Source organism: Arthrobacter sp. 05L428, from assembly GCF_056397665.1.
Genome location: NZ_JBFTNW010000004.1, coordinates 169,014 through 224,774, shown reverse-complemented (window position 1 = coordinate 224,774; position 55,761 = coordinate 169,014). Strand labels below are relative to the sequence as shown.

The 55,761-nt window shown below is 67.1% G+C and carries 56 protein-coding genes and 1 riboswitch (2 of these 57 running past the window's edge); of the genes, 33 read left to right on the top strand and 23 right to left on the bottom strand.

Annotated elements, in window-relative coordinates; genetic code table 11:
- The 3 genes from AC1DH3_RS10880 to AC1DH3_RS10870 all read left to right on the top strand — a co-directional run.
- Positions 1-732: the end of a carboxyl transferase domain-containing protein gene (locus tag AC1DH3_RS10880; protein WP_476909307.1), read on the top strand. Its footprint begins 786 nt before the window's first position; only the last 732 of its 1,518 coding nucleotides appear in the window; the start codon falls outside the window, past its left edge; the stop codon is at positions 730-732.
- Between the two features lie 77 nt (positions 733-809).
- On the top strand, positions 810-1,781 hold the full coding sequence (locus AC1DH3_RS10875; protein WP_441416743.1) for a CapA family protein: 972 nt from the start codon (positions 810-812) through the stop codon (positions 1,779-1,781).
- A gap of 119 nt (positions 1,782-1,900) precedes the next feature.
- On the top strand, positions 1,901-3,358 hold the full coding sequence (locus AC1DH3_RS10870) for a S8 family peptidase (protein WP_476909306.1): 1,458 nt from the start codon (positions 1,901-1,903) through the stop codon (positions 3,356-3,358).
- Between the two features lie 112 nt (positions 3,359-3,470).
- On the opposite strand, the gene AC1DH3_RS10865 is transcribed toward AC1DH3_RS10870, so the two are convergent.
- Positions 3,471-4,949 (bottom strand): purine-cytosine permease family protein, encoded by a 1,479-nt coding sequence (locus tag AC1DH3_RS10865; RefSeq protein ID WP_476909305.1) that lies wholly within the window; start codon positions 4,947-4,949, stop codon positions 3,471-3,473.
- A 424-nt stretch (positions 4,950-5,373) separates the two neighbouring features.
- On the opposite strand from AC1DH3_RS10865, the gene AC1DH3_RS10860 reads away from it, so the two are divergent.
- The 4 genes from AC1DH3_RS10860 to AC1DH3_RS10845 all read left to right on the top strand — a co-directional run bounded on the left by AC1DH3_RS10860 (position 5,374) and on the right by AC1DH3_RS10845 (position 9,699).
- Positions 5,374-6,702 (top strand): ammonium transporter, encoded by a 1,329-nt coding sequence (locus AC1DH3_RS10860; RefSeq protein WP_476909304.1) that lies wholly within the window; start codon positions 5,374-5,376, stop codon positions 6,700-6,702.
- Positions 6,703-6,754: 52 nt separating this feature from the next.
- Positions 6,755-8,629, top strand: coding sequence for a Na+/H+ antiporter (locus AC1DH3_RS10855; protein WP_476909303.1), 1,875 nt, complete (start codon positions 6,755-6,757; stop codon positions 8,627-8,629).
- 34 nt (positions 8,630-8,663) lie between these two features.
- The gene (locus AC1DH3_RS10850; RefSeq protein WP_175323884.1) at positions 8,664-8,981 is read left to right on the top strand and encodes a DUF6221 family protein; all 318 of its coding nucleotides are present in this window, start codon (positions 8,664-8,666) and stop codon (positions 8,979-8,981) included.
- Between the two features lie 67 nt (positions 8,982-9,048).
- Positions 9,049-9,699, top strand: a complete 651-nt coding sequence (locus tag AC1DH3_RS10845; RefSeq protein ID WP_441416738.1) for an NADPH-dependent F420 reductase — start codon at positions 9,049-9,051, stop codon at positions 9,697-9,699.
- 82 nt (positions 9,700-9,781) lie between these two features.
- Here AC1DH3_RS10845 and AC1DH3_RS10840 read toward each other — a convergent pair whose 3' ends face one another.
- Entirely contained in the window at positions 9,782-10,549 is a 768-nt protein-coding gene (locus AC1DH3_RS10840) for a hypothetical protein (protein ID WP_476909302.1), read from the bottom strand.
- Between the two features lie 91 nt (positions 10,550-10,640).
- Complete coding sequence (locus AC1DH3_RS10835) at positions 10,641-11,237, bottom strand: DnaJ family domain-containing protein (protein WP_476909301.1); 597 nt, start codon at positions 11,235-11,237, stop codon at positions 10,641-10,643.
- A 201-nt stretch (positions 11,238-11,438) separates the two neighbouring features.
- On the opposite strand from AC1DH3_RS10835, the gene AC1DH3_RS10830 reads away from it, so the two are divergent.
- Positions 11,439-11,672, top strand: a complete 234-nt coding sequence (locus tag AC1DH3_RS10830; RefSeq protein ID WP_476909300.1) for a hypothetical protein — start codon at positions 11,439-11,441, stop codon at positions 11,670-11,672.
- 150 nt (positions 11,673-11,822) lie between these two features.
- Complete coding sequence (locus AC1DH3_RS10825; protein ID WP_476909299.1) at positions 11,823-13,856, top strand: glycosyltransferase family 2 protein; 2,034 nt, start codon at positions 11,823-11,825, stop codon at positions 13,854-13,856.
- Between the two features lie 97 nt (positions 13,857-13,953).
- Here AC1DH3_RS10825 and AC1DH3_RS10820 read toward each other — a convergent pair whose 3' ends face one another.
- The 3 genes from AC1DH3_RS10820 to AC1DH3_RS10810 all read right to left on the bottom strand — a co-directional run bounded on the left by AC1DH3_RS10820 (position 13,954) and on the right by AC1DH3_RS10810 (position 17,456).
- Positions 13,954-14,862, bottom strand: coding sequence for an MBL fold metallo-hydrolase (locus AC1DH3_RS10820; RefSeq protein ID WP_476909298.1), 909 nt, complete (start codon positions 14,860-14,862; stop codon positions 13,954-13,956).
- 2 nt (positions 14,863-14,864) lie between these two features.
- Entirely contained in the window at positions 14,865-16,553 is a 1,689-nt protein-coding gene (locus AC1DH3_RS10815) for a long-chain-fatty-acid--CoA ligase (RefSeq protein WP_476909297.1), read from the bottom strand.
- A gap of 123 nt (positions 16,554-16,676) precedes the next feature.
- Positions 16,677-17,456, bottom strand: coding sequence for an SDR family NAD(P)-dependent oxidoreductase (locus AC1DH3_RS10810; protein ID WP_441416731.1), 780 nt, complete (start codon positions 17,454-17,456; stop codon positions 16,677-16,679).
- Positions 17,457-17,549: 93 nt separating this feature from the next.
- On the opposite strand from AC1DH3_RS10810, the gene AC1DH3_RS10805 reads away from it, so the two are divergent.
- The gene (locus AC1DH3_RS10805; RefSeq protein WP_476909296.1) at positions 17,550-18,089 is read left to right on the top strand and encodes a TspO/MBR family protein; all 540 of its coding nucleotides are present in this window, start codon (positions 17,550-17,552) and stop codon (positions 18,087-18,089) included.
- 78 nt (positions 18,090-18,167) lie between these two features.
- Here AC1DH3_RS10805 and AC1DH3_RS10800 read toward each other — a convergent pair whose 3' ends face one another.
- The 4 genes from AC1DH3_RS10800 to AC1DH3_RS10785 form a co-directional block, all read right to left on the bottom strand.
- Complete coding sequence (locus AC1DH3_RS10800; RefSeq protein ID WP_441416729.1) at positions 18,168-18,665, bottom strand: SRPBCC family protein; 498 nt, start codon at positions 18,663-18,665, stop codon at positions 18,168-18,170.
- 12 nt (positions 18,666-18,677) lie between these two features.
- Positions 18,678-19,067, bottom strand: a complete 390-nt coding sequence (locus tag AC1DH3_RS10795) for an ArsR/SmtB family transcription factor (RefSeq protein ID WP_476909295.1) — start codon at positions 19,065-19,067, stop codon at positions 18,678-18,680.
- 53 nt (positions 19,068-19,120) lie between these two features.
- Positions 19,121-21,055: an ATP-binding protein gene (locus AC1DH3_RS10790; protein ID WP_476909294.1), complete on the bottom strand. Its 1,935-nt coding sequence runs from the start codon at positions 21,053-21,055 to the stop codon at positions 19,121-19,123.
- 146 nt (positions 21,056-21,201) lie between these two features.
- Positions 21,202-21,633, bottom strand: coding sequence for a DUF7793 family protein (locus AC1DH3_RS10785; RefSeq protein ID WP_441416726.1), 432 nt, complete (start codon positions 21,631-21,633; stop codon positions 21,202-21,204).
- Positions 21,634-21,829: 196 nt separating this feature from the next.
- Here AC1DH3_RS10785 and AC1DH3_RS10780 point away from each other — a divergent pair, with 196 nt between their 5' ends.
- The 3 genes from AC1DH3_RS10780 to AC1DH3_RS10770 all read left to right on the top strand — a co-directional run bounded on the left by AC1DH3_RS10780 (position 21,830) and on the right by AC1DH3_RS10770 (position 25,311).
- Positions 21,830-22,858 carry a DUF6454 family protein gene (locus AC1DH3_RS10780; protein ID WP_476909293.1) on the top strand — a complete coding sequence of 343 codons (1,029 nt, stop codon included), beginning with the start codon at positions 21,830-21,832 and terminating at the stop codon, positions 22,856-22,858.
- A gap of 28 nt (positions 22,859-22,886) precedes the next feature.
- Positions 22,887-24,608 (top strand): phospholipase C, encoded by a 1,722-nt coding sequence (locus AC1DH3_RS10775; RefSeq protein WP_476909292.1) that lies wholly within the window; start codon positions 22,887-22,889, stop codon positions 24,606-24,608.
- A gap of 133 nt (positions 24,609-24,741) precedes the next feature.
- A complete protein-coding gene (locus AC1DH3_RS10770) occupies positions 24,742-25,311 on the top strand; it encodes a hypothetical protein (RefSeq protein WP_476909291.1) in 570 nt (189 codons plus the stop codon).
- Between the two features lie 30 nt (positions 25,312-25,341).
- On the opposite strand, the gene AC1DH3_RS10765 is transcribed toward AC1DH3_RS10770, so the two are convergent.
- The 3 genes from AC1DH3_RS10765 to AC1DH3_RS10755 all read right to left on the bottom strand — a co-directional run bounded on the left by AC1DH3_RS10765 (position 25,342) and on the right by AC1DH3_RS10755 (position 27,657).
- A complete protein-coding gene (locus AC1DH3_RS10765; protein ID WP_476909290.1) occupies positions 25,342-25,722 on the bottom strand; it encodes a hypothetical protein in 381 nt (126 codons plus the stop codon).
- A 74-nt stretch (positions 25,723-25,796) separates the two neighbouring features.
- A complete protein-coding gene (locus AC1DH3_RS10760) occupies positions 25,797-26,147 on the bottom strand; it encodes a DUF3846 domain-containing protein (protein WP_441416721.1) in 351 nt (116 codons plus the stop codon).
- A 166-nt stretch (positions 26,148-26,313) separates the two neighbouring features.
- The gene (locus AC1DH3_RS10755; RefSeq protein ID WP_476909289.1) at positions 26,314-27,657 is read right to left on the bottom strand and encodes an MFS transporter; all 1,344 of its coding nucleotides are present in this window, start codon (positions 27,655-27,657) and stop codon (positions 26,314-26,316) included.
- 265 nt (positions 27,658-27,922) lie between these two features.
- On the opposite strand from AC1DH3_RS10755, the gene AC1DH3_RS10750 reads away from it, so the two are divergent.
- The 4 genes from AC1DH3_RS10750 to AC1DH3_RS10735 all read left to right on the top strand — a co-directional run bounded on the left by AC1DH3_RS10750 (position 27,923) and on the right by AC1DH3_RS10735 (position 31,877).
- Positions 27,923-28,504, top strand: a complete 582-nt coding sequence (locus tag AC1DH3_RS10750) for a PadR family transcriptional regulator (protein WP_476909288.1) — start codon at positions 27,923-27,925, stop codon at positions 28,502-28,504.
- Positions 28,505-28,657: 153 nt separating this feature from the next.
- Positions 28,658-29,755: an aromatic ring-hydroxylating oxygenase subunit alpha gene (locus tag AC1DH3_RS10745; RefSeq protein WP_476891972.1), complete on the top strand. Its 1,098-nt coding sequence runs from the start codon at positions 28,658-28,660 to the stop codon at positions 29,753-29,755.
- A gap of 60 nt (positions 29,756-29,815) precedes the next feature.
- Positions 29,816-30,820, top strand: coding sequence for a PDR/VanB family oxidoreductase (locus tag AC1DH3_RS10740; RefSeq protein WP_476909287.1), 1,005 nt, complete (start codon positions 29,816-29,818; stop codon positions 30,818-30,820).
- Positions 30,821-30,935: 115 nt separating this feature from the next.
- Positions 30,936-31,877, top strand: a complete 942-nt coding sequence (locus AC1DH3_RS10735; protein ID WP_476909286.1) for an alpha/beta fold hydrolase — start codon at positions 30,936-30,938, stop codon at positions 31,875-31,877.
- Here the strand turns inward: AC1DH3_RS10735 and AC1DH3_RS10730 are convergent.
- Complete coding sequence (locus AC1DH3_RS10730) at positions 31,853-32,302, bottom strand: RDD family protein (protein ID WP_476909285.1); 450 nt, start codon at positions 32,300-32,302, stop codon at positions 31,853-31,855. The genes AC1DH3_RS10735 and AC1DH3_RS10730 overlap by 25 nt on opposite strands.
- A 394-nt stretch (positions 32,303-32,696) precedes the next feature.
- On the opposite strand from AC1DH3_RS10730, the gene AC1DH3_RS10725 reads away from it, so the two are divergent.
- A complete protein-coding gene (locus AC1DH3_RS10725; protein ID WP_476891969.1) occupies positions 32,697-32,900 on the top strand; it encodes a hypothetical protein in 204 nt (67 codons plus the stop codon).
- Positions 32,901-32,993: 93 nt separating this feature from the next.
- On the opposite strand, the gene AC1DH3_RS10720 is transcribed toward AC1DH3_RS10725, so the two are convergent.
- The 5 genes from AC1DH3_RS10720 to AC1DH3_RS10700 form a co-directional block, all read right to left on the bottom strand.
- A complete protein-coding gene (locus tag AC1DH3_RS10720; protein WP_476909284.1) occupies positions 32,994-34,115 on the bottom strand; it encodes an NAD(P)/FAD-dependent oxidoreductase in 1,122 nt (373 codons plus the stop codon).
- Between the two features lie 72 nt (positions 34,116-34,187).
- Entirely contained in the window at positions 34,188-35,228 is a 1,041-nt protein-coding gene (locus tag AC1DH3_RS10715; protein WP_476909283.1) for a Gfo/Idh/MocA family protein, read from the bottom strand.
- Entirely contained in the window at positions 35,228-36,007 is a 780-nt protein-coding gene (locus tag AC1DH3_RS10710; protein ID WP_476909282.1) for an amino acid ABC transporter ATP-binding protein, read from the bottom strand. The genes AC1DH3_RS10715 and AC1DH3_RS10710 overlap by 1 nt, the downstream gene beginning before the upstream one ends.
- Positions 36,004-36,792: an amino acid ABC transporter permease gene (locus tag AC1DH3_RS10705; protein WP_175323740.1), complete on the bottom strand. Its 789-nt coding sequence runs from the start codon at positions 36,790-36,792 to the stop codon at positions 36,004-36,006. The genes AC1DH3_RS10710 and AC1DH3_RS10705 overlap by 4 nt, the downstream gene beginning before the upstream one ends.
- A gap of 107 nt (positions 36,793-36,899) precedes the next feature.
- A complete protein-coding gene (locus tag AC1DH3_RS10700; protein WP_441416711.1) occupies positions 36,900-37,787 on the bottom strand; it encodes an ABC transporter substrate-binding protein in 888 nt (295 codons plus the stop codon).
- Between the two features lie 172 nt (positions 37,788-37,959).
- Here AC1DH3_RS10700 and AC1DH3_RS10695 point away from each other — a divergent pair, with 172 nt between their 5' ends.
- Positions 37,960-39,030 (top strand): LacI family DNA-binding transcriptional regulator, encoded by a 1,071-nt coding sequence (locus tag AC1DH3_RS10695; RefSeq protein ID WP_441416710.1) that lies wholly within the window; start codon positions 37,960-37,962, stop codon positions 39,028-39,030.
- Between the two features lie 908 nt (positions 39,031-39,938).
- Positions 39,939-40,286 (top strand): cupin domain-containing protein, encoded by a 348-nt coding sequence (locus AC1DH3_RS10690; protein WP_476909281.1) that lies wholly within the window; start codon positions 39,939-39,941, stop codon positions 40,284-40,286.
- A 40-nt stretch (positions 40,287-40,326) separates the two neighbouring features.
- Here AC1DH3_RS10690 and AC1DH3_RS10685 read toward each other — a convergent pair whose 3' ends face one another.
- Positions 40,327-41,130 (bottom strand): GOLPH3/VPS74 family protein, encoded by an 804-nt coding sequence (locus AC1DH3_RS10685; RefSeq protein WP_476909280.1) that lies wholly within the window; start codon positions 41,128-41,130, stop codon positions 40,327-40,329.
- Between the two features lie 157 nt (positions 41,131-41,287).
- On the opposite strand from AC1DH3_RS10685, the gene AC1DH3_RS10680 reads away from it, so the two are divergent.
- The 12 genes from AC1DH3_RS10680 to AC1DH3_RS10625 all read left to right on the top strand — a co-directional run bounded on the left by AC1DH3_RS10680 (position 41,288) and on the right by AC1DH3_RS10625 (position 53,722).
- Positions 41,288-41,935 carry a M15 family metallopeptidase gene (locus tag AC1DH3_RS10680; RefSeq protein WP_476891965.1) on the top strand — a complete coding sequence of 216 codons (648 nt, stop codon included), beginning with the start codon at positions 41,288-41,290 and terminating at the stop codon, positions 41,933-41,935.
- Positions 41,936-41,978: 43 nt separating this feature from the next.
- Positions 41,979-42,551, top strand: a complete 573-nt coding sequence (locus AC1DH3_RS10675; protein WP_476891964.1) for an MOSC domain-containing protein — start codon at positions 41,979-41,981, stop codon at positions 42,549-42,551.
- 211 nt (positions 42,552-42,762) lie between these two features.
- A complete protein-coding gene (locus AC1DH3_RS10670; RefSeq protein WP_441416702.1) occupies positions 42,763-43,539 on the top strand; it encodes an electron transfer flavoprotein subunit beta/FixA family protein in 777 nt (258 codons plus the stop codon).
- Between the two features lie 10 nt (positions 43,540-43,549).
- Positions 43,550-44,533: an electron transfer flavoprotein subunit alpha/FixB family protein gene (locus AC1DH3_RS10665; protein ID WP_476891963.1), complete on the top strand. Its 984-nt coding sequence runs from the start codon at positions 43,550-43,552 to the stop codon at positions 44,531-44,533.
- 2 nt (positions 44,534-44,535) lie between these two features.
- A complete protein-coding gene (locus tag AC1DH3_RS10660) occupies positions 44,536-46,188 on the top strand; it encodes a cytochrome b/b6 domain-containing protein (RefSeq protein ID WP_476909279.1) in 1,653 nt (550 codons plus the stop codon).
- 676 nt (positions 46,189-46,864) lie between these two features.
- A riboswitch (cyclic di-GMP riboswitch) is annotated at positions 46,865-46,939 on the top strand.
- A 148-nt stretch (positions 46,940-47,087) separates the two neighbouring features.
- Positions 47,088-48,086, top strand: a complete 999-nt coding sequence (locus AC1DH3_RS10655) for an ice-binding family protein (protein ID WP_476909278.1) — start codon at positions 47,088-47,090, stop codon at positions 48,084-48,086.
- Positions 48,087-48,103: 17 nt separating this feature from the next.
- The gene (locus AC1DH3_RS10650) at positions 48,104-48,799 is read left to right on the top strand and encodes a class F sortase (protein WP_476891960.1); all 696 of its coding nucleotides are present in this window, start codon (positions 48,104-48,106) and stop codon (positions 48,797-48,799) included.
- Between the two features lie 134 nt (positions 48,800-48,933).
- Positions 48,934-49,140 (top strand): hypervirulence associated TUDOR domain-containing protein, encoded by a 207-nt coding sequence (locus tag AC1DH3_RS10645; protein ID WP_476891959.1) that lies wholly within the window; start codon positions 48,934-48,936, stop codon positions 49,138-49,140.
- Positions 49,141-49,144: 4 nt separating this feature from the next.
- Positions 49,145-50,344, top strand: coding sequence for an NAD(P)/FAD-dependent oxidoreductase (locus AC1DH3_RS10640; protein WP_476891958.1), 1,200 nt, complete (start codon positions 49,145-49,147; stop codon positions 50,342-50,344).
- Between the two features lie 22 nt (positions 50,345-50,366).
- Positions 50,367-51,179 carry an alpha/beta fold hydrolase gene (locus AC1DH3_RS10635; protein ID WP_476891957.1) on the top strand — a complete coding sequence of 271 codons (813 nt, stop codon included), beginning with the start codon at positions 50,367-50,369 and terminating at the stop codon, positions 51,177-51,179.
- Between the two features lie 115 nt (positions 51,180-51,294).
- Entirely contained in the window at positions 51,295-52,233 is a 939-nt protein-coding gene (locus AC1DH3_RS10630) for a hypothetical protein (RefSeq protein WP_476909277.1), read from the top strand.
- Positions 52,234-52,312: 79 nt separating this feature from the next.
- Positions 52,313-53,722, top strand: coding sequence for an MFS transporter (locus tag AC1DH3_RS10625; protein ID WP_476891955.1), 1,410 nt, complete (start codon positions 52,313-52,315; stop codon positions 53,720-53,722).
- Here the strand turns inward: AC1DH3_RS10625 and AC1DH3_RS10620 are convergent.
- Positions 53,719-54,057, bottom strand: a complete 339-nt coding sequence (locus AC1DH3_RS10620) for a hypothetical protein (RefSeq protein WP_476892282.1) — start codon at positions 54,055-54,057, stop codon at positions 53,719-53,721. The genes AC1DH3_RS10625 and AC1DH3_RS10620 overlap by 4 nt on opposite strands.
- 62 nt (positions 54,058-54,119) lie before the next feature.
- Entirely contained in the window at positions 54,120-54,461 is a 342-nt protein-coding gene (locus tag AC1DH3_RS10615) for a YciI family protein (RefSeq protein WP_476909276.1), read from the bottom strand.
- Between the two features lie 180 nt (positions 54,462-54,641).
- Between AC1DH3_RS10615 and AC1DH3_RS10610 the strand changes: the two genes are divergently transcribed.
- On the top strand, positions 54,642-55,124 hold the full coding sequence (locus tag AC1DH3_RS10610; protein WP_476891953.1) for a hypothetical protein: 483 nt from the start codon (positions 54,642-54,644) through the stop codon (positions 55,122-55,124).
- Between the two features lie 13 nt (positions 55,125-55,137).
- Here AC1DH3_RS10610 and AC1DH3_RS10605 read toward each other — a convergent pair whose 3' ends face one another.
- Positions 55,138-55,761: the end of an RNA polymerase sigma factor gene (locus AC1DH3_RS10605; RefSeq protein WP_476909275.1), read on the bottom strand. Its footprint extends 624 nt past the window's final position; the window shows 624 of its 1,248 coding nt (coding positions 625-1,248); its start codon lies off the right edge, out of view — the gene reads right to left on this strand; its stop codon occupies positions 55,138-55,140.

The following is a 55,761-nucleotide window of genomic DNA, read 5'->3' as shown; positions in this document are numbered from 1 at the left end:
CCCGACCTCCGCCAGCTCCTGGCCCACGGGGCACGGGACGTCCTGCCGCTCAACGGCACCGGCCAGGGCGAGAAGGACCCCGGGCTGCTGCTGGCCTTGGCCCGTTTTGGCGAGAGGTCCTGCGTCGTACTCGGCCACTCGCGGCCGAGGCCGTCGCAGCAGACGGCCATGGGACCGGCTTCCCTCCGTGAGGCGCGGCGCGGCATGCGGCTGGCGGAGGAGCTGGGCCTGCCCCTGCTGACGGTCATCGACACCGGCGGCGCGGCGCTGTCCAAGGAAGCCGAAGAAGGCGGCTTGGCCGGCGAAATTGCCCGGTCCCTCCATGACCTCATCGGCTTGCGGTCGCCCTCCGTCTCGGTGCTGCTGGGGCAGGGCGCCGGAGGCGGTGCGTTGGCGCTGCTGCCGGCCGACCGGACCGTGGCAGCCCAGCATGCCTGGCTGTCCCCGCTGCCGCCCGAGGGAGCAAGCGCCATCGTGCACCGCAGCACCGAGTTTGCGCCGGCGATGTCCGCATCCCAGGGCGTCAACGTCGCGGCCCTGCACGCCAACGGACTAATAGACCACATCGTTGACGAACGCCCCGACGCCGCGTTGGAGGCCCGGGCGTTCTGCCGGCGGATGGGACAGGCAATTGAATACGAGCTCTCCCTGGTCTCGGCCTCCGGGATCGGCGAACTCATTCCGCGCCGGCTCGAAAAGTACGCGAATCTGGGCCGCAGCCTCCGCGCCTAGGGCATCGCGAGGGGACGACGGGGGAATGTTCCGCCGTCGTCCTTTCGCTTGCCCGGCCGGCGGTCCATGCTGGTGCCATGCAGATCGCGTTCCTGGGCGACGTCATGCTCGGCCGGCTGGTCAACGACTACCTGAAGACCGCCGGTCCCGCCTATCCCTGGGGTGACACGCTGCCGGTCCTGCGGCGGGCGGACGTGAGGATCGCCAACCTGGAATGCGTGCTGGCCGACGGCGGCAGACCCGAGCCCGGCAAGGTCTTCACCTTCCGCAGCGACCTGAAGAACGTGCGCAGCCTGGTCTCCGCGCAGATCGACCTGGTGTCGCTCGCCAACAACCACGTCCTCGATTACGGTCCGGACGCCCTGCGGGAAATGCTGCCTGCACTGGACCGGCACGGGATCCTGCATGCGGGCGCTGGCACGGACCCGGCCTCGGCCCGGCGCCCGGCCGTCCGCAGGGTCGGCGGCACCGCCGTCGGGTTCGTGGCGTTTACGGACAACCAGCCGGACTGGGAGGCAGCGCCCGGGTCCCCAGGCGTGTACTACGTCCCTGTTGCAGACCGCGGGGAGCGGGTCGGGCAGCTGCTCGAGTTGGTGGAGCGGACCAAGTCGCGTGTCCAGCTGCTCGTCGTTTCGGCGCATTGGGGCGGCAACTGGGGCTCCGGCGCCCCGCCCGAGCATCGCGCACTGGCGCGGCAGCTGGTCGACGCGGGCGCCGACGTCGTGTTCGGGCATTCGCCGCATATCTTCCGCGGCGTCGAGGTGTACCGGAACCGGCCGATCATCTACGGCGCCGGGGACTTCGTCGATGACTATGCGGTGGACCCCGAGGAGCGCAACGACTTTTCCTTCATCTTCCTGCTGGAGGCCGACGGCGGGGCGCCGCGGCAGCTGCGCTTGTTTCCCACCCTCATCGCCGACTTCCAGGCCCGGTTGGCAGTCCGAGACGCCCGGGATGTCGCGGACCGGATGTCCCGGCTGTGCGGGGAACTGGGCACCGGAAGCAGCTGGAATGCCGGCGAAAGGTGCCTGGAAATCCCTCTGGCGTAGCCGCCGCTGCCGCCGGCCGCCGGACGCGGAGTCCGATAGCCCCTGATTAATCCACGCTGCAGGGCCTACCATATGGACGGGGGGCACTCGAAAAGCACCATGCTTACTGGGAGGCCACGATGTTTACCACTATCCGCAATCTTTTCCCGCACGTGCAAAAAACATTCGTGGATCCCGGCTGGCGCCGTCCCCGGCCCGGCGCTGCTGCTCCCCCGCCGGACGGCACACGGCCGCGGCGCTTCGTGGGCGGCCTGGCAGCCCTCCTGCTGGTAACGGGCGGGGGCCTGGCGGCCGCTGCGCCTTCTGCCGCCGCCGAACCGGCACAAAGCTACATTGTCGTGCTCAAGGACGGCACCGGCGATGCCGGGGCCTTGGCCGCGGCCCAGCAGGCCAAGTTCGGTTTCAGTGGCTCCAACGTGTACCGGAGCGCTGTGAGCGGCTACGCCGGCACCATGACGGCCAGCCAGGCCAAGAACCTCGCCGCCGATCCCAGCGTCGATTTCGTCACGCTCGGCCGGCACTTCGAGGAGCCCGAAGAGCCCACCACACCCAACACCGAGATCGCTCCGTTGTGGTGGCAACGGATCGGCGGCGATCCGGAAGCGGCCAAGGACGCCGTACGTGCCGGCACTGGCAATGAAAATGGCTCCGCAGTCAATGTGGCGGTCATCGACAGCGGCATCGACGGCAAGCACCCCGACCTGAACGTCCAGGGAGGGATCGACTGCACCTCCGGGAAACCGGTCGAAGTGACGCCCATTGACGTGCTTGGCCACGGCACGTCGGTGGCCGGTGTCATCGGTGCCCGCAACAACGGCTCCGGCATCATCGGCGTGGCACCGGGCACCCCGCTCTGGTCCGTACGGGTCGTCTCCAACACCGGTTCCATCACCGAGGAGAGCCTGATCTGCGCCATTGACTGGGTGACCTCAACCCACAAGGACGACAACGAGGACAACGACATCGCCGTCGCCAATATCAGCATCGGCGGCCCGGGCTCCGACACCGCCAACTGCGGCAAGGGCACCGACCCGATGCACTACGCGATCTGCCGCTCGGTCAGGGCCGGCGTGGCGTACGCCGTCGCAGCCGGAAACTCGGCCGCGGACCTCGCCGGGACGGTCCCCGCGGCCTACCACGAGGTGCTGACCGCGACCGCCATGGCGGACTTCGACGGAAAGCCCGACGGACTCGCTGCCAGCCTGTGCGGCCGTGATGACTGGCGGCGCCTCGGACAGTTGGACGACCGGCCGGCGTTCTTCTCGAACTTCGCCGTCAACGCCAGGGACATGGAGCACACGGTCGCCGCGCCGGGTGTGTGCATCCTGTCCACCGTGCCCGGTGGCTACGGCGTGAACCATGGCACCAGCTTCGCCAGTCCGGCAGTGGCAGGCGCAGTGGCCCTGTGCATCGACCAGGGAGCCTGCCAAGGATCGGGCGCGGAGGTCACCCAGCAGTTCCTGGACACCGCCGAGTCGTACAACAGCCGGCACCCGGACTTCGGGTTCATTGGAGATCCGCTCCGGCCGGCCGGTGCGAAGTACTACGGCTATCTGACTCAAATCACCCGGCTCTGAGGCGCCGCCGCAGCCACGCTGTCCGTTTCGACGGTTCCCTGCCGAATCGACGTTTGGATACGTCGAGGGTGCACGGAACCGTCGAAACGGCGGAGCGGGAGCCGACGGCGGGTCAGGCCACCGGAGCGCCTGCGAGCCGGCCGGGCGGCGGCTCCGCCGCGACGCCGGCGTCGTTCGGATAGATCATCTCTGCGGGCGCGTTGGAGTTGCGCTTGGCCAGGGGGTAGAACACCAGGGCGGTGACCACAAGGCCCACCAGCCACGAGATGTCGGATCCACCCAGCACCTTGGTCATCGGGCCGGTGTAGAGCGTCTGCGCCAGGAACGGAATCTGGGCGGCGATGCCGATCGCGTAGGAGATCAGCGCCGTTTTGTTCCACCGTCCGTAGCGGCCGTTCGGGTCGTACAGGGCCGGGATGTCGACCTTTTCCTTGGAGATCAGGTAGTAATCCACGAGGTTGATGGAGCTCCAGGGGATGAAGACCATAAGCAGCAGCAGCACGAAGTTCTTGAAGTTGGCGAGGAAGTCCGGGGAGGCCAGCATGGCGATCAGCACGGTGAGTCCGATGAAGCCGATCACGTAGGCGAACCGGGTCCGCGACGGGGCGGCGGTCTTGCGGGTGAAGGCCGTGACAGACGTCAGCATGGTCATGTAGCCGCCGTAGGCGTTCAGGGTGTTGACTGTCAGCTTCCCGGTCACAATGACCAGGTAGATGACGACGGCGATCAGGCCGCCGCCGCTGAGGTTGCCCAGGAAGGCAACCTGGCCGTCCAGGAACCGCTGGCCCTTGGGCAGCGCCAGCGACGCGAACAGCGCGCCGAGCGTCATGGACCACTGGGAGCCCAGCACGGTGCCGAGGAAGGCGGCCAGGAAGGTCTTCCGTGCCGGGGTTTTCGAGGGCAGGTAGCGCGAGTAGTCCGCGACGTAGGGACCGTAGGTCAGCTGCCAGCCGGCGCCCAGCGAGATGGCGAGCAGGAAAGTGGGGAACTCGAAGGTGCCGGAGGCGAGAAGGGCCCCGACGTCCTGGCTCGCGAAGAGCCGGATGCCAAGGTAGGTGAAACCCAGTACGCCGATGACGGTCGAGATGCGGCCCAGCACGTGGATGTACTTGTAGCCCAGCGTGGCCACAAGCACCGTTAGCGCGCCGAAGATCACCATGCCCACGGCGGGGGTTCCGGTGCGGGTGATTTGATCAATGGCCTGGCCTGCGAGGACGGTACCGGTCGCCGCGAAGCCGAGGTACATGATGATGACGAGCACCAGCGGAATCACCGCCCCGAAGACGCCGAACTGGGCCCGGCTGGAGATCATCTGCGGCAGGCCGAGCTTCGGTCCCTGGGCCGCGTGCAGAGCCATCACCGCGCCGCCGAGCAGATTACCGATCAGAAGCCCCAGGATTGCCCAGAGCGCATCGGCGCCGAACAGCACGGCAAGGGCGCCGTCGACGATCGCCGTAATCTGCATGTTCGCCCCGAACCACAGCGTGAACTGCTGCCCGGGAGATCCGTGGCGTTCATTTTCCGGAACGAAGTCGATGGAGCGGCGCTCGACGCGCCCCCCGGCGGTTTCCGTTCGTGTCGAAGCTTGCATGCTCGTCCTCACTAGAGATCTGGGTGGGTTTGTCCGTCCATCTGAGCACGTCCCGTGATCTGCATCACGGGGGTAGCCGGCGCTTGTGTCCGGGATTCCGGACAGTTGGCAGACTGATGCCCACGTTCCCGCCCGATTCTTCCGCAGCCGGCCGGCACCCGTTTCGACGGTTCCCTGCCGGTTAGACGGTAGGAAACGTCCGGTGTGCACGGAACCGTCGAAACGGCTGGGAAACCGCGCCGGATAGCCGCCGTTTACATCCCGGAAACAAACCCGACACGCGCCCTTCACGAAGGGACGATTTCTGTAACTTCCCCGCAACGTTGCGCCCGACTGCCTGAAACACGCCGCCGGGAGGATTGAACCCGGTTGGGGACCGGCGGCGAGGTGTCCCGGTACGGCGATTTGTTGGAAGGGAACGCAGGTGGAACTCACCGCGGGAAACGTCTGGATCATGTTCTCGGCAGCCCTAGTGCTGCTGATGACCCCCGCCCTCGGGCTCTTTTACGGCGGCATGACCCGGGCCAAGGCCTCCCTGAACATGATCATGATGAGCTTCGTCTCGGCCGGCATCGTGGGTGTCGTTTGGGTACTCTGGGGCTACTCGATGACCACCGGCAAGGGCTTCCTGGGCATCTTCGGGGATCCCTTCGCCAACTTCGGGCTGGCCAGGCTCATGGGCTCCCCCGACCTCCTCAAGGCCGGCTTCAGCGCAACCTTCGCGATCATCACCGTCGCCCTGATCAGCGGCGCCATCGCCGACCGCGCCAAGTTCACCGCCTGGGCGCTCTTCGTTCCGGTTTGGATTACCGTCGTCTACTGCCCCCTGGCCTTCATGGTCTGGGGCGGCGGGCTGATGAGCGCCGGCGGGGCCGTGAGCTCCGTCTTCGGCCAGGTGATCGACTTCGCCGGCGGCACCGTGGTGGAAATCAGCTCCGGCACCGCTGCCCTGGTCCTGGTCCTGATCGTGGGCAACCGCCACGGATTCGGCAAGGACCCGGCACACCGCCCGCACAACATTCCGTTCATCATGCTCGGCGCCGGGATCCTCTGGTTCGGCTGGTTCGGCTTCAACGCCGGTGCCGCGACGACGGTGGAACAGGCGGGCCTGATCTGGGTCAACACCCTCGCCGCCCCCGCGGCCGCCATGCTGAGCTGGCTCGTGGTCGAAAAGGTCCGCCACGGCCACCCCACCTCGCTCGGTGCGGCGTCCGGCGTGGTGGCCGGCCTCGTCGCGATCACTCCCTCCTGCGCCAACGTCAGCCCGCTCGCCGCCGTCGGACTGGGCCTGGTGGCCGGCGCCGCCTGCTGCGTGTTCGTGGACCTGAAGTACAAGTTCGGCTTCGATGACTCGCTCGACGTCGTCGGCGTCCACCTCGGCGGCGGGCTGATCGGCACGCTCGCGCTCGGCCTCATCGCCCTGCCGGCGGACGGACATGGCGGAGGGCTCTTCTACGGCGGCGGCCTGCACCAGCTGGTCGCCCAGACGGTCGCCGTGCTGATCACTGTCACGCTGTCCGGCCTGGCCACGGCGGTCATCGGGCTCGCGATCCACAAGGCCGTCGGTTTCCGTGTCAGCCACGAAGCCGAGGTGGCCGGCGTGGACCGCTCCGAGCACGCCGAAACCGCCTACGAATTCGACGGCCTGGCCCACAGCCGCTTCAACCCGTTCGGCCACCACGCCCAGGCGCACCACGCCGCCGCTGCACCGCACGGCCAGCAGGAGCGCGTCAAGGAAGACTGCCTCGCCTAAGCGCGGCCGGGCACGGAGCACGGCCGAATCAACCGCCTGACAGAATGGCCTCATGGAACTCGCCCTCGGACTGCTGGTTCTCGTGGCCGTTGTCTGTGCCGGCAGCGCACTGGGCCGGAAGCTCAACGTTTCCGTTCCCCTGCTGCTGGTGCTGGCCGGCGTCGCGGGGTCCTTCCTCCCCTTTGCCCCGCGCATTGAGCTGAACCCGGAGCTGGTCCTCATCGGGCTGCTGCCCCCACTGCTTTACGCCGCCGCCTTGCGGACCTCGCTCTTCGATTTCGGTTCCAACCGCCGCGCCATCGCGCTGCTCTCGGTGGGCTACGTCATCTTCGGAACCCTCGCCGTCGGCTTCGTGGTCTGGTGGCTGTTCCCGGAAATCCCGCTGGCCGCCGCGATCGCCCTCGGCGCCGTCGTCGCACCGCCGGATGCCGTGGCCGCGACGGCCATCGCCCGGAAGGTGGGCATGCCCCGCCGGATTGTTACCATCCTGGAGGGCGAATCCCTGGTCAACGACGCCACCGCGCTGGTCTGCCTGCGCGCCGCCATCGCGGCGATCGCCGGGACCGTGTCCGCGGCCGGGATCGCCGGCGGCTTCCTGCTCGCGGCCGGCGGCGGGCTGGTGGTCGGACTGGCTGCCGCCTACGTGCTGACCGAGCTCCGCAAGCGGATCCGCAACGTCGCGATCAACACCTCGACATCGCTGATGGCCCCGTTCGTCGCCTACCTTCCGGCCGAGGCGATCCACGCTTCCGGTGTCCTCGCCGTCGTCGTCACCGGGCTCGTAATGGGAACCAAAGCGCCGTCCATGCCCAACGGCGCGGCCCGGCTGAGCCAGCGAAGTAACTGGAACACGGTGCAGTTCCTGCTGGAAAACTCCGTGTTCCTGCTGATCGGACTGCAGGTCCGGACCATCATCGAGGGCATCCAGGACGACTCGCTTGGCGCCGGCCGGATCTGGGCGGGCTGCGCGGTGATTCTGCTGGCGGTGTTGCTGCTCCGGCCGGTGTGGGTCTTCCCGGCGACATACCTGCCCCGGCTGATTCCGAGCGTGCGGCGCGATGACCCGGCGCCGCCGTGGCAGTTCGCCGCGATCGTGTCCTGGGCCGGGATGCGCGGGGTGGTGACGCTGGCCGCGGTGCTGGTGCTGCCCGCGGACCTGGAGCACCGGTCCGTGCTGATCCTGGCCGCGATGGTGGTGGTCGGCGGGACGCTGGCGTTGCAGGGCTTCACCCTGCCGGCACTGGTCCGGCTGCTCCGGGTCCAGGGCCCGGACCAGCGCGAGGATGCCCTGAACCAGGCGTCCCTGATGCAGCTGGCTACCGCGGCCGGGGTGGAGCGGCTGCAGGAACTGCGCACCGACAACGACCCGCCGGAGGTGGTGGCCATGCTCAAGCGGCGCACCCAGGAGCGCGGGCTGGCGGCCTGGGAGCGGCTCGGCCGGCCGACCTCGGAGGCCGCGACCCCCAGCCAGCGCTATGCCCAGCTGCGGCTCGCCATGCTGGAAGCCGAACGGGCCAAGGTGCTGGAACTGCGGCGCGGCGGCGCCTACGCCCACGAGGTTCTCAGCGAGGTTCTGGACCGGCTGGACGTTGAGGAATCCATGCTGGACATCTCGCTTGAGGAGCTGGACACCCCCGCCGAGGGCGGCGGCGAAGGGATCGCGAGGCCCGGCGGGGTATGCGGCCACCTCGAGTCCGCACCCGACCCTGACGTTCCGCGCGAGCCCTTCTGCGCGGACTGCCGCCGCGAAGGCACGACGCCGGTGCACCTCAGGATGTGCTTGGCGTGCGGGAACGTGGGCTGCTGCGATTCCTCCCCCGGCACGCACGCCTCCCGGCACTTCGAAGCGACCGGCCACCCCGTCATGCGCAGCATCGAACCGGGCGAGGACTGGCGCTGGTGCTACGAGGACGACCTGCTCGGGTGATGCCAAGTCCGCCCGCCGCGCGTACCCTCGGTTTGTGGACATTGTTGAGTTTCTGTCCGAGCGCATTTCCGAGGACGAGGCGGCAGCCCGGACACTCCTCAGCGACCGGACCGTCTCCAAATCCGGCGAATGGTACGAACAACGGCTGCTGCTCGAATGCGAGGCAAAGCGGAGGCTGATCGGCGTCGTCGAAGCGGCTCGGCAGTCGGCGCTGGCCTCGATGGTCAGCGACTCGCTCCAGGAGGCCCACTGGGCGCCGCGGTCGCTGGACTGGATGGAGCGCTCCCTGCAGGCCTTGGCGTTGCCCTATTACGACCACCCGGACTTCGAGCAAGGCTGGTTGCACCCCTGAACTGCGGCCGCCACGCCCGGCCCGGGTCCCCTGAAATATCCGCGGCCGGGATGCCGTTAGCCCGAATATGACAACAATCGGAATCATCGGTGCAGGACACATTGGCAGCCAGCTCGCCCGGAAGGCGGTCCAGCTCGGCTACGACGTCGTGATCAGCAACTCCCGGGGGCCGGAAACCCTGGCGGAACTCGTTGCCGAACTGGGCCCGCACGCCCGCGCGGCAACCGCGGCGGAGGCTGCGGCGGCCGGCGATTTCGCCGTCGTCACGGTCCCGCTGAAGAACATCAAGGACATCCCGGCGGAACCGCTTGCGGGCAAGATCGTGGTCGACACGAACAACTACTACTGGGAGCGCGACGGACGGTTCCCGGCGCTCGACAACGGCGAGGCCACCACCTCGGGGCTGCTCCAGGAGCACTTGCCCAAATCCAAGGTCGCCAAGGGCTTCAACCACATCATGTCCACCCAGATCGCCACCGACGGCACCCCGGCCGGCACGGAGAACCGCCGCGCACTGGCCACCGCGAGCGACTTCCCGGAGGCGGCGGAGCTTGTGACGCGGCTCTACGACGAGTTCGGCTTCGACACCGTCAACATCGGCCCGCTCTCCGAAAGCTGGCGCGTGGAACGGGACCGCCCGGCCTACGTCGTCCGCCAGAATGCGGCCGAACTGCGGGAAAACCTGGCGAAGGCGCCGCGCACCGTCCGCGCGCACTAGCCCGCCGAGGTGACAGTTCACGGCAGTGTTCGGCCTGGACACTGCCGTGAACTGCCACTTCGCGCAGCCTGAACGGCCGGGTTCACCGTGGCGTGCGGCCGAGGGACGGTGCCCGCTTCGGCCAGGCAACGACCAGCAGCCACACGGACCACACCAGGATGAGGGCTATTCCTGCCAGCGTGGGAATGGTGTTTGCCGCCGAGAATCCCTCGGAGCCGATGATCCAGCCCTGAGCAAGGTAGGCCAGCCCGGAGACCGTCATCGGATATCCGGCCAGTCGGGCGGCCCCGCCCGCGCCGACAACCACGGCGCCGGTCAGGACCAGCGCGGCGCCCAGCACATAGCTCTGGTAGCTCCGCATGCCCCACTCCAGCCACCGGACACCCTCGGCGGTCGCAAAGCGGGCTGCCTTCTCCGGTTCCGCCGCGGCAGCCCAGGCGTCCACGGCCTGCTTGAGGGCCACCCCGTCGACGGCCTGCAGCGCGGCGTACAGCGCCAGCGCGGTCACGGCCGCAACAGCACCGAACCGCGCCGCCCAGGCAATCGGCCCCTCCGGCGCCTTCAGCATCATCAGCAGGACCAGCAATCCGGCGACCAGAAGCGCCATACCGGCGAACTGACCCAGGTGGACCGCGGTCCAGATGCCGCTTCGGGCGTACTCGGCGAAGGTCGCCGGGTGGTCGTTCGCGCTGGCGGAATCGGCATGAAACAGCCCGGCAACCACGGAGACCGCGAAGCCGGCAAACGCCAGGGCGGAGCCCAGGCGCAACCGGGCAGGTGGCGGCTGCCCCGGTTCGGCCGAATCCGCCGGCCGCGGGCTTTGGCTGCCCTCGGTTCCGAACTCTTTCATGGGCATCGCCCGCTTCGTGCCGACGCGCAATTGCGCGATGGGTTCTTCTAATCGCAGGCTACGCTGGTTGGACGCTCGGGACCACAGCGTTCTAGCCGCGCTTCCAGAGCCGGCGCCACCAAGGCCGTTGCGGTTCCGGCTCGGCCGGGGCCACGACGGCGGCCCGGGCCGCCCGGCGTTCGCGCCAGCGGGCCACCTCGGCGTCGACGTCGCGGGTCTTGGTGATGACCGGCGGGCCGCCTTGGAGCTGCCGGCGGGCGTCGACCACGCGGGCGTTGAAGTCGGCCAGGATATCGCGCACCTGTTTCTCCGTGAACTGGGCATCCAGGCGAGCGTCGAGTCCGGCGTCCTCCGTGCGGAGCAGGATCGCCGTCGGGCCCAGGCCGGTGAGGTTCTCGCGCTGGAGCAAGCCCTTCACCCACCAGTCCGGGTCGTAGACTTCGCCGAGGCCCGGGATGGGTTTGCCCGCGTACTGCAGGTTGTCGAACTTCCCCTGCGCCATGGCGTCGCGGATCAGGTATTCGGCCTTGGCCGCGTCGTCTACCTTTGCGCGTTTTTGCCTGAGTTCCTCCTCGGCGGCGCTCAACTCGTCGTTCTCCTGGACCGTGCTGCCGCTGGCCCGGATGGAGCGCAACTCGGCCGCCCGTTCCACCCGGCGCCGGAACGCCGAGCCTCCCCCGCCGCTCATGAGCCACCGTCCTTCCCGGCTGCCGGAATCCCAAATCTGGGTTCAAGTATGCGCAAATCAAGGCGGCGGCAAAAGGTGCGGCAGCGATGAGACGGGAACCTAACCCCCCGGTAACGCGGCGTTAATCCGCCCGTGCGAGGCTGGTGACTTCGGATTAGCACAGAACCCTTCCTGCACAGCAGATCCAAAGGAGTCTCAGCCGTGAACAGCCAAGAGCACAATCCGTCCGACAGCCCCCTGCCCTCCAGCGGCGGCGCTTCGCCCCACGAGCTGAGCAGCACGCACGTCACCCATGTCCGGGAAGACGTGGCCATGGCCGGCCGCTGCGCCAACGTCCATCTGCCCACCGGGCGCACCTGCACCCTGCCGGTCCGCCACCCGGGCGCGTGCAGCTTTGTCGAGCCCGAGGAAGCGGAGACCATCGCAGTCCACTAGGCTCGCAACCGCGCGGGCACCCCGCAAAAACGGCCCCGCCCCGCGGCACAGCCGCAGTTTTCTGCAAGGAAATACGGCACCCTCGGCCGGGTGCGCCGCCCCGCAGCTATGATCAGATTTTTAGCAGCCGATCTAGCTGAGGGAGATCAGGTGCCCCGTGAGGCCCTGCGGCTGCGCTCCGAAAGCGCGCCGTCTGAAGAACCACCCGCCGCCAACACCAGTGCGGCACCGCCATCCCGCCCTGCGCCACTCGACGCCACGTCGCTGACCCGAGCGGGTATTGCCGGCTGGGCCGCCCGGCTGGGACCCCCCGGGCCGGAGGCGCCCAGGTCCCGTCGGCTGGCCCACGTGGGCGGCATCGCCGCCATCGCCGCCCTGGTCCTGTACCTGGCCTGGCGCCTGCTGTTCACGCTGCCGTCTGGCGAGTGGAACCTGACCATCGCCTGGATTCTGTTGACCTTCGAGGCCCTGCCGCTGGCCGGCCTGATCCTGAAGGCGTGGTCCGTGTGGAACATCGACAGCCACCCGCCGGCCCCTGTGGCCGAAGCCCCCAACGGCATGCGGGTGGCAGTCCTGATCCCCACGTACAACGAGCCCATCGAAGTCCTAACGCCCACGGTGGCGGCGGCCTGTGAGCTTGCCCCGGCGCACGAAACGTGGGTTCTCGACGACGGTGACCGACCCTGGGTGGAGGAAATGTGCGCGGCCTACGGCGCCCGGTATGTCCGCCGCGAGGTCCACGACCAGGCCAAGGCCGGCAACATGAACCACGCCCTGGGCCTGATGGCCGCAGACCGTGCCGCGGGCAGCCCCGGTATCGACATCATTGCGGTGCTCGACTGCGATCATGTTCCGCTTCCGACTTTCCTCACCGCTACCCTGGGCTGGTTCGAGGACCCAGAGGTCGCCCTGATCCAGGGTCCGCAGTCGTTCTACAACGGCGGCGCGTTCGACGACGATGGCATCACCGGCGAGCAGGGCACTTTCTTCAACGTCCTCATGGCCTCCCGTAACGTCCCCGGCGCAGGACCGTTCTGGTGCGGGTCGACGTCGTTGTTGCGTGTGAGTGCGCTGGAAGAGGTGGGCGGCGTCGCCACCGAAACCATCACCGAGGACATGCACACCACGCTGAAACTCATCCGGCGCGGCTGGCGGACCGTCTACCACCACCAGACCCTCGCCGTCGGGCTTGCACCGGCTACGCCGGACCAGTACCTGCTGCAGCGCCGGCGCTGGGGCATGGGGGCGATGCAGATCCTCGTGCACGAGAAATTGTGGGCTGCAAAGGGCTGGATGTCGTGGCGGAATTACCACGAGTACCTCAACGGCACGCTGTGGTGGCTGGAGGGCATCGCAACGCTTGTGGCCTTCCTGATTCCGGTCCTGATCATGGTTTCCGGGGCGCAGACCTCCACCGCCGGGCCCCTTTTGTTCCTCGGGGTCTTCCTGGTCATGTTCACAGTGCGGCTTTGGGGTTCGAAGCAACTCATGCGGAACGAAATCCACTGGCCCACAGCCTTCGCTTTGCGGATCTTCCGCGTACCGGTGGGCCTGGCATGTTTCTGGTGGCTTATGTCCCGCAACGTCCTCGAGTTCCAGGTCACGCCTAAGGGAGCCGCGGATTCACGGCTCCGCGGCCGCACGCCACGCATCCTAATCGTGATGGTTGTCCTGATCACCGCAGTCATTCTCTACGCTGCGGCCGGGCTGGCCGGACTGGTTCCCTGGCGCACCACGGCAGGTTCCACGGTGGCGTCGGGCGCCTGGCTGGTGCTGGCCGGCGCTGTTCTGGTTCTGGGCACACGGCGGATCCGGGCCGTCGAATTCGCCACCTCCCGCCGCAACGCCTATCGCGTGGAAGTCGCGGCGCCGGTGGAGGCAGCGGGCACCTGGGGTGAACTGCTGGACATTTCAGTGGGTGGCGCGGCCGTCCGTTTCCCGCACGGAACACTTCCAGCGTCCGGCGTGATCATGCTCCGGCTGCCGGAGGCGGACCCGGTCCCGCTGCGGGTCGTCAGGCTCACGGAGCAACCGGACGGATCCCAGGTCGCCTCCCTGCGGGCAGCCGACGACGACTGGGCCGTCCACCGTGCGCTCTCGCTGTGGATCTTCCACACGCCCGCCGGGGCGCTGCCCGAATTCCCGCCCGGGGTACCCGCTGCCGCGTCCCTGCGGGGGCGCTGACAACAGGCCCCTTGGCCCCTCGCCGCGCACAGCGAGATGACAGTTCGCGGCGGTGTTGCGCCCAAACATTGCCGCGAAGTGCCATCTCGGGGGCTTTTCAGTTGTTCAGGCAGAGCACGAAGCCGGGGAAGACATGGCGGCCGGGACGCCCGCCGACGACGTCGATCGCCCGGCCGAGCTCCTGCAGCTGGTCCACCGACATCTGCAGCGGCGGTTCGTCCGGCTGGTGGGTGGTGTAGATCGGGTAGTCGACGCCGGGTTCCCGCGACATTTCGATGTGGCAGCCGATGACATGGCTGACGGGGTGCGCGGCGCAGAATCGGATCAGCCGGTCGATCGTGTCCACAAACGCCGGCCAGTCGTGGATGTAGAGGCGCCCGGGGTAAACGGTGTCTCCGGTGAGCAGGATGCCGGTGTACGGGTCGTAGAACGTGACGGCGGCGCTGTGGTGTCCCGGGCTGGGCCAGCACTCCAGGACCCGGCCGCCCAGTTCCACCCGGGCCCGCCGGTCGGCGTCGCCTGCGGGACCGCCGGCGGGACCGCCATCGTCGTCCTCAAATCCGAAGAACTCCCACGCGCTGCGCTGCTCAGCATCCACCGCAAGGGTGCCCGGTCGGCCCGCGAACTGGGCATCGCCCGCAACATGGTCACCGTGCGGATGGGTGTGCAGGACCAGCAGCCCATAGCCCTCACGGGGGTGCGCGGCCAGCCAGGTGTCGATCAGTCGGTCGACGACGCGGCGCAGCGGGAAGAACTCCGCGGAGGCCGTGGCGCCGGTGTCGATCAGCACGGCCCGGGCATTGCCGAACAGCAGGAACATGAACGGCGCCTCGTAATTGACCGCCATGTTCTGGCGCAGCACGAAGGTGTGCGCGTCATAGGCGTGCACCTGGATGTCGGGGTCCGTGTTGTGTTTCGCCGACTCCGAGCCGTGGATCCAGGACACGTTGAGGTCACCGGGACGGGGCACGTCGGAGGTGAAGTCGATCGCTGCGGAGGCTCCCATGGCTACAGTCCCGGCAGGACTTGTTCGCGGACCTGCTTGCGGAGGATTTTGCCGAGCATGGAGCGGGGAAGATCCGGCACCGGGACGATCCGGCGCGGGACCTTGTAGCCGGCGAGGTGCTCGCGGCAGTGGGCGCGGAGGGCGTCTTCGTCCAGTGCGGTGCCCGGTTCAAGTTCGACGGCGGCCACCACCATTTCTCCGCCGCGCTCCAGCGGCTTGCCCACGACGGCGGCGTCCCTGACATCCGGGTGCAGGCGCAGCACCGCTTCCACCTCGGTGGGCGACACGTTGAAACCGCCGGTGATGATGAGTTCCTTGGCCCGGTCCACCACGGTGGTGAAGCCGTCCGGGTCCACGGTCACGACGTCGCCGGTGCGCAGCCAGCCGTCGGCGGTGAGGGTTTTCGCGGTTTCCTCGGGGTTGTTCCAGTAGCCCTGGAAGACCTGTGGCCCCTTGATCAGCAGCTCGCCAGGCTGGCCCTGCGGGACCTCCACGGTCGGGTCGTCGACGTCGACAACCTTCATCAGGGTCGACGGGAACGGCACGCCGATGGTCCCGGTGCGGCGGGTGGGGTGGAAGGGGTTGCCGAGCGCCACCGGAGAGGACTCCGTCATGCCGTAGCCCTCCACGAGCAGGCCGCCGGAGACAGATTCCCAGAGCTCCACGACATGGTCCGGCAAGTTCATGGCGCCGGAGATGCAGTACTTGCAGGAGCGCAGCGAGACGCCCTTCTCCTTCGCGGCCATCGCGGTGCGCTCGTAGATCGGCGGGACCGCGCAGTACACGGTGGCGGGCGACTTCTTCATCGCGTCCAGCACCAGGTCCGGGTCGAACTTGGGGAACAGGACCAGCAGGCCCTGCTTGCGGATGCCGTAGGTCAGATACAGCGTCATGCCGAAGGCGTGGAACATCGGCAGGATCGCGTAGAACACTTCCTTGCGGTACTCCGCGCCGGCCATCCAGGCTTCCCCCTGCAGGGCGTTGGAGTACAGGTTGAAGTGGGTGAGCATCGCACCCTTGGGCCGCCCGGTGGTGCCCGAGGTGTACTGGATCGCGGCGAGGTCGTTCACCGAGGGACGCGGGTGCGCGGGGTCGATTCTGCCGTGGCCCAGGAGTTGCTTCCACGGCGTGGTTCCCGGCGCTGGGGCGGTCAGCGAGGCCCGCGTTTCGCGCAGCTTCTTGACCGGCAGGGCCAAGGCCAGGCGCTTGGCCGCAGGGAACGCCTCAAGCAGGTTGACCGAGACCACGTGGTCGATTTCGATGTCTGCGGGGAACTCGCGGATGGCGGCGGCGGCCTTGTCCCAGGCGATCACGACGCGGGCCTGGTGGTCCTCGAACTGGTGCCGCAGTTCGCGGGAGGTGTACAGCGGGTTATGTTCGACGACGACGGCGCCCAGGCGCAGCACCGCGTAAAAGGCGACGACGTGCTGCGGGCAGTTCGGCAGGATCAGCGCGACCCGGTCGCCGGCCCGGACACCAAGTCGGCGAAGCCCCTCGGCGGCCCGGTCCACCTGCTCGCCGAGCTCCGAGTAGCTGGTCCGGCGGCCGAAGAATTCCAGCGCGGGGGCGGTTCCGGCCTCGGCCACGGACCGCTCCAGCATCGCGACGAGCGACTCCGTGGGCAATTCGATCTCGGCCGGGACGCCCGGCTGGTAGTTCTTCACCCAGGGCTGCTGGTCGGTATGCTCCATGCCCACATCATTTCGCGAACTTCGGGCTGAGGGCGAATCCCGGGCCCCGCCCACCCAACTAGCTGGCAGTAGTTGTCGTTATGAGCCCTCAAAACGACAACTACTGCCAGTCAGTTGGGCGTCCTACAGCGCGGACCAGCCGCCGTCGGACGCAAGGATGGCACCGTTGACGTTGGTGCCGTCGTCGCTGAGCAGGAAGGTGATCGAGGCCGCCAGCTGCGCCGCTGTGGCCGGGGTCGGGATGTTGGCGCCCATCAGCGGGCCCAGCCGCTCGGCGGCCAGCTGGGAGCCCCAGTCGGCGACGATGTTGGTGATCGTTGCCCCGGGCGCCACCGCGTTGAAGCGCAGCCCCTTCGGCCCGTACATCACCGTGGAGTTCTTGGTCAGGCCGACGACGGCGTGCTTGGACGCGGTATAGGCGGCGCCGGCGGCGGACCCCCGCAGCCCGGCCTCGGAAGTCACATTGACCACGGAGCCGGTGCCGGCCTCGAGCATCAGCGGCACAACGGCGCGGGTCAGGCGCATCAGGGCGGTGACGTTGATCCGGAAGACCCGCTCCCAGACGGCGTCGTCCACCTCGTGGATCGGGGCGAAGTTGTCCATGATGCCTGCGACGTTCGCGAGCGCGTCCACGCGGCCGCCCGCGGCGGCCACGACGGCGGCGACCGTTTCCTCGGTGGAGATGTCGCCGGCCACCGGCACAAGATCCAGACCCGCGTTCCGGGTCACGAGGTCATCCAGACGTTCCTTGCTGATGTCCGCCGCGATGACCTTGCCGCCCTCCTTCGCGACGCGCAGCGCGGTGGCCAGGCCGATGCCGGAGCCGGCGCCCGTGACGATAACGGTCCTGCCGGCAAAACGGCCCGGAGTGATGGTTTCCTGCCATGAAGCTTCGTTGCCCATGATGTCCTTCCAGACGTAGATGACGGTGACGACTGCGCAAGGTCCCGCCGTCGTAGTTTGACGGGAGGGCGCACGGTTGTCCACAGTGGGTCAGTGCTCTTGAACGTTGAACAAAGCGCCCCGGGCACCCGTGCCCCCGGCACCCGCCCGCCGCGGCAGCAGATTGCGACCCTCATCGGTTTTCTGGCGGCTTCCTTGGCCGTATCGCTAATCGGTTCGCTGCCGATCAGGATGAACAGCGACTGGTACGCGGCCGCGGACACGGCGCCGTGGACCCCGCCGGGGTGGATGTTCGGCTCGGCGTGGCTGGTACTTTACGCGGCCATGGCCGTGGCGGCTTGGCTGGTGTGGCGGCAACGGCTCTTCCCGCGCCGCGAGGCGCTCAGAGTCTACGGCGGGCTGCTGCTGCTGAACCTTTTGTGGCCGCTGATGTTCTTCGGCCTTTATCCGGTGATGGGCACCGCGGCCCTGTGGCTGGCGCTGCTTGTGATCGCCGCCCACGCCGCGTTCGCGACCGTGGCCGTGCTGCACTTCGGGCCGATCAGCACGACGGCCGGGGTGCTGATGCTGCCCTACGTTTCGTGGCTGGTGTTCTCGGCCAGCCTGAACCTGTACGCGGCCTTGAACAACTAGGTCAAAGCCAGAGGACGACGGCGGGCTGAGTTCCGCCGTCGTCCTCCCGTTTAGCGCTGTGGCGCGTTCGCCCGTCGCTCAGGCGTTGGCGTGCTCGGCGAGGATCGCGTCCACCTGGCCGAGGGCGCCCTTCATGCCCTCCTCCATGCCCATGGCGACGATCTTCTCCATCTGCTCCTCCGTCTCGAACGTGGACAGCACGGTCATCCGGGTGCGGTCGCCGGTCGGCTCCAGCGTCACGACGCCATGGATCGTGCCCATCTCGGCCACCGGCTCGCCATTGTCGTCCGAGAAGCCGTCGTCGAACTCCAGGCCGCGAGGGGCATCGATGGCGACAAAGCGCCACCAGCCGCGGGCTTTCTCCCCGTCCGGTCCCGTCATGTAGTAGCTCGCCTCGCCGCCGGGGACAAAGTCGTGCTTCTCGAAGGTGGCCGGCCAGGTGGGCGGCCCCCACCAGCGCTCGAGCTGGCGCGGATCCGCCCAGATCTGCCAGACGCGCTCGACGCCGGCGTCGAACTCCGCGACGACGCTGAGGCTCAGGGCCTCAAGATTCTTGACTGAACTGATGACTGTCATGTCGAACCCTTCCTATGCTTCTGCTCCGCTGGTTTCTGCCTTGCCTGCTGACTTCTCGTTGGCTTGTGGATCCGCTTGGCCCAGCAAGTCGGCGATCCGTTCGGTCCGCTGCCGCCAAATGACCTCGTACTCATCGAGCAGACTGCGGGCCTTGTACAAGCCCGCGTGGTTGGCCCGCACAATCTGCTCCCTTCCGCGCTTCTCCTTGGTCACCAGGGAAGCGCGTTCCAGCACCGCCACATGCTTCTGTACGGCGGCGAAACTCATGGCGTAGAGCGCGGCGAGCCCGGAAACGGAGTACTCCCCCACCGTCACGCGGCGCACGATGTCGCGGCGGGTCGAGTCGGCGAACGCCTGGAACAAGCGGTCGACTGCTTCGTCACTCAACTGATCTACAACCATTTGGTTGTAGAATAGGCCCGCGCCAAAGGAGTGTCAATGGGTGGCCGTGCGCCTCACCCCAGGAACGTCCGGTGGATGTCGCTGCCGTAGCGGCCGATGATGTCCCGCTTGGCTCTCCTGAAAGCTTCGAGGTCTCCGGCGTGGCCGTGCTGCTCCACGCGGCGCCGGGCTAGCTCGTCCGCGATCACGTCCAGGAAGAGTTCGGCCAACAAAAGGCGCGCCGAATCGCGGAAGCGTCCGCGGCCGTCAACGTACAGCTGGACCGTGGGCGCAGCGGTATTGATGATGACCTTCCGTTCGTCCACGCTGTAGACGGCACGGTCGGCACTGTTGTGCAGGCTGCGAAACTCGTAGCCGGTGAAGAGGTCGACGCCGTGGTCCCGGCTCGGGCGGCGGGCCTCCGGGTGCGCCGCCGGCTGCACCGGCGCATCGGCGGGCACCGCATGATGCGGGGGCTGGTCGGCACTGCGGTGCGAGGCGTGTTCGGCGATGACGATTTCGCACAACGCCCAGTAGTCGCCGGCCCGGACGGTCACCTGGCCCCGTTCGTCCGGCCGCTCCCCCGTCACGGTCCATTCGAGCCGCCGCGCCTCCCCCAGCGCGCCGACGGCGATCGGGACAGGTTCCGGTTCGATCCGCAGCGTGCCGGGCAGGTCCACCTCGAACGTGAGCATTCCGTCGGGCAACCGGGCCGGATCCAGCAGCAGGGAAACACGGAACGGATGCCCCGGCGGACGGTAGTAGAAGGGGGTGGTGAAGCGCAACGCCGCGGGCCGCTCCCCCGCAGGGAAGCCGCCACCGGGCGCCGGGGAGGTTTCCAGCCCCAGGTCGACGACGGCGGCCTCGTTCATGTGCTGCAGCAGGTGCTCGATCATTTCGGCGGTGCGCCCGGAGGTGGTGGCGCGCTCAAGATGCGTGAGCTTTTCCTTCTCGGCCTGCACGGCGCCGGCGATCATCCGGCTGACCGCCTCGGAAAACGCCGCCACAAAGGGGTCCCGGGGGTTCAGTCCCTCGCGTTCGTCGCTGATGATCGCCCGGCCGCGGCCCAGCATCCCGGTCAGCGCGTCACAGGATACGACGCCGAAGAGGTATTCGGTGCCCACCTGGTTTTCGAACGCGAACAGCTGGCAATCCAGTGCGGCCATCCCGGACAGAACGACGAGGCCGTTGGTGCGCTCGTCTCCCTTGAGTGTCAGCTCGGTCCCTGTGGCACGTTTCAACGTCAGGGTGAACGGATACGCCCGGCCTTCAAAGCTGACGCTTCCGCCCTGCTCCGGGCCGAGCAGCAGGTCCGCCGGCGGCTCCTGGAACCTTACCGGCTCGCTTCTGTGCTCGCCCGATCCGGGCTGGCCGTGCTCCAGCTCCACGCTGCGCCGGCCCAGCACCGCACGCAGGTAGAAGTTGTCGGACAGGGACTGCAGCAGGGTGCTGTACTGGGTGATCCGGACGCGGGGATTGTCGACGACGATGCTCACCCGGGTGCCGCTGGCAGCCGGTGCTTCGTCGATCCCCAGCCGGGCGTAGTCGGCCGGGAACGCGCGGCGGTCCTCGCCGCCGTCGTCGTAGAGGTAGCCGCCGTTCTCGCCACGGAAGACGTCGATCCGGGTGAAGCGGCCGCCCTGGATGGTCTCGATCCAACCGTGGCCCAGGCCGAAGATCGCTTGCTTGAGGCCGCGGCCGAAGTAGCCGCGGCCATCACCCTCGCCGCGCGCGAGCGGGCTGTGCGCGCCGCCGTAGCTGAGGATCCGGCCGGCCTGATCGAAGGACATCCCTTCCGCCTGGTCGCTGACCATCAGCACGGCCCCGGTGAGGTGCCGCTCGTACCGGACATGGATCCGGCCACTGACGTGGGTGCCGGCCTTTTCGAGCCGCGCGTAGCTGTCGTCACTGTTGGTAATCAGCTCCACGAGCGCTTTCTCCACCGAGGCGAAGCGCCGAGAGTCGATCCCGATCACGCGCTGGTCCACTTGGATTTCGGCAACCGTCATGCTGATTCCCTCGCTCACAACTGAAGTTGTTGCTGGCCGTTCCTCAACCCGTAGCCGCAGGTCCGGCCCGATACGTGGAGCGTAGCAGTTCCGGGCTATTTGGCGCGGGTGTGCGAAATCGAGGCAGCGGCGAGGGCGGTCGGCTGCTAGTGCGAGGCGGGCCTGGGAACCGAGGCTTCCAGGTCGTCCGTCCCAAGTTCTGCCGGGCTCTCGATAAAGCCGCTCAGCCACGCGACGGCGTCGGGCCGAGAGGTGAAGAATTCGTGAGGGTATTTTGTGTCCCGGCTCGTGGCAGCGGCCACGACGCGGTCGACAGCGCTGGAGCCAAGGACCGCAATGGCGAGAACGTCGACAGACTTGGCGAACTCGTACCGGGCGGCGGCGCTGATTTCCACGTCAGTCATGACGGAGAGCATCGGCATCTGCCGGCCCTGGCTGATCAACTCGGTGGCCCGCATGGCATCCCGGGCGTCACCGACGTCGACAAACGAGCCGGGGGCCCAGACGGACTCGATGATGCCGTCGCTGATGCGGAGGGAATTCTTCCCGTTCGCGGCGCGGATTGGTTCTGGCATCATCTGGCCAATTCTAGGCGCGCTCAGTCCGCTCGCGTGGACAACACGGCGCAGAAGAGTGCCTCCATCCTCGACCGTTTGCCGGCAAAGCGGCCGCCATGGGGGAAGCCGGCTGTTTACCAGCCCTCCATCAAGGGTTCATTACCGATAAGTAACTTGGGGTGGTCCTGTTGAGAACCATCCATTGAGAGGCTCCCCCATGAGCGCGACTCGAACCCGAGGCATCCTCACGGCCGCCGCAGCCTTCGTCCTGGCGGCGTCCGCAATCGGCGGCACGGCGGCAGCCCAGGCCGCCGGCACCAACGATCGGCCCAACGCAAACAGCGCCGGTTCCGGCAGCCACCGCGAAACGGACAGCGCGCTGGCCGAGGCCTTTAACGGCGTCGACCGCAGCACGAACTGGCAGCAGACCGGCAAGCTGAAGCTGAAGTTTCCGACGTACCACACGGAAGGAATCGCTTTCAGCCAGGAGCACATCTTCCTCTCGGCCGTGCAGATCATCGAGCCGACCACAAAGTTCCCGTCCCCGCAGGGAGGATTCGACCGCACGGCGGGCAAGGGCGTCGGCCACCTGTTCGTCATGGACAAGGCCGGGAATCTGCAGAAGGACATCATCCTGGGCGAGGGCGACATGTACCACCCCGGCGGCATCGACTTCGACGGCGCCAACGTCTGGGTCCCTGTTGCCCAGTACCGGCCCAGCAGCGGCGCCATCATCTACCGGGTGGACGCAAAAACCCTCGACGTGCACAAGCAGTTCGAGGTGAAAGACCACTTCGGCGGCATCGTCATGGACAAGCAGACCGGCCACCTCGTGGGCAACACCTGGGGATCGCGGCGCTTCGCCGAATGGGACCTGCGCGGCAGGCAGCTCTCCACCTGGCAGAACCCGAACTACTTCATCGACTACCAGGACTGCCAGTACGTGCCGACCTCGAAGATGCTTTGTGGCGGCATCACCAACCTCCCGCAGGCCCCCGGAGCTGGCGGCCCCGGCGGCACCTACGAACTCGGCGGGATGGCCATGATCGATCTCAAGTCCCGCAGCGTGACCCGCGACGTCCCGTTCCAGCAGTGGTCCACCGCCGGGCACGTGGCAACCCGCAACCCGTTCAAAATGACCGCCGACGGGAACCACCTCACCTTGAAGCTGGCCCCGGACAACGGTGACGAAGGCAACGGCACCGAGATCCTCACCTACGAAGCCACCGTCGCCCCCGCCAAGTAGCGCGCCCAACGCCTTGGAAAAGAAACGATTGGATACCCCCTTGCAGCACTTCTCCCCTAACCGCTTCACCCGTAAACGCTTCGTTGCCGCCACGAGCGCCACCGCTCTGGCGGCATCGGCGCTGGCCGCCGGCCTGATCGGCGTTGGCGTGGGCCCGGCATCCGCCGGCGAAAAACACGAAGGAACCGCAACGCCGATCAAGCATGTGGTGGTGATCTTCCAGGAAAACGTCTCGTTCGACCACTACTTCGCCACCTATCCGAAGGCCGCCAACATTCCCGGTGAAACCCAGCAGGGCACCGGCACCAAGGCGGCTGCGTTCACCGCGGCCAAGAACACGCCGAAGAAGATCAACACGCTCGCCACCGCGGGCCTGCTGGCTCCGGACAACCCGAACGCCGCGCAGCCGGCCCGGCTTTCGCCCATGCAGGCCGTCACCTGCGACCAGGACCACAACTACGGCGCCGAGCAGAAGGCCTACAACGGCGGCGCGATGGACAAATTCGTTGAGTACACCAGCCGGGACTCCTGCGGTACCAACCAGTACGGCCGCCCCGGGTTGACGATGGACTACTACGACGGAAACACCGTCACGGGCATCTGGAACTACGCCCAGAACTACGCTATGAGCGACAACCACTTCAGCACCGTATTCGGGCCCTCCACCCCGGGCGCGCTCAACCTGGTCTCCGGCCAGACCCACGGGGCCACCGAATACACTGCTGCCGGGCAGCCCGTGGCCACGCCGGCGGGCGGCAGCAGCACTGTCCGCCAGCCAGACGCGAACGGCGTTGGCACGGTCATCAACGACCCGGACCCGGTCTATGACGATTGCTCGAACAACAGCCACGCCAAGGCTGGCAACCTGGCCGGCATGAACGGCAAGAACATCGGCGACCTGCTCAGCGCAAAGGGCACGTCCTGGGGCTGGTTCCAGGGCGGCTTCACACCGACCACGCCCGCGACCGGAACCACCCCGGCGTCGTGCCTGTCCAGCCACACGAACGCCGCCGGCGCCAGCGTCGTTGACTACTCCCCCCACCACCAGCCGTTCCAGTACTACGCGTCCACCGCCAACCCGCACCACGTGGCGCCGGCGTCGGACGCAGAGATCGGCCACAACGGCAGGGCCAACCACCAGTACGACCTCACCGATTTCAACAAGGTGGTCAATACCGACAACATGCCGGCCGTCTCCTTCCTGAAGGCGGGGATGTACCAGGACGGCCACGCCGCCTACTCCGACCCGGTCGACGAGCAGAAGTTCATCACCAACACCGTCAACCAGATCCAGAAGTCCAAGAACTGGGAGAACACGGCCGTGGTGCTCGCCTACGACGACTCGGACGGCTGGTACGACCACGTCGCCGCCAAGGTGAAGAACTCTTCCAACAGTGCCGACGACGCCGCGTGGTGCCAGAGCGCCGCGGCCAGCGGCATCCCGATGGCCGGCGGTTATGCCGACCGCTGCGGCCCGGGCCCGCGCCAGCCGCTGGTCGTTATTTCCCCCTTTGCGAAAAAGAACTTCGTGGACCACACCGAGACTGACCAGGCCTCGATCCTGCGTTTCATCGAGGACAACTGGCACACCGGCCGGATCGGCGACGCCTCCGCCGACGCCACCGCCGGCTCGGTGAATGGCATGTTCAACTTCAACAAGCAGCGCACCGGCAAGGTGCTGCTCGACGAACAGACCGGCGCGGTTGCGTCGATCACCAACAACGACGGCGACCCCAGCCGCCGGAGGTAACACGCGCCGCGACCTGCCGAAGGCGGGCGGCCATCCAGAGACGCCACCCGGCGATGGCCGGGTGGCGTCTCTGTGCTGGCTCATGGAAGCGCAATACCCGCCTCCAGGAATCAAACACCCTAGGATCTTCGACATGGAGACCTTCCTCTGGCCAGGCTGCGCGTCCGATCCCCAAGGTGAACCCAAGGTCGCCGTGCTTGTCCCGGGGGCGGGCTACAAAGTCGAATCTCCCCTGCTGTTCTGGCCCGCGGAGCAGCTGAAGGACCGCGGATGGCAAGTTCACGGAATCCGCTGGACCGAGGACGACGAGCCCGGCGATGATCCCCGCGGCTTCGCCGCCCGGGCGGTCGAACAAGCGTTCGCCGCGGCCCCGCGCGCCGCCGAACGGCTCATCGTGGCCAAATCATTTGGAACCCTCGCTATTCCTTGGGCAGAAGAGGCTCAAGTACCGGGTGTTTGGCTTACGCCTATCCTCACGGATGAGGTGATTCGGAGAACGCTTACCGGCACTCGGAAACGTGATCTGCTGATCGGCGGCTCCAAAGACAAGCTATGGGTTATCGACGGCTTATCCGAGACTGCAGGCACGTTCGTCGAAATCCCGGGTGCCGACCACTCCCTGCAAATTCCGAACGATTGGCGCGCTTCCTTGTCGGCCCAAGTCCAGGCGTTCACTGCTGTCGAGAGCTTTCTGGCCGGCTAAGGCCGACGCCCTGGCCCAGCCCCGCGCAGCTCAGCCCAGGGCTACCAGGAACGCCAGGCCGGCCAGCACAAGGGACACCGGGACCATGACACGCCGTTCGTCCTTGCTCTTTGAGGCAAGGTTGGGCAGGACGCTGAACAGCAAATAGGCCGCGATCACCCACATTGCCACCACCGCAATGGAGGGCGCCGGCAGGACCGAAATCAATTCCGCCCGGTCCAGGGCAACCAGCGCAAAGGCAGCGTAAACGACGATCGACACGGCACTTCCGACGCGGAGCCGCGCCGGAAGCACCGCGCGTTGGCCGCCCCAGCCAAACCGGCCGAGCGGCAGCCCGACGATCAGCAGCAACTGAAACACGGCAAGTGCGCCGAGCACTGCACAGAACGCGAGGGGGATTTCCGGCACCATGAGCTGAAGACTAGCGGGCTGGACGGAGCGGCCGTGGTTACGGCGCGACCGTCAGCCGCGCTGCCGGTCCCTGCTCAGGCGATCAGCCGGGTGTCAAAGAACTCTTCCGCGAGCCGGATCAGGTGCTCAGGGACGTCGGCGTCCTCGCCATGGCCACCATGGCCGAGGATCACGGCGGTGCCCCGCGCGACGCCGGCAAGGTCCAGGCCGCAGTCGTTCATCAGTTGGGCGGCGCGCAGGTTCGCCGGGAGCTGGGTAATCACGCCTTCGGCGTTGAGGTAGACGTGCCAGTTTCCGCGGCTGACTCTTTCAAGGTCTCCGCCCACCAGCCCTTGTAGGGTTCGCTGGTCGGTTTCGATGGTTTCCACCCGGACAGGTTCGCTGATCCGGGCCGGGATTATCAGTGCTGTATATCTCTTAGTCATTTTAGGTCCGCTGTTAATAACAACGGCGTAGTTCGCCGTGTTCCCGGGGGCTGGAGGCAGCCCCGCCGCCCCGGGAGACCCTCAAAACGCAGGCGGACGACGGCGGGAGCTTCCCGCCGTCGTCCGCTTGCGTGGGCTGCCGGCAACCGCGCCGGCCGAATTCCGGTCAGACGGACAGCGGGACTTCCTCCGCCACGTCGTCCTGCGCAACCGGCTCCTGCCGCGCCGGGCGCATCGCCGCTACGGCGCCGCCCGCCACGAGAACCACGGCGCCGACGCCCATGTACAGCATGGAAGCTGTCCAGTGCGCGTCCAGCAGGGCGCCGGTGATGAGCGGGGCGACGATGGCGCCGACGCGGCCGATTCCGATCGCCCAGCCGACGCCGGTGCTCCGGACGGACGCGCCGTACAGGGCGGGGGTGATGGTGTACATGCCGGCGATGCAGCCGTTGATCAGCATGCCGACGACGCCGCCCGCGACGAACGCCAGGGCGAGGATGCCGGCGGTGGAGATGAACATCACCATGGTGGCGGCCGAGAGGACCGCAAACGCGATCATCACCTTGCGGCTGTTCCAGCGGATGGTGAGCAGGCCGTAGAGCAGGGAACCGAAGGTGCCGCCCAGGGTGAGCATGAGGCCGCCGATCACGCCCTGACTCTCGGTCATGCCGGCGGTGACGAGCAGTCGCGGCGTCCAGCTGTTCACGAAGTAGAACCCGAACATGGTGGCAAAGAAGGCCAGCCAGACGAGCCAGGTGGAGCGGCGGTTGCCGGCGGTGAAGAGTTCGGAAAGCTTGTTCCTGTGCTGCGCCACTGCGGCGGGCGCGGGGATCTGGGTCAGTTCGGGCTGGCCGATCTTGCGTGCAATCTTGTTGAGGCGATCCAGGACGTTGCGCGGGCGACGGCTGGTCAGGAAGTCCACCGATTCAGGCAGCAGGACCGCCAGCAGGACCAGGACGACGCCGGTGCAAATGCCGCCGAACACGAAGACCGAGCGCCAGCCGAAGTTTGCCTGGAGGGAGACCGCGGCGGCGCCGCCCAGCGTCGCGCCGATGCCGTAGCCGGCCGTGTAGATGCTGATGGCCAGCCCGCGCCAACGTTTGGAGGAGTATTCGCTGGCGATCACGTTGGTGCAGGCCAGGATGCCGCCGATGCCCAGGCCCGTGACGACGCGCCAGATCCCCAACTCCACTGCCGAATGTGCAAGTGAGGCGAGCAGCATGCCGGCGGTGGCAAGGCCAACGGAGACCAGGACCATGGGCCGGCGGCCGATGACGTCGGCGAACGGTGCAAGGCCCAGCGACCCGATGGCCATGCCGACCAGGCCGGAGCTCAGCAGGATGCCCAGCTCGGCCCCGCTGAGGCCGAACTCGCGCGTGACGCTGTTGGCCGTGAAAGCCATGGCCAGAACGTCGAAGCCGTCGAGGGCGTTAAGGATGATGCACAATCCGACGATCAGCCATTGGTACAGGGACATGCGGGACGCGTCGATGCGTTCTTGGAGTTGCATGAGACTACTTTCTGGAGGCCGCGGACAGTCCGGGCGGGTATAAAGTTGCGTGCCGAACGGCGGTTGTGCGCCTTCGGTGCCAAAGCCCGCCGCCGGGGATCGTCGTCGAACTCCCGGTAGCCGGACAACTATCTATACTGATAGCTAGATGTGGCGTGAGACACAGCCTAACTATGAACATAGTTAGTTGACAAGAGTTTTGATGAAGCAGGGCCCGTATGTCGCGATGCGGCCGGCGGGCCCGATTGAAAGGACCGGTGGCGAGGTGAGTCTGCGCTACGCCCTGCTTGCCCTGCTGACATCCCAGCCCCTGACGGGCTACGACGTGTTCAAGCAGTTCGAACAATCCGTCGGCTACGTCTGGCACGCTCCGGACTCGCAGATCTACCCGGAGCTCCGCCGCATGGAAAAGGACGGCCTGCTGCGCGGCGTCGAGGAAGCCTGGGGGAAGAAGGGCAAGAAGAAGCGCTACCACATCACCCCGGAGGGCGTTGAGGCCTTCCGCGCCTGGATCAACACCACCCTCGACTACACCCGCGAGCGGGACCCGATCCACCTCAAGGCGGCATACCTGGAGTGGGCCGAGCCGGCTGCCGCGCGGGCGCAGATGCAGGCGCACATCGCCTACCACTCCTCGCGCGCACAGCAGTGGCAGGAGATGATTGCCGCCCTGGAGGACCGGAGCAATCCCATCCTGGCAACCCGCCTGGAGGCGGCGCCTGAAGCCGATAGGGCCAAGATTGCCGGCTACAAGATCTTCACCTACGAGGGCATGATCGAGCGCGCCAACGCCGAAATCCAGTGGGCCAGGCGCGGCTTGGAACTGATCGACAAACTGGAATCCTGACCGGAGAACGGAAGGAAGCCGCAGGGCTTCCGGGCCTTTCGCATGCCCCGGCACGCCCGCCGTCGGAAATTCAGCCCTTGTCACTACCTATGAACATAGTTATGCTGTGACGCAGACCACTACCTATGTAGATAGATATAGCGAAGGAATGACATGACCGCGATGATGCAGTCCGTTAGTTCGACAACGAACAAGGTGCTGGGGTACCCGCTTAATGCCTGGTATGTAGCCGCCTGGGACCATGAAGTGACCCGGAAGCCGATGTCCCGGCGGATCGCGGACCGCCCGCTCGCCCTGTACCGCACGGAGGACGGCAAGGCCGTGGCGCTGGCGGACGCATGCTGGCACCGGCTGGCTCCGCTTTCCATGGGCAAGACGCTTGCCGGGGATGAGATCCAGTGCCCGTATCACGGCATCGTTTACAACTCCGCCGGCCGCTGTGTCTCGATGCCGGCGCAGGAAACCATCAACCCCAGCGCCACGGTCCCGTCCTTCCCGGTAATCGAAAGGTACCGGTATGTCTGGGTCTGGCTGGGCGATCCGACCCAGGCCGACCCCACATTGGTCCCGGACATGCACCAGATGAGCTCGGATGAATGGGCCGGCGACGGCGAGACCATCTTTGCCCCGTGCAACTTCCAATTGGTGCTGGATAACCTGATGGACCTCACCCACGAGGAGTTCGTCCATTCGTCCTCGATCGGGCAGGACGAACTGAGCGAGTCCGATTTTAAGGTGACCCAGGACGGCGACACCGTCACCGTGTCCCGCTGGATGCTCGACATCGACGCGCCGCCGTTCTGGCTCAAGAACATGCGCGACAAGTTCCCTGGCTTCGAGGGCAAGGTGGACCGCTGGCAGATCATCACCTTCCAGTCGCCGTCGACGATCAACATCGACGTCGGCGTCGCGAAGGCAGGCACCGGGGCGCCGGAAGGCGACCGCAGCCAGGGCGTGAATGGCTTCGTCATGAACACCATCTCCCCCGAAACCGCCAAGACCTGCCACTACTTCTGGGCTTTCATGCGCAACTACCGGCTGGAGAGCCAGCTGATCACCACCCAGCTTCGCAACGGCGTCCACGGCGTCTTCGGCGAGGACGAGGCCATGCTCAAGGCGCAGCAGGAGGCGATCGACGCGAACCCGGACTACGAGTTCTACAACCTCAACATCGACGCCGGCGGGATGTGGGTCCGCAGGCTGATCGAGCGCCAGCTCGCCGCCGAGGGCCGGCTCATTCCCACCGTCTGACCGACCCCAGACCCGTCCAGCCCGGACCCCTCCAGCCCAGCGAGAAGTTAGAAGAAAGTCATGGCCGCAAGCAACATCGAAGTCTGGCAGACCGGAACCGTCGTCGAGGCGGAGTCCGTCACCGCCGAAACCCGGCGCCTGGTCCTGTCCCAGTCTCTACCGAAGAAGGCGGAGCCCGGCTCGCATATCGACGTCATGGTCACGATCAACGGGGAACGCCACAAGCGCTCCTACTCCGTGGTGGATTCCAGCGAGGATGGCCGGCGCGTGGCCATCAGCGTCTTCCGGGCGCCGCAGTCCCGGGGCGGCTCGGTCTTCATGCAGGGCCTGGAAGTCGGGGACCAACTGGAGATCACCCAGCCGCTGCAGAACTTCCCGCTCCGGGTGGGCGCCCCGCGCTACCTGCTTCTGGCCGGGGGCATAGGGATCACCGCGATGGTCAACATGGCGCGGGTGCTGCGCAACATCAAGGCGGACTACACCCTGGTCTACGCCGGCCGCAGCCGCGCCGCCATGGCCTACCTGCCCCAGCTGGAAGCGCTGCACGGCGACGCGCTGCGGGTGCACGTGGATGACGAGGGCACGGCGCTGAAGGTCGATGAGTTGCTGGCCGGGGTGGATCCGGAGACGGAGCTCTACATGTGCGGACCGATCCGGCTCATGGACGCGGTGAAACGCGGCTGGGACACGCGCGGCCTGAGCGTGCCGAACCTGAGGTACGAGACCTTCGGCAACAGCGGGTGGTTCGACCCGGAGGAGTTCGTCGTCCGCGTCCCCCGGCTGGGCGTGGAGACGACCGTCGGTCCCGGCGAGTCCATGCTGGAAGCCCTCGAGGGCGCGGGAGTGGACATGATGTTCGATTGCCGCAAGGGCGAATGCGGACTCTGTGAAGTGCGGCTGCTGGGCCTGCAGGGCACCGTCGACCACCGCGACGTGTTCTACAGCGAGCGCCAGCAGCAGGCCGCGGCGAAGATGTGCTGCTGCGTCTCCCGGGCCGTCAGCTCGGAAACCGGAGCGCGGGCGGATGCAACAGGGGAACGCGCCGTCGTCACCATTGACGTCTGAGGTCACCCGGCGCCTGTTGCCTGCCGCCCATTCGATCGGTTCGATAGGCGCCGCGCGTCCGGTCCGGCACCAGCTCGGCTCCGAATCAACATGGAGACCGAAAGCAGAGGGGCCCATGCGCGTTAAGCAGGAAACGACTGCCGCCGAGGCAACAATGCTGCGGCGGCATGTCCTCCCGACGGAACTGGGTCCCTGCACTGTGCATGTCCAGTCGGGCCTCAAGCAACGAGGGCCGGCGTCGGCTACTGCGGACGTGTACCTTCACGGCGCCGCGGGATCCTGGACCACCTTCCAGCCCTTGCTCGCCGGAGTGCCGGACCGGGCGCGGGTGCTGATCGACCTGCCGGGCTGGGGTGGATCCACCGAAAATGCCCGGATGGAACACTTCAGCATCGATGCCGAGGGCCGGGCTGTCGCGGGGATCCTCGACTCGCTCGGGTACCGTCGGTGGAACCTGGTGGGGCACTCCATGGGAGGCTTCCTCGCGCTGCATATCGCCGCGGCCTGGCCCGAGCAGGCGGTCAGCGTCGCCGCCATTTCGGCTACCACCTTCGGTGTGTCCGAGGCGGCCTGGAACCCGCTGCGCGGCCTCGTCAGGCTCCCGGCGTTCGTGGGCATGCTCCTGCTCATGCGCACCCTGGCGGCCCTCGGCCCGGCCGGGTCAGCGCTGGTACGTGCGACCGGCAGGGCTCCCGTGATGCGGCCACTGATGTCCCCGTTTTTCGCAGCTCCCGCAGCCATCCCCGCAGGGGTTGTGCGCGGGCTTGGCGATGACGCCCGCCCGGCAAGCTTCTCCGCCGCCGCCCGGGCCGCGGCCCACTACGACTTGAACCGGTGGCGCAGCATCCGCTGCCCGGTGCTGGCGACCCGCGGGGACGTGGATGTCTTCACCCCGGAGTCCGATCTGCACCGTTTGGGCGAAGTGGTCCCGCACGCCCAACTGGTGACGATCCCGCGCTGCGGCCACTTCGCCACCTTCGAGCGCCCGCTGCAAGTAATGCGCCTGCTCGATGGTCTTTGGGGCCGCCGAATTCAACCCGCCCAGCGTTCCCAGTAGTCGTCCGCGGCCTGCAGGAAGCGCCTGCGCCGGATTCGTTCTCCGAGGAGGGGGTGGCTTTCCGGCCTGCCCAGCGGGCTGGACGCATTGCCACTCGGCGTGAAGCTGACGGCGATGACTGCGGCAACCACGAATATGGACAGGAAGGTCAGCGCTGTGAGGATCAGCCCGTAGGCCGACCGCGGCGGCTGGCCATGGCGGGTACGAAGCCGGAAGCCGCCAAGGTAGCTGCCCAGCGAAGTCCCGCGGGCATAGAGCGCCCAATTGACGGCCAACGAGGCAATGAGGACCAAAGCAAGCGGGATCCAGCGGCCGGGCGCGAGCAGGAACAACGTTACGGCCGGAGCCCAGACCAGGAGCGCATCGACAAGAAGTGCGAACAGCAGCGAAGGCCAGTCGACGATCGCTGGTTCGGGGGTATTCACGCAGTGATTCTTGCACGCGGCAATCGGTGGTCCGCCCATGCGACACCGGGTCCGATCAGATTTGTTCAACGCCACGCCAACCGTGCACCTGACGCCTGCGGCTGTGACCAGTCTCACCCGCAATAATCGCCCTCTGGCTTGAGCCGGCCACTCGGCGCTGTGCATCATGAAAAGGCAGGCAGGGGCTCGAATCCCCGCCCGCGCAGCCCCGAGGTTCGCTCCGACGCTCCGCGTCCGAATCGAATCAGGGGCACCATCCTGGTGGACGCAATGAGGCCAAACCGGTGAGCTCGCAGAGCTGCCCACGGTCTCAGGCGTTCCTGGTTTGGCCTACGGCGGCTCCGCATCGGTGCGGCAGCCGGACACCCGGATTCATGAATGGAAGCACTGAACAATGACGTTTGAAACTGCCAACACTGTCACCCACAAGCTCTGGGACCGCTCCACGATGCACCACGAACTGGACGCCCTGGTCCACGATCTCTCGGTCCGGCACAACACCGCGAAGTCCAACATCGCGGTCCACGCCAGCGGCCCGAACACGTTCACGCTCAGCCTGGACCACGGCGCGGCCAATCTGGACTCGGCCTCCGCCTAAGAACACAGCGCAGCACTAAACGACGACGACGACGGCGGGAGCTTCCCGCCGTCGTCGTCGCGTTTGCGAGCGGGCGGCACAGCCGCCCACCGGTCAGGAGAACCGGGCCGGCCGGAAGGTGGCGAGCATGGGGTGCTTCTTCCCGGTCATGATCTCGCCCGCGAGGAGTTCGCCGGCAATAAGGCCAAGCGTCGCCCCCGAGTGGGTGAAGGCCACGAAGCAACCTGGCACCTGGCCGAGTTCCCCAAGAACCGGTTCGCCGTCGCCCGGGATGGGCTTGTACCCGATCTTCCACGAGGCCGGCTTGAGCTCAGGATGGCCGGCGATCAGCTTGGACGCTTCATCGGCGAGTTCTTGAACCACGTCGTCGGAAATGCTGAAGGTACCGTCGGCATGTTCGCTGATGTGCTCTTCGTACCAGTCGTGGTCCAAGGCCAGGGCGTTTCCGGGATTTGGCCGCACGGCCGCCCGCGGGGTGTTCAGCACGGCCTTTAGTCCGTGATCCACTGGCTTGGTCAGAACCAGCATGGAGACCGGGGAAGCGTTGGGGATGTCAACGCCCAGGGGCGCGACGACTGCGGGCGTCGCGGCGCCGCACGCCACCAGGATGGCATCCGCTGCGTAAGTATCGCCAGCGGCCGTCTGCACGCCGCTGGCCCGCCCGGCGTCGACCGCGACGGAGACCTTGCCGGCGTTGAGCACCAGTTCCCCGCCCAGCTCGTGGAACTCCTCCATCAGAAACTCCACCAGTACAGGCAGGCTGACCCACCCCTCGCCGGGGTTGAAGATGGCACTCTCGGGCACGGCATCCGGGTCGACGCCGGGAACGGCTGAAGGGAGTTGTTCGGGCGCCAGCAGTTTGGAGTTGTAGCCGATGGACTCCTCGTAGTCATGGCGGGCGAGGGTGGCAGCCTGCTGTCCCGCGGCGTGCCACATGAGGCCGCCGCCGAACTGCAGCCAGTCCCGGTCCGGATCCGCAGCGAAGAGGGTTCGGTAGCGGTCCACGCCGGCGACCCGGAGTTGGTGGTACGGGGTGGAGCGTTCTCCGGCGGAGTTCAGCCAGGACAGCGAGCGGCCGGTGGCCTCGCTGGCCAGGCCGTGTTCGCTCAGCAGGACCACCGAGGCCCCTTCGCGGAGCAAGTGGACGGCGGTGGAGACGCCGAGGATACCGCCGCCGATGACGGCAACTCGTTTGGTTGAGGGCGTGGAGGACATGGGTCTCCCTTTCGTTCCGTAATGGGTGCTTGAAATTTCGCGCTGGCATTGCCCGGGCGGCGCGAGGTATGGCTAGGCGAAGGCGCGGAGGTTGTCGATAACCCTCAGGACCTCAAGTGACTCCTCGGGGTCGACCGGCAGCGGGCCCTCCCCTCGGAGCGCCGCGGCCAGCCGGGTATAGAACTCGGGGTAAGCGCCCGGCCGGGCAGGCACCGCCTCGGAGGTTCCGTCTACGCCGAGGACCCCCCAAGAGTCCTCGGGCTCCACGCCGTAGGCCGGATCCGACGGCAACATGCCGCCTGCCAGCGCGGGTTCCTGACTGTCCAGTCCCCACTTGGTGTACCCGGCCCTGGAGCCCAGAACGTGGAATCGCGGGCCGACCCGGGCCGCCATGCCGTTCATCCAGAGCCGTGAGCGGACTCCGGATTCGTGGAGCAGGGACACGAAGGCTTCGGTATCGGCGCCGTCTGGGTGTCCGTGGTTGGCGGTCTCCCCATAGCTCTCCGCGACGGGACCGAACAGCTGGACGGCTTGGTCGATCAGGTGGACGCCCAAGTCGTTGAGGATGCCGCCGCCGTCGGACGCCGCTGCAGTGTCCCGCCAGTTCCCGAAACCGTCCGGCCGCCACCACTCAAAGCGCGACTCGAAGCTGCGGACGTCGCCCAGCGCTCCTTTCCTAACCAGTTCCCGGAGCGTCAGGAAGTCGGCGTCCCAGCGCCGGTTCTGAAAGACCGTGAGCTGCACGCCGGCGTCGGCCGCCCGGGAGATGAGAGCTTCACCGTCGGCCGGGCTGGTGACGAATGGTTTGTCCACCACGAGGTGCAGGCCGCGGTCCATTGCCGTTGCGGCGAGGTCGTAGCGGGTTTGCGGAGGCGTCCCGAGAACAACCAGGTCCAGGCTTCCGGCGAGGGTGAACAGTGCCTCCGGCGTCGGCACGATCCGGGCGTGCGGGTAGAGCCTGGCCGCCTCCCCGGCACGGGCCGGATCCGCGGTGACAATGACGTCCAGAGAGTAGCCGGGATGAGCCGCGATCAGCGGCGCGTGGAAGACCTTGCCGGAGACACCGAAGCCGACGACGGCGGTACGGATGGGCTCCGCTGCGCCGCTGCCCATCACAGCACCTCCGAGAGGAACCGCTGGAGCCGTTCGCTCTGCGGGTTGTCGAAGAGCTGGGCGGGGGTGCCGGATTCGACGACTTCGCCTTCGTCCATAAAGACGACCTGATCGGCGACTTTGCGGGCGAACCCCATCTCGTGCGTGACCACCAACATGGTCATGCCGCGGCGGCCCAGTCCCGCCATGAGGTTCAGCACGCCCTTGACCAGTTCCGGATCCAGCGCGCTGGTGGCCTCGTCGAAGAGCATGACTTCCGGTTCCATGGCCAGGGCGCGGGCGATTGCGACGCGCTGCTGCTGACCGCCGGAGAGGTCCCGGGGACGGTGGTCGGCGCGCTCGGCGAGGCCCACTTCGGCGAGGCGGCGGCGGGCGCGTTCCCGCGCTTCGGCTTTCGGCATTCCCTTTACGCTCCACAGCGCCAGGGCGACGTTCTCAAGGGCGGTGTGGTCCGGAAAGAGGTTGAAGTGCTGGAAGACCATGCCGATGCGGGCCCGCAGGAGATCCGGTTTAACCTCCAGGGCGCTCTCACCGGCCAGGAGCACGTCCCCGCTTTTGGGTTCGTGCAGCCGGTTGACCCCGCGGAGCAGGGTGGACTTGCCGGAGCCGGAGGGCCCGATGATGCAGGTGGTGGTGCCCGGCGCAACGTTGAGGCTGACGTTCCGGAGCACCTCGATGTCCCCGTAGGCCATGGTCAGGTTTCTCAGTTCCAGGCTGGAACCGTGGAAGGTCTCAATGTCCGGCGCGGTATTGCTGGCGGTGTTGCTTGCGAGGCTCATGTGTTGCTCCCGGTGGTCAGCGGTGAGGCCGCGGCGAGTTCGTTGACTTCCTTGAGGCCGCTGCTGGGGGCGGCTGGGCGGCGTCGGCCGGTGCGGAAGCGGTTGTCGAAGTAGTTGACCAGGTGGGTCAGCGGGACCGTGACCACCAGGTAGAAGATCCCGGCCAGGACCAGCGGGGAGAGGTTGCCGGAGAGGACGGCGGCATCCTGGCCGACGCGGAACAGCTCCCGTTCGGAGACCAGCATGCCCAGGAAGTAGACCAGCGAGGAGTCCTTCACAATGGCGATGAACTGGTTGACCAAGGCGGGCAGGACCCGGCGGACACCCTGCGGGACAACCACCAGGGCCATCGATTTCGCGTAGCTCATGCCCAGCGCCCGGCAGGCTTCGCCCTGGCCTTTGTCCACGCTCTGGATACCGGCGCGGAAGATCTCGCCAATGTAGGCACTGGCAATCAGGCTCAGCGCGATGATTCCCAGGGGGTAGGGCGAGGGGCCGAATATCGACTGGCTGATGCGGGCGAATCCCTGGCCGATCAGCAGGATGGTCAGGATCGCCGGCAGCCCGCGGAACAGGTCCGTGTAGATCCGGGCCGGGACACGGAGCCAGGCGGACGGGGATATCCCCATCACGGCGACGACCATGCCGAGGGCGACACCGAGGATGGTGGCGGCGACGGAGATTATGAGGGTGTTGAGGAGGCCGACTCCCAGAAGCTGGGGCAGCACTTCGGCCATTGCGCCGAAGTCGAAAAAGGTGCGGGTGATGGTGCTTAACCAGTCCATGGTGTCTCTCAGACGTAGGTAGCTTGTGGATCCCGGGCGGGCCGCGTGGTGCGGCCCGCCCGGTCAGGTGGCAGCGGGGCGGCTGCCGGAGGTGTCCGCCGTGCGGCTTACTTGCTGGACGTGGGGCTCGGCGACGGGCTTGCCGCCTGCTCGGCCTTCGGCAGGTACTGCTTGGGCATCGGCGATCCCGGGAACCACTTCTGGTACAGCTTCTTCCAGGTGCCGTCCTCCATGGCGGCGGACAGTCCCTTGTTCAGCGCGTCCTTGAAGGCCGTCTTGCCCTTCGCCACGGCGAACCCGGCGGGGGCGTCGAAGGACGGGATGTCCGCCGCGCTGACCAGTCCGTATTTCTCTTCGTAGGCCTTGGCTGCCTCGTAGTCCAGGAAGTGGGCGTCCACGGATCCGCTGTTCACGGCAGAAATAGCGGTGTTGTTGTCCGGGAAGCGCACCAGGCTGGCCGAGGTGAAGTTCTTGACGGCGTAGGCCTCCTGGAGCGTTCCCTGCACGACCCCGAGGCGTTTTCCGGCGAGCGCGTCAGCGTTGGCGATGCCCGAGTTTTTGGTGGTGATGACGGTCAGGTAGCCCGCCAGGTAGCCGTCCGAGAAGTCGACGGTTTGCTTGCGCTTGTCCGTGATGCCGATCGCCGCGACGCCGGCGTCGAACTGGCCGTTGGCGACGGCGGCGAGCAGCCCGGAGAAGTCCTGACCGGTAAAGACGACCTTGTCGATACCGGCGCGGTGGGCGACATCCTTGAAGAGTTCGACGTCGAAGCCGGTGAAGTTCCCCTGCGCGTCGGCGAAGGTGTAGGGCTTGGAGTCACCGAGGCTGGCTACACGAATGGTGCCGGGCTCGATCAGACCGTAGGGGTTGTCCGCCGGCGACGACGAGGCGGAGGAGGCTCCGCCGCAGCCGGACAGTGCGAGAACCGCGGCAACAGCAGCGGCAATGAGCGCCCCGGGGCGCAGCTTGTTTCCTGTGTTCACAGCGTTTTCCAATCATGGGGTGGGGAGCGGGTAGGCGGGCAGTGTGCCCCGTAGTGGGTAAGGGCCGATGCGGGTCTTGCTGAGTCCGGTCTCAGTCCCTAGGATTGAGACCGGACTCACAACGATTGCTAGAAATGTAATCGAAGCCACATGGGGCGTCAAGGGTCCGCTACGAAAGGCCGTCATGAAGAGTGATGCTTCCCGGCGCCGCGACGTCACCGTCGCCGACGTCGCCCGGGCTGCCCAGGTGTCCAAGGCCCAGGCCGCCCGTGCCCTGGGCAACTACGGCGCCGTGAGCGAGGACGTGCGCGAGCGGGTGCTGGCCGCCGCCGAGGAGCTTGACTACCGGCCTAATGAGCTCGCCCGCAGCATGAACACGGGAAAGTCGCACACCATCGGGGTGGTGGTGGGCGACATCGAGAACCCCCATTTCGGCCTCGCCACCCGGGGCATTACGGATACCGCCAAGCGCAGCGGCTACAACGTCATCCTGATCAACACCGACGAGGACACAGCCGCGGAAATCGATGCCGTGAGGGTGCTGCTGGACAAGCGCGTGGACGGTTTGATCGTGGCGCCCGCGTCTTCGGTCGAGACGCAACACCTGCGGCGCGTTCACGAGTCGGGCCGTCCGCTGGTCCTGCTGGACCGCAAGGCGCCCGGGCTCGATGTCGACACCATCGCCGTCGACATGGAGGATATCTCCCATGAGTCCACGAGTTACCTGATCAATACCGGCCACCGCAGAATCGCCTTCATCTCCACGCTCCGGACGGACGAGCCGTACCGCGAGGGGATGCCGTTGGATTCGTCCCAGATTTCGGACCGGCGCGCCGGCCTGCAACGCGCGTTCGCGGACGCTGGCCTGCAGCCGCCGGATGATCTGATCCGCCTCAACGCCGGCGATGACGAGTCGATCCGCAAGATCACCCGCGAGCTGCTGCAACGCCCGGACCCGGCGACGGCGATCATCGCCTCCGACGGGTTGATCGGGCTGAGTGTGGTCGAGGCTATCCAGGAGCTCGGCCTGTCGATTCCGGAGGATGTTTCTTTCCTCATGTACGACGACTTCGCCTGGACGCGGCTCACCACGCCTCCACTTACGGTCATCGCGCAGCCAGTGTACGAGATGGGCGTAGCCGCAGCCGCGGCCCTGATCCGGCAGATGGAGGGCCGGAAGGCGCCTGCGGCCGCGCCGGTGTTTACGGCCGAGCTGATCCGCCGGGGCTCCGTCGCGGCACCGGCGCGCGGTTAGGCGACGACGTCGGGAGCCTCGCGCAGGCTGCCGCGCGTTGGCCAGTTCGCGCTCGTAGCGCCGCCGCTCCGGGGCTGAGCAGAAGATCATAAGGTCCCGCGGTTCGGCCCTGTCCGCGGTCCGGGTCACCGAGAGCACCGGCCGGCGCTGCCCGCCGGGACCCAGGATCTCGATCGAAAGCTCGGCAAGGTGGCGGTCGCGTTCCAGCTTTGGTCCGGCATGCGAACTTGGCCTACTTGGTATAGGTGTAGGTTCCAAGATGCAGTACGGTTGCGGTCGGGGTTTTGACTAAGGCCCAGTCAACAACCAGCGGGGCCCTGCCGTCGGCATAGTAGAAGGTGGCCTGCGCCCCGTCGAAGACGACTTTCCCTTCTGCTACGTGAGCGGCTTGCACGTCGTTCCCGTTGATCAACGTCCAGCTGGCGTCGTTCGCAATGGTCAGATGAAAGTTCTCTGATACGGCCCCTCCCCCCTTCCAATGTCCTTCCACGCCCTCGGGTACAAGGGGCGTCGGAGTTGGGGTGACCGGCGGTGGCGTGCTTGAGACTACCGATGACGCGCCGACATACGCCGTTGAACTGCTGGCGGGTACAGGCGAAGGTGCCCCACCGGCAGGGAAGCCCGCGAGAGTGCCACTGGTGAATAGCGCCGTAACTAACGTTCCCGCCAAGGCGAATCCGCCGGTTATCCATGCGGCCTTAGCCGCCGTGTCCCTTTGCGACTGGTCCATGTCGCCTCCTGGTCTCAGCCCCTGTGCCCAGACTGATCCGTGGGTCAACAATGTGTCAACACCCAGCAGGCGAACAGCCTCACGGTCGCATTCACATTCAGGTGAACTGCATCACATACTGGAACCCTGGCGGAAGCCCCGCCAAGAAGAAGGGCCAGTCGAGGGATGGGAGCAGAGCATGATGAGCCAGGACCACACGGCACCGGAGACCAAAGGTGTTAAGTCGGAGTTGCTTGCCACGGTTGACCTCGGCCACGAGATCGAGGGCATGGCAGGGCGCCAGCTTCGAATGCGGATGGTGACCATCGAGCCGGGCGGCGTCTTCGGTCCGGTTCACGACCACAAAGGCCGGCCTGGCCTCGTCTACATTCTGCAGGGAACGATCACCGACCACCGGAATGGAGTCGCTACGGACTACGGGCCGGGGGCAGGATGGCCCGAGGACAGGGAAACTCTTCACTGGCTGGAGAACAGAGGAACCGTTCCGGCGGTGGAGATCTCGGTCGACATCGTCAGCCAGGTGTAATCCCGCGTCCTTCACGACGAGACCCCAGCCAGCCGGCGGCCTAGAGGGTTGCGGCTTCTTCCTGGGCCAGTCTGATCATCCGCAGCTCGTCCTCCACGGCTCGGGCGGGCCAGTAGTCCTTGGCCAACTCGTCGGCGCGGACTCGGTCTGCCGCCGGGAAGAGCTTGCCGAACAGGCCGGCCGCTTGCAGCAGGGCAATCAGCGCCGTGGTCCTAGCGTCGGGCGCGGGCGCAGCCGGCGTGCCGGCCCCGGTGGGCGTCCCGGCCACGGGCGTCCCTGCCGTCCCGGCGTCGGGCCCCGTCGAAGGAGACGTCCCGGCGTCGGACACCGTCGAAGGAGGCGCCCCGGCGTCGGACGTTTTCGCATCAGGTGCGCCGGGGACCGGTGCGGCACCGCTGAGTGCAGCCTCGAGCTTCTTCAGAAGCGCAGCTTTCGAAGCGTGGTCCACCTCGGGGTACCGGGTGGACCGGAACACGCCGAGGTGTTTTTCGCCGACATGTTCCACGATGCCCAGTGCCGCCATCCGCTCGTAGACACGCTGCACTTCGGCGCGGCCCTCCAGCATGGCGACCCACCGTTTGGGAGTGTGAGGCCGTGATTTGCCGCGGATGAGCTCCAGCTCGTGCTGGAAATCCGTCGGCGGGGCGGCGCGGGTAGCCCGGACGTTCTTCCCCTGCAGCTCGATGGCACCGATCAGCTCCAGCTCGGCCAAGATTGCCCCCGCCAGCGTGGTTCTGAGTGCAAACACCGGCACCTCCGGTTTGCCGTCTTTGTCGTTCGTTGCCAACAGCAGGAAGGCCTGGGGAAGGTTCAGCTCCGCCGGCTTCGGCGTTTCAGCGTTCATACCAACATGGTGGCGCGGTTGGGCAGCCGCCGCATGAGGATTTCGTCCCGGGTCCCCGGAGATAAATGCCCTCGACTCCCGCCGTGCCGACCGGTAAGGTTCCCCGCATCTGTTCCGGACACTTCTGGAGGCCATGGTGCTCAAGCGAATCAGCAGGATGACAGGCGCACTGGCGGGGCTGCTGCTCACGCTCGGCATGATCGCACCATCAGTGCCGGCTGTAGCCTCGACGGGCTACGACATCGACTCCGCCTCCAGCCTGCAGGTGGTGGTCAACAAACACCGGCCGTTGGACCCCGCCACCTACGTGCCGGCCCGGCTGGTCAGGGTCCAGGGGGAACAGCTGCGGACCGAGGCCGCGGACGCCTACAAACAGTTAGCCAAAGCCGCCAAGTCGGCCGGCGTGAACATCATTCCGGTCAGCGGCTACCGTTCTTACAGCCAGCAGGCAAGCCTCTACGACAGCTACGTGCGCCAGTACGGCCAGGCGACGGCCGATACCCTCGCCGCGCGGCCCGGCTTCAGCGAACACCAGACCGGGCTGGCGATGGACATCGGCAACGCCAGTGGGGTCTGCGCCCTGCAGGCCTGCTTCGCAAACACCCCGGCCGGTAAGTGGGCGGCCGCGAATGCCGCGAGCTATGGATTCATCATCCGCTACCCCGCGGGGGCCGAGGACGTTACCGGCTACACCTACGAGCCTTGGCACCTGCGTTTCGTGGGAAAGGCCATCGCCCAGGAGATGAAGGACTTCCCCACCCTCGAGGATTACTTCGAGCTGGAACCCGCCCCTGATTACCTCTAAGCCAACGAACGCCCAGGACCCCGCGAGGCGATAACTTGGTGGAATGACGGCTAGCTATAGGTACGACGTCGAGATCCTGCACCTGCTCGTGTCGCCGGCGCACGCCTACTTCGGCCGCGCACGGGAGGGCGCCGCCGACGTCCCCACCGCAGACGCCGAGAAGGCCACGTTCTTGGCCGGCAAGGGCATCGTCGGCGACCGGTTCTTCGGCAAGGCCGCGCACATGGATGCCGCCGTCACCGTGTTCGCCGTCGAGGCCCTCGAAGCCATCGCCGCAGAGCTGGGAACGGCAGCCCTTGACCCACTGCTCACACGTCGCAATGTGCACATCAGGGGAGCCCACCTGGCCCCGCTGCTCCGTCACGAATTCGCGTTGGAATCCGGCGGCGAGCTGGTGCGGCTCAAGGCCGGGCGGCCGGCCCATCCGTGCGCCTGGATGGATGCGATGCTCGCCCCGGGCGCCCACAAAGCTATGCGCGGGCGGGGCGGTGTGCGGTGCCAGGTGCTTTCGGACGGGGTCCTGCACCGCGGCCCGGCAGTGCTGATCAGTCCGGTCCCGCTTGACCCGGACCGCGCGGGCGAACCGACGCTGCTGCGCCCATCGCGCTTGCCCTAGTCCGACGCATGCCGTCGACTCGCCGACGAAACACAGGGGCACGAGCAGACGGTATCCGAACGCCGGGCGGTCCTGACAAAAGAGGGCAAAGTCCCGGCCCGCCGGTTCGCGACACGGGACCGGTCAGCCAGGCCGGGCTTCGCTTTCGTAGACTCTAGGGAGATCCGACGTGTCCCCTCCGGAGACATGCCCGCCACAGGAAGAGTCATCGATGAAGATTATCGTCCTAGTCAAGGAGGTCCCCGACACCTACGGGGACCGAAAACTGAACCTTGAAACAGGCCTCGCCGACCGTGAAGCCAGCGAGACAGTCATTGATGAGATCGGCGAGCGGGCCCTGGAGCTGGCCCTGACGTATGCCGACGCGAACGAGGGCACCGAGGTGACCCTCCTTTCCCTCGCTCCCGAGGGCGCGACGGCCACCATCCGCAAGGGGCTGGCGATGGGTGCGGCGAGCGCCGTCCACGTCTCTGACGAGGCGCTCCGGGGCGCTGACCTGGGGCTTACCGCCGAAACCCTCGCAGCCGCGATCCGCCGCGTCGAGTTTGACCTGGTCATCACCGGCAACGTCTCCACCGATGGATCCGGCGGCATGATTCCCGCGATGCTCGCCGAGCTGCTTGACGTGCCGCTTGCTTCCGGTCTCAGCGCCGTGGAGATCAGCGACGGCGCGGTGTCCGGGACCCGGGGCGTGGAATCCGGCGTGCAGCAGGTATCGGCGAAGCTGCCTGCGGTTATTTCCATTACCGAGGCGCTTCCCGGGCCGCGCTTCCCCAACTTCAAGGGAATCATGGCCGCGAAGAAGAAGCCCCTTGAGGTGCTGACCCTTGGCGACCTCGGGATCTCGGCCGACAACCCGGACGCGGCGCGGTCGATCATGCTGGCGGTGGCCGAGAAGCCCCCGCACGCTGCCGGCGTCAAGATCGTTGACGAGGGTGATGCCGGCGAGAAGCTCGCCGACTTCCTGATCGAAAACCGACTGGCGTAGGAGTAACGACATGACTGAATTCCCTCGTGACGCAATCCTCGTCGTCGTGGAAGCCCTGGCTTCCGGTGAACTTGAGAAGGCTGCGGCCGGGCTCTTCGGCGCTGCCGCCGCGGTGGGCACGCCGGTTGCCCTGGTGCTTGCCGAGCCCGGCGCCGGAACGGCCGCCGCCGCGGAGGCCGCGGACCTGGGCGCCGCCCGCGTGCTGATCGCAGAGTCTACGGATCCGTCCGCGCTGGGCGTGCCGGGCGTCGACGCGCTTGCCACCGCGGCGGAGCAGGTGCAGCCGGACGCCATCCTGATTTCGCATTCCCTGAACGGACGGGACCTGGCCGGCCGGTACGCCGCCCGGTCACGGGCAGCGGTGTGCGTCGATGCCGTCGGTGTGTCCCGCGACGACGAGGGCGTGGTGGCACACCACTCCGTCTACGGCGGCGCCTACAACGTGACGTCGACGGCCACGTTTGGCGCGCCGGTCATCACGGTCCGCCAGGGCTCCATCGAAGCGCGGGCTGCGGCCCAGCCGCCGGCGTCGGAAACCCTGGCGGTGCCCCCCTCCGGGAAGCCGGCAGCGCGGGTCGACTCCTTCGAGGAGGCCGTCGCCGCCACCTCGCGGCCGGAGCTGCGCGGTGCCGCCAAGGTTGTCGCCGGTGGCCGCGGCCTCGGCTCGGCCGAACAGTTCGCCCTCGTTGATCAGCTCGCCGATACGCTCGGCGCTGCCGTTGGTGCTTCGCGTGCCGCGGTGGACGCAGGCTTCGTTCCGCAATCGCAGCAGGTCGGGCAGACCGGGGTTTCGGTGTCCTCCCAGTTGTATATCGCGCTTGGTATTTCCGGCGCGATCCAGCACCGGGCCGGCATGCAGACCGCGAAGACGATCGTCGCCATCAACAAGGACGCGGACGCGCCGATCTTCGAGATCGCCGACTTCGGCGTGGTGGGCGACGTGTTCAAGGTTGTCCCTCAGCTGATCAGCGCCCTTGAGGCCCGGAAGAAATAGCGATGGCAACTCATTCCGGGTCCATCCGACGGGGCCTGCCGCGCGTGCCGGGCGGCGAGCCCTGGCCGCCAGCAGGCCAAGCACCCGCGCGCCTGCTTTCCTCCGCGGCTGCTGCGCAGGAAACGGAACCAGATACGACGGCGCTGTCCGCTCCGGTGCCCGCAGTCAGCGCTCCTGCCGTGGACGTCCCGGCAGCAGCTGCGGGCGGGTGGCAGCTTCGCCGGGGCTTGCCGCGGGTGCCGGGCGGCGAGCCCTGGCCGCCCGCCGGCGAGGTCGCGGCACCGGTGGCATCCGTGTCAGAGGCTCCGGCCCCAGGCGGCGAGCCTGCGCCGACGCCGGCCGCGCCGGTCGCGCAAGCGAAGCTCGCCGCTGCCACCCCCCAAACGGAACCAGCGGCGACGTCGGCGGCGGCTGCTCCGGTCACCGCACCGGCCGCGCAGACGACGGCGGGAGCCACCCAGCTTCGCCGCGGACTCCCTCGCGTCCCCGGTGGCGAACCCTGGCCTCCAGCGGGCCTGGCTCCCGCGCGTGCTGCCAGCCCCGCTTCTGTTTCTGCGGTGCAGGCAGCCCCCGAGCCCGTCGTGCCGGCGCCTGCCCCGGCTGCCGCCGTCGTCGTCGCGGAGACCGTTGCCGAAGCGGAGCCACCGGCGCCGTCGAGTGAACCGGTCCCCATATCCCCCGCGATCACAGCCGCCCCGGCACCCGTGGCCACGCCCGTCGTCGCTGAAAAGCCCGCAAAGCCCGGAAGGCCGAAGGCCGCAGCAAGGCTCTACGGCTCCCGCACCCCGGCCCAGTGGGTCAAGCTCGCCGTCGTCGCCGTGGCCGCCGCCGCAATTCTTGTCCTCGCCGCGCGCGGAGTGACCACGCTGCCGGGCGTGCCGGAGTTCCTCGAGAGGTACCCCGGCGAATATAGCCTGCCCGACACCGCCGAGACCGGCTTCCCGTGGTGGGCGCAGTGGACGCATTTCCTGAACATTTTCCTGATGGTGCTCATCATCCGCTCCGGCTACCAGGTGCGCACGCAGCAGAAACCGCCCGCGTTCTGGACCCCAAAGCGCGGTGGCAAGAAGGTCAGCATCAACCTGTGGCTGCACCAGTCGCTCGACGTCTTGTGGTTGGCCAACGGGCTCATTTTCGCGGTGCTGCTGTTCGCCTCGGGCCGTTGGATGCGGATCGTCCCGACCAGCTGGGAGGTGTTCCCGAATGCGCTCTCTGCACTCCTGCAGTACATGACACTGGACTGGCCGGTCGAGAACGGCTGGGTGAACTACAACAGCCTGCAGCAGTTGATGTACTTCCTCGTGGTGTTCATTGCGGCCCCGCTCGCGGCAATCACGGGGGCTCGCATGAGCGAGTTCTGGCCCAAGAACGCGACAACGCTGAACAAGGCCTACCCGGTGGAGGTGGCGCGTGCGCTCCACTTCCCGACAATGCTGTTTTTCGTGCTGTTCATCCTGGTCCACGTGTTCCTGGTGTTCGCGACCGGTGCGCTGCGCAACCTGAACCACATGTTCGCCGGCACCGACGAGATGAACTGGGTGGGGTTCTGGCTCTTCGCGGCCGCCATCGCCATCACCACGGCCGGGTGGTACGCCGCCCGGCCGCTCGTGCTGGCACCCCTCGCCAAGCTGTTCGGCAAGGTGAGCAGCCGGTAGGCGTCAAACGACGGTCTGCCTCGATCGCGAATCGCTATCGAGGCAGACCGTCGAGGCTGGAACTATCGGTCCTGTTCCCTGTTTGCGCTGGATTCCGGAGAACGGGGGCCGGCCGCCGTCCAGCCATTCTGATCATCGAATAGGGGGCGCCTGACGGCCAACAAATGTTGTGCCAGCGCCACATCCGGCTGGCCGGGATACGTTTCCACGAGTCCGCTGAGATGTTGTCTTTCGCGCTCACGCTCCGGGTCGGCGTCCGCCATCAAGGCCCCAATGATGGTCATGGCCAGGCGTCGGATCTCCGGCATCCGCTTCTCGCCTGAAGCTCCGGTGGCCCTGTTGCCGTCGGGGCCGGAACACGAAATCCCGGGTCTGCCATGACTGCGTTCCGGAAGCGAAGACGGACTGGTTGGCATCTGGTGTCCCTTATTCCTGTTCCAGTAGAAGCTGGAACGGATCCACGGCCATACGCGCTCCTGGGAGCGGGTGCTCAACGCGGCGGACTCTATCACTATTGTACGCCCGTACCGCAAGGCCCCGCTTGGGCGACCAGCCAAACCGTGCAGCAGATCCCGCGTCTTGCCGTGACAGCAGAAAACAACTTGATGAGCGTTCCTAAAGATGATAATGACAGCCATCTTCTGCTGTTAGGGTTACGGAAGATCGGGCATTCGCTCGTCGATAAGGGCAAACCGGGTGCGAATCCGCGACGCAAAGCTACGGGGCCCTAGTGGTCGGCCGGGCCGCCAACAAGGGATTCCATCATGGTTTCGATCTCCTCCACCCCCGTTCGCCTCCGAAAACATAGCAGCGTCGCCTCCGGCGCCCGCCGCCTCCATTCACGACGCCGCACGGCGGCGGTCGCGATCGGCTTATCCGCCGCCTTGGGGTGGACCATCGTGAGTCAGTCCCCGGCCTTCGCCGCCGACGCCCCCGTGGGGCTAGGAACGGCGGCCGCATACTCCGTCCTGGGCGGAACGACCGTTACCAACACCGGTCCCACGACACTGGCCGGAGAGCTCGGCGTCTACCCGGGCAGTGCAATCACCGGCTTCCTCCCCGGGGTCGCTGCAGGCGCTACCCACGCGGGTGACGCTCAGGCCGGTCAGGCACAGTCGGACTTGACCACCGCCTACAACGACGCAGCCGGCCGCGCCGCCACTGCCAGCGTCGCCGGTGACCTCGTCGGGCAAACCCTGACCCCCGGCGTCTACAAGTCCACCGGCCCCCTGGCCGTCGGTGGTGCCTTGACCCTGAACGGACAAGGGAACCCGAACTCAGTGTTCATCTTCCAGGTCGCCTCCACCCTCACGACAGCGTCGGCGAGCAGCATCGTCCTCACCAACAGCGCCCAGGCGTGCAACATCTACTGGCAGGTCGGCAGCTCCGCAACACTCGGCACTGCGTCAAGCTTCGTCGGAAACATCCTGGCCCTCACCTCAATCACCGCGACGACCGGCGCCACCGTCCAGGGACGGGCACTGGCCCGCAACGGTCAAGTCTCCCTGGATACCAACGTCTTCACCCTCCCCGGATGCGAAACAGGGTCCGCGGCACCGTCGCCCTCCGCTACCGCTTCACCTTCAGCCGGCGCGGCCCCCAGCCCCAGGGCCACTGAGGCAGGTACCGCGATCGGGGCGGTGCCCCGGACGGGCTCCGCCGGCGTCAGTGCGGGCTCAGGGACGGGTACGGGCACCAGTGCCGTGACGGGAGCGGAGAACGCCGGGACCGGCCTTGGAACAGGACCGGCCACCGGGCGGGGACGGAATATCGACACTGCGGTAGAAACCCATTCCCCTGGCACAGGGTTCGCCATCGGGGCGACCGCTGTGCTGACGGGCCTGATGGGAGCATTGATGCTGGCCCGGAGAAAGCGCTCGGCTCAAGGGAATAACTAAGAGAAGCGGCCCCTTTCGTGGACGCGGAAAAGCCGCCGCAAAAAGACCCCGTGGTTGGCGATCTCTCCTTGACCCGCTCTTCACGTGATGGTCATGCCGCCAAGGGCGGGTCCCGCACCGGACTACTCATTGGCGGCACATTGACCGCGCTTCTGCTGGCCGTTCTAGTCACCCTCATTGCCCCGCCAGGCCCGCCGGCCAGGTCGGCACCCACCCCAGCCATCACGCAACCCGCCGCCGTTCAAGGGGTATCGCCGTCGGCGCCGGGAGCCCAGGCCAAGCTGGGCTCGCCGCCGCTGCACATCGCCTACACCGGCATCGACATGAACCAGGACCTTTTGCCGCTGACACCGGCTCCTGGTCAGGGCTCCATCACTCCCCCCGATACGCTCGACGCCTACTGGCTGACGTCGTACGGCAGCCCGGGCTCCGCCGACACCACCTACATAATCGGCCACAGCTGGCAGGACCGGGACACGGCCTTCAACCACCTCAGTACCCGCGCGAAAGCCGGCGACCGGATCACGGTCACAACAAAGACAGGGCCTGCGATTTACACTGTCAAAACTGTCACCACCGAGAACAAAAACACCTTGAAAAACAGCAGAATCTGGGACAAGGTACCCAACCGCCTCATTCTGATTAGTTGCTACACCGCCGATCTGTGGGGCACGAACATCATCATCACCGCCGATCAGATACCCGGCTCGTGACGGCCGCTAGGCGGCCGATCCGCGGACGACGTCGGGAGCAGCCAGTACCCAATAAAGCTCATCATGCTTACTATTGAGGCTTCGGCTGCCAGCCAGCCGCGCGCTGCAGCAACCGCCCTATCCGAGGAGTGCCGATGTCGCTGAGCAAGGGAACACCCGTGGAATGGAACACGCCCCAAGGCACCACCCACGGCAAGATCGTGGAGAAAAAGGTCCGCGACTTCGAGCTGGACGGACACACCCACCGGGCCAGTGAAGACGAGCCGCAGTATGTCGTGGAGTCCGCCAGGACCGGGGCCCAGGCAGCGCACAAAGCCTCTGCCCTGACCGAAAAGAAGTAGCGCCATGGCCGGGCAACACCACGAGGTCATCATTATCGGCGGAGGTAACGCTGGCGTCTCCCTTGCGGCCCGCCTCCAGCGCTACGGACTGAAGGATGTGGCAGTGGTGGAGCCCGGCTCACATCACTACTACCAGCCGCTGTTTTCCCACGTCGCCGGCGGAAGGGCCAAGGCCAAGGACGCCGTCCGGCCGCAGGAGGCCGTCATGCCGCGGGGCGTGGAGTGGATTCGGGACAGCGCCACGGGCATCGACCCCGACGCCAACACGGTAATGCTGGCCTCGGGCGGCCAGTTGGGATACGGCCACCTCGTGGTCTGCCCCGGGATGCAGCTGGACTGGGACAAGATCCCGGGCCTGGCCGAAGCCGTTCATTCCCCGTCCGGCGCTTCCCACTATGAGTTCGAGCTGGCAACAAAAGCCTGGACGCTGCTCAAAGGCCTCAAGGCAGGGACCGCCGTTTTCACCATGCCCTCCGGCCCGATCAAATGCGGCGGCGCTGCGCAGAAGCCGATGTACCTGGCCTGCGATTACTGGCGAAAGCACGGGGTCCTCCAAGACATTCGGGTAGTGATGGTGCAGCCCTCCGACACGGTGTTCGGCGTGCCGGGAGTGGATGACGAGCTGAACCGCAAGATCGCCGAATACGGCATAGAACTGCGTCTGAACAGCGAAGTCGTTTCAGTGGAGCCATCGGCGCAGACCGTCCTGATCAAGAACAACGTCACCGGTATCGCCGAGGAACTGCGCTACGACGTGCTCAATGCCGTGCCGCCGCAGTCTGCGCCGGACTGGCTCAAGGCCACCGACCTGCCCGCCCCCGGCGACTCCGGCGGATTCGTGGAAGTGGACCCGCAGACGCTCCGGCACGTCCGGTTCCCGAGCATCTGGTCGCTGGGGGATGCCGCAGCCACCCTCAATTCCAAGTCCGGCGGCGCGTTGCGAAAGCAGACCAACGTCCTGGCCAAGAACCTGGTCGCGGCCCGAGAGGGAAACCCCCTGCCGGAAAAGTACGACGGCTACTCGGTGTGCCCCTTCACGGTGTCCCGGTCCACGGCTGTCTTCGCCGAGTTCGACGACGAATACCGGCCCATGCCCTCCATTCCGAAGGTGCCAACGTGGAAAGAGAGCCGCGCATCCTGGGTGGTGGACCGCGACATCTTTCCTCGGGTCTACTGGAACCTGATCCTGAAGGGACGCGCGTAGCCCCGCGCTCTACACTGGCTGGATGGAGGCTACGGTCCGCGGTGTTCCTGTGCATTACGTCGAGTCCGGCAGCGGTACGCCGGTTCTCGCTTTGCACGGCGTCGGCGTGGACCACCGCGAAATGGCCCATGCCCTCGAACCGGTCTTCACTGCAGCTTCTGGGTTTCGGCGCCTGTACCCTGACTTGCCGGGGATGGGCCTCACGCCGGCGCCCGCGGCCCTCGCCAGCAACGATGATGTCCTGGACCTCCTGCTCGGCTTCATCGACAACACCATCGGGGCTGGACCGCTTCTTGTCATAGGCCACTCCTATGGCGGGTATCTAGCCCGTGCCGTTGCCCAGCACAGACCGGAGCAGGTGATCGGGCTGGCGCTGGTCTGCCCGGTGGGGGCCCGCACCGGCAACGTGCCTGAACACACGGTTCTTGTGTCATCGGCCGGCCTTGGCGTCGAGCTCAGCCCGGAGCTCGAGGCTTCCTACCGCGGCTACTTTGTGGTCCAGACGGCTGAGACGCTGCGCCGGTTCCGGGACGCCGTGGCCCCGGCGGCGCAGCTCGTTGACGAATCCGCCCTGACGCGGATTTTTTCGCGCTGGGAACTGCAGGAGCGCCCGCAGAGTGTGAAGACCTATCCGCATCCCGTCCTGATCCTGGCGGGACGGCAGGATTCCACCGCCGGTTACGCCGCCCCGGCCGATCTCGCGGGGCAGTACCCGCGCTGCACCCTGGCCGTCCTCGATCACGCCGGCCATGCATTGTTGCATGAGCAGCCCGCCCTGGCTCAAGCCCTGATCGTTGAATGGCTCGCGCGGGTGCGTGAGCACTCCGCGGCCTGATACGCCCCCTCTAGAGTCCACCCGGAACCAGTTAATCCATTCGGTATAGTATTCCGATGGGCTGGCAGCTCTTGCACCGGTCCCCCTCACCCTCAGACCAAGGAGCCTCGTGGGCGTGCAAGCAACGGAACTGACGGTCTCCGACAACCGGCCGGGCCACGCCCCCGCCCGTGACGCAATGCTGGGCGGGCTGATCGGCATCCTGGCAGGGCTTCTCGGATTGGGCCCCTGGTTAATCACCGGGGCACAACTGCCCCTGCAGAACCTGTGGGCCGCCGACGTCGCTCCGGACCGGATGCCGGCGTCGCTTCTGCCGCTCAGCCAGTACGAGCTCACCACCCTCGTCGCCCTCCTCACGGTAGGCGGCGCGGCGGCCGGACTCGCGGTGCGTCTCTGGTCCCCCGCCCGACGCCGACTGGCGACGTGGTGCGCAGCAGCCGGGGTTCTCGGTGTCCAGTTCACCGCGTCCGTCCAGTCCTTCACCGTGCTCGACGGCGGACTCGCGGGCGGAACGATGGCCCGCCTGTACTTCGCCGGCCTGCTGGCGGGCGTGGTCCTGTCCGTCGCGGCGGCCCTCGTCGCCCTCCTGCTGGTCTCGTCGACGTCGCGGGCCCCGGTCGCACTGGGCGTCGGACTCATGGCGGTGCCGTTTGCGTCGTGGCTGGTGGAGTGGGTTGCGGGCGTCGTCGGGCCCCTCAACATCCCGGCAGCCGTGCCGACGGCCGCTCGCTGGATTCCCGCCATCCTGGTCGGCTGCGCTTTGGCGTGGTGCGGCCTTCGCCCTGCGCGTCGTGCCGTGGTGTGGCTGGTGGACCTGGCCCTGTTGTGGGTGGTTCCGGCCCTGTTTATCTCCGTCAATTACGTCCTCGGAACGCGCGTGGCGGCGGGCGACCTGCAGGAGATGCTGTTGATGAGCCGGCAGATCCTGGCGGCCACCCTGGGACCCGCGGGCGGGGCAGGACCCCTCGTCCTGCTGGCCTTCGTCCTCGCCCTGGCAGGGCTGGGTGCCCGGACCGTCGCAGTTGGCCGTCGGCGGGCCCTGCCCGCCGACTGACCCGGCCGTAACAGCGCAGCCGGCTTCCGCCAGGCCGCGGCTGTGTTCCTACCGGCCGGTCGTCATTACACTGGGACGCATGACCGAGCACGAACCGGTCCCGCCGCACACCGCTGTGGCCCCCGACGCCGTCGACGCCCCCTTGCGAAGTTCGAAGCAGCGCTCCCGCACCTTCTACGGGATCCTGCTGAACACCGGCCTGGCCAACATCACCACCAGTTACCTGTGGTTTGCGCTGACATTCTGGGTGTATTTGGGGACGCGCAACGTGATCGCCACCGGAGTAGTCGGCGGCGCGTACATGCTGCTGATCGCCCTTTCCAGCATCAGCTTCGGCACGTACGTCGACCGCTACCGCAAGCTGGCCGTCATGCGTTTTGCCGCCGCCTTCACCCTGGCGATGTTCGTGCTTTCGGGCGTGATGTTCCTGCTGACGCCCGCCGACTCGCTGCTGGACCTGACGCAGCCGTGGTTCTGGACATTCATGCTGATCGTCCTGCTCGGCGCCGTGGTGGAGAACATGCGCAACATCGCGCTCGCGGCCACGGTGACCATCCTGATCGACCCGGACCGGCGGGCCAACGCCAACGGGCTGGTCGGGATGGTGCAGGGGCTGATGTTCATCGTCACCTCGGTGTTTTCCGGTGTGTCGGTCGGGCTGCTGGGCATGGGCTGGACAATCGTCGTGGCCGTGGCGCTCACCGCGCTGGCCTTCGCCCACGTGCTCACCCTGCGCATGCCCGAGGAGGTCCGCGCCGCCGCCACGGACGCGCAGGGCGGCTTTGACCTGCGGGGCTCCCTCGCCGCCGTCGCCGCCGTTGCCGGACTGTTCGCGCTGATTCTCTTCTCCACGTTCAACAATTTCATCGGCGGCGTCTACATGGCCTTGATGGACCCCTACGGCCTGGAAATGTTCCCGGTAGAACTGTGGGGCACGTTCCTGGCACTGGGTGCCACCGGCTTCATCGTGGGAGGGGCGCTGGTCAACAAATTCGGACTGGGATCCAACCCGTTGCGCACCATGCTCCTCGCAGTGATCCTGATGGGCCTCCTCGGCGCGGTCTTCACGCTCCGGGAGTGGGCCTGGCTGTACGTCGCCGGCATCTGGCTGTACCTCGTCCTGGTCCCTGTCGTCGAGGCCGCCGAGCAGACGGTCATCCAGCGGGTGGTGCCGCTGCAGCGGCAGGGGCGCGTGTTCGGATTTGCCATGGCCTTCGAATCCGCCGCCGCGCCGATCACAGCGTTCCTGATCGCGCCGATCGCCCAGGTCTGGATCATCCCGTACGCGCGGTCCGCTGAGGGGGCCGCCCAACTGGCCCCGCTGCTGGGCGAGGGGACATCCCGCGGTATCGCCCTGGTGTTCCTGATCTCAGGAATCATCCTTATTGCGGCCGCGCTGCTGGCCTTCCTGGCCCCGGTCTACCGCCGGGTCTCGGCGTCGTACGCGGGGACGGATGCGGGTGTATCGCCGTTGGTGGACGGCCGCTAGGACGCGGGACCGGTTCCGTCAGGCAGGCTGGCATCGATTGGAAAGGTCATGAAGGCCGGGGTTTCGTACGGGTGCGCGGACAGTGCCGCGCTGACGACGGCGTTCCGCCGGGACCGCGGATAAATGGCTTCGATCCGCGTTTCCGGGACTTCCTCGGGGGAACCGACGGCGCCGATGGCCGGGGTCGCGCCCGGCAGCGGCGTGAAGCGCCCGGTCCCTTCGAGGCTGAACGAGCAGTGCGAGTAGTGACCCAGCCTGCCCGCCCCGGCATCGCCAATGGCTTGCCGGACGGCGTGCGCAGCGTCGGTGGGGACGTAGATGACCAGGCAATCCATAGGCTCCATGGCTGAAAGTCTGGCACGGGGCCGCCTCGGCCGCGCGGATAAGGCTGGCGCCGTCAGCTGGCGGGGTCGTACTGGAAAGCCCGCACCTCCTGCGCGCAACGGCAGGAGGCCGCGATCTTCGCTGCCCACTCCAAGGCCGCCTCGTACGAGGGCAACTCCAGCACCGAATAGCCGCCTTCAAGCTGCGCCGTCTGCGGGTAGGTGCCCTCGCGCACGGTCCCGTCGCCGTCGACCATGACAGGCGGGATGCTCTCGTCGATGCCGCCGCCGAACACCCAGACGCCTGCGTCCTTCGCCTCCTGGACCACCGCGTGCGACGCATCCGCTACGGACTGTAGCTCTTCCTCGGGGAAAACCATGGCGGCACTCGGAAACGAGATCAGGTACTTGGTCATGGCGTCGACTCCTTCTTCGCAGCACAGGGATGGCGCTTATCCTTGCCGATGCCCCAATGCCGTGCAAGATCTCCGCGGCCCCGCAGAGCGCCACAGAAATCGCCCTCAATTAGTACGCGGAAAGAATCATCCCAGGGTGGGAGTATGTCAAAAGTATGGTCACCCACAAAAGGAGCATCAATGCCGCTGGAAGACCTCAAGGACAGCCCGAGCGACTTCGACTTCATCATCGGAAGCTGGACCGTGCGACACGAGCGACTCAACCAGCTCTTCGCGGCATGCACCGAGTGGACCGAGTTCTCCGGCTTATCGTCGACTTTCAAGACGCTCGGCGGTTACGGAAACCTTGAAGACAACCTCCTGAGATTCCCCGACGGCGATGCGCGGGCGATCGCCATTAGGTCGTACTCGCCAGACCTCGGGACATGGTCAATTTGGTGGTTGGACGGCCGCAACCCGGGCACCCTTGACACTCCGGTCATCGGAAAGTTCGATTCCGGCATCGGGACCTTCTTCGCGGACGACAACCTGAACGGCAGCCCTATTCGCGTGCGGTTTACCTGGTTCTCAACGACCCAGAATCCGCGGTGGGAGCAAGCGTTCTCCAACGACGGCGGAAAGTCCTGGGAGACGAATTGGCGGATGGAATTCAGTCCGGCCTAACGAAAACTTTGGCTCACGACCCCAGCTGGTCCCGGCGGCGCCGTAGTGTCGCAGCCTCGGCCGAGTTGCCGGCCAGTTCGATGGCTTTCTCGTACGCCGCCCGCGCCTCCCGGGCGCGGCCCAGCCTCCGCAGCAGCTCCGCGCGGGTGGCGTGGTACGCGTGATACCCGGCCAGGTCGGATTCAAGTCGGTCGACGGCCGCCAGGGCCACCTGCGGCCCGTCCAGTTCTCCCACCGCGACGGCCCGGTTAAGCGCGACGATGGGCGACGGGTCAAGAGTCACCAGCTGGTCATAGAGCGCGACGATCTGGGACCAGTCGGTGTCGCGGAAATCCCGGGGAGAGGTGTGCACGGCGTTGATCGCCGCGAGCAGCTGGTACCGCCCCGGCGCAGCCCCGGATGCCAGGCGCTCCCGCACCAGGCGGTGGCCTTCGGCGATCAGCGCCGCAAACCAGATTCCCCGGTCCTGCTCGTCAAGGGTCACCAGCTCGCCGCCTGCCGAGACCCGGGCAGCGCTGCGAGCCTCGGTCAGGAGCATCAGGGCCAGCAGCCCGGCCACCTCGCCGTCGTCGGGCATCAGGCCGCGGAGCAGGCGGGTGAGCCGGATGGCCTCGGCGGTCAGCTCGGAGCGGACGGG

Bases quoted from the DNA above. Each gene is read 5' to 3' on its own strand.
- AC1DH3_RS10875 (WP_441416743.1), top strand. From the start codon at position 810: ATGCAGATCGCGTTCCTGGGCGACGTCATGCTCGGCCGGCTGGTCAAC.
- AC1DH3_RS10870 (WP_476909306.1), top strand. From the start codon at position 1,901: ATGTTTACCACTATCCGCAATCTTTTCCCGCACGTGCAAAAAACATTC.
- AC1DH3_RS10865 (WP_476909305.1), bottom strand. From the start codon at position 4,949: ATGCAAGCTTCGACACGAACGGAAACCGCCGGGGGGCGCGTCGAGCGC.
- AC1DH3_RS10855 (WP_476909303.1), top strand. From the start codon at position 6,755: ATGGAACTCGCCCTCGGACTGCTGGTTCTCGTGGCCGTTGTCTGTGCC.
- AC1DH3_RS10845 (WP_441416738.1), top strand. From the start codon at position 9,049: ATGACAACAATCGGAATCATCGGTGCAGGACACATTGGCAGCCAGCTC.
- AC1DH3_RS10840 (WP_476909302.1), bottom strand. From the start codon at position 10,549: ATGAAAGAGTTCGGAACCGAGGGCAGCCAAAGCCCGCGGCCGGCGGAT.
- AC1DH3_RS10835 (WP_476909301.1), bottom strand. From the start codon at position 11,237: ATGAGCGGCGGGGGAGGCTCGGCGTTCCGGCGCCGGGTGGAACGGGCG.
- AC1DH3_RS10820 (WP_476909298.1), bottom strand. From the start codon at position 14,862: ATGGGAGCCTCCGCAGCGATCGACTTCACCTCCGACGTGCCCCGTCCC.
- AC1DH3_RS10815 (WP_476909297.1), bottom strand. From the start codon at position 16,553: ATGGAGCATACCGACCAGCAGCCCTGGGTGAAGAACTACCAGCCGGGC.
- AC1DH3_RS10810 (WP_441416731.1), bottom strand. From the start codon at position 17,456: ATGGGCAACGAAGCTTCATGGCAGGAAACCATCACTCCGGGCCGTTTT.
- AC1DH3_RS10800 (WP_441416729.1), bottom strand. From the start codon at position 18,665: ATGACAGTCATCAGTTCAGTCAAGAATCTTGAGGCCCTGAGCCTCAGC.
- AC1DH3_RS10795 (WP_476909295.1), bottom strand. From the start codon at position 19,067: ATGGTTGTAGATCAGTTGAGTGACGAAGCAGTCGACCGCTTGTTCCAG.
- AC1DH3_RS10790 (WP_476909294.1), bottom strand. From the start codon at position 21,055: ATGACGGTTGCCGAAATCCAAGTGGACCAGCGCGTGATCGGGATCGAC.
- AC1DH3_RS10785 (WP_441416726.1), bottom strand. From the start codon at position 21,633: ATGATGCCAGAACCAATCCGCGCCGCGAACGGGAAGAATTCCCTCCGC.
- AC1DH3_RS10780 (WP_476909293.1), top strand. From the start codon at position 21,830: ATGAGCGCGACTCGAACCCGAGGCATCCTCACGGCCGCCGCAGCCTTC.
- AC1DH3_RS10770 (WP_476909291.1), top strand. From the start codon at position 24,742: ATGGAGACCTTCCTCTGGCCAGGCTGCGCGTCCGATCCCCAAGGTGAA.
- AC1DH3_RS10765 (WP_476909290.1), bottom strand. From the start codon at position 25,722: ATGGTGCCGGAAATCCCCCTCGCGTTCTGTGCAGTGCTCGGCGCACTT.
- AC1DH3_RS10760 (WP_441416721.1), bottom strand. From the start codon at position 26,147: ATGACTAAGAGATATACAGCACTGATAATCCCGGCCCGGATCAGCGAA.
- AC1DH3_RS10755 (WP_476909289.1), bottom strand. From the start codon at position 27,657: ATGCAACTCCAAGAACGCATCGACGCGTCCCGCATGTCCCTGTACCAA.
- AC1DH3_RS10745 (WP_476891972.1), top strand. From the start codon at position 28,658: ATGACCGCGATGATGCAGTCCGTTAGTTCGACAACGAACAAGGTGCTG.
- AC1DH3_RS10740 (WP_476909287.1), top strand. From the start codon at position 29,816: ATGGCCGCAAGCAACATCGAAGTCTGGCAGACCGGAACCGTCGTCGAG.
- AC1DH3_RS10735 (WP_476909286.1), top strand. From the start codon at position 30,936: ATGCGCGTTAAGCAGGAAACGACTGCCGCCGAGGCAACAATGCTGCGG.
- AC1DH3_RS10725 (WP_476891969.1), top strand. From the start codon at position 32,697: ATGACGTTTGAAACTGCCAACACTGTCACCCACAAGCTCTGGGACCGC.
- AC1DH3_RS10720 (WP_476909284.1), bottom strand. From the start codon at position 34,115: ATGTCCTCCACGCCCTCAACCAAACGAGTTGCCGTCATCGGCGGCGGT.
- AC1DH3_RS10715 (WP_476909283.1), bottom strand. From the start codon at position 35,228: ATGGGCAGCGGCGCAGCGGAGCCCATCCGTACCGCCGTCGTCGGCTTC.
- AC1DH3_RS10710 (WP_476909282.1), bottom strand. From the start codon at position 36,007: ATGAGCCTCGCAAGCAACACCGCCAGCAATACCGCGCCGGACATTGAG.
- AC1DH3_RS10705 (WP_175323740.1), bottom strand. From the start codon at position 36,792: ATGGACTGGTTAAGCACCATCACCCGCACCTTTTTCGACTTCGGCGCA.
- AC1DH3_RS10695 (WP_441416710.1), top strand. From the start codon at position 37,960: ATGAAGAGTGATGCTTCCCGGCGCCGCGACGTCACCGTCGCCGACGTC.
- AC1DH3_RS10690 (WP_476909281.1), top strand. From the start codon at position 39,939: ATGATGAGCCAGGACCACACGGCACCGGAGACCAAAGGTGTTAAGTCG.
- AC1DH3_RS10685 (WP_476909280.1), bottom strand. From the start codon at position 41,130: ATGAACGCTGAAACGCCGAAGCCGGCGGAGCTGAACCTTCCCCAGGCC.
- AC1DH3_RS10680 (WP_476891965.1), top strand. From the start codon at position 41,288: ATGACAGGCGCACTGGCGGGGCTGCTGCTCACGCTCGGCATGATCGCA.
- AC1DH3_RS10675 (WP_476891964.1), top strand. From the start codon at position 41,979: ATGACGGCTAGCTATAGGTACGACGTCGAGATCCTGCACCTGCTCGTG.
- AC1DH3_RS10670 (WP_441416702.1), top strand. From the start codon at position 42,763: ATGAAGATTATCGTCCTAGTCAAGGAGGTCCCCGACACCTACGGGGAC.
- AC1DH3_RS10665 (WP_476891963.1), top strand. From the start codon at position 43,550: ATGACTGAATTCCCTCGTGACGCAATCCTCGTCGTCGTGGAAGCCCTG.
- AC1DH3_RS10660 (WP_476909279.1), top strand. From the start codon at position 44,536: ATGGCAACTCATTCCGGGTCCATCCGACGGGGCCTGCCGCGCGTGCCG.
- AC1DH3_RS10645 (WP_476891959.1), top strand. From the start codon at position 48,934: ATGTCGCTGAGCAAGGGAACACCCGTGGAATGGAACACGCCCCAAGGC.
- AC1DH3_RS10640 (WP_476891958.1), top strand. From the start codon at position 49,145: ATGGCCGGGCAACACCACGAGGTCATCATTATCGGCGGAGGTAACGCT.
- AC1DH3_RS10635 (WP_476891957.1), top strand. From the start codon at position 50,367: ATGGAGGCTACGGTCCGCGGTGTTCCTGTGCATTACGTCGAGTCCGGC.
- AC1DH3_RS10625 (WP_476891955.1), top strand. From the start codon at position 52,313: ATGACCGAGCACGAACCGGTCCCGCCGCACACCGCTGTGGCCCCCGAC.
- AC1DH3_RS10620 (WP_476892282.1), bottom strand. From the start codon at position 54,057: ATGGATTGCCTGGTCATCTACGTCCCCACCGACGCTGCGCACGCCGTC.
- AC1DH3_RS10615 (WP_476909276.1), bottom strand. From the start codon at position 54,461: ATGACCAAGTACCTGATCTCGTTTCCGAGTGCCGCCATGGTTTTCCCC.
- AC1DH3_RS10610 (WP_476891953.1), top strand. From the start codon at position 54,642: ATGCCGCTGGAAGACCTCAAGGACAGCCCGAGCGACTTCGACTTCATC.